The organism is Streptomyces sp. MH60, from assembly GCF_002939385.1.
Classification (GTDB): domain Bacteria; phylum Actinomycetota; class Actinomycetes; order Streptomycetales; family Streptomycetaceae; genus Streptomyces.
This window is the reverse complement of sequence record NZ_MULI01000013.1, coordinates 1-57298: the sequence shown is the minus strand read 5'-3', so window position 1 is coordinate 57298 and position 57298 is coordinate 1. Positions and strand designations below refer to the sequence as shown.

The 57298-nt window shown below is 72.5% G+C and carries 50 protein-coding genes (1 of these 50 cut by a window edge); 28 read left to right on the top strand and 22 right to left on the bottom strand.

Annotated elements, in window-relative coordinates:
- The 3 genes in view from BZZ08_RS11840 to BZZ08_RS11830 are tightly spaced (at most 59 nt apart) and all read left to right on the top strand, a layout consistent with a single transcriptional unit that may run on beyond the window.
- On the top strand, positions 1-1128 hold the 3' portion of the coding sequence (locus BZZ08_RS11840) for a thiamine pyrophosphate-binding protein (RefSeq protein ID WP_104632138.1). Its footprint begins 564 nt before the window's first position; only the last 1128 of its 1692 coding nucleotides appear in the window; the start codon falls outside the window, past its left edge; its stop codon occupies positions 1126-1128.
- A gap of 59 nt (positions 1129-1187) precedes the next feature.
- Complete coding sequence (locus tag BZZ08_RS11835; RefSeq protein WP_104632137.1) at positions 1188-1607, top strand: hypothetical protein; 420 nt, start codon at positions 1188-1190, stop codon at positions 1605-1607.
- The gene (locus tag BZZ08_RS11830) at positions 1604-3877 is read left to right on the top strand and encodes a tetratricopeptide repeat protein (RefSeq protein ID WP_104632136.1); all 2274 of its coding nucleotides are present in this window, start codon (positions 1604-1606) and stop codon (positions 3875-3877) included. Before BZZ08_RS11835 ends, BZZ08_RS11830 begins: the two co-directional genes overlap by 4 nt.
- Here the strand turns inward: BZZ08_RS11830 and BZZ08_RS11825 are convergent.
- The 3 genes from BZZ08_RS11825 to BZZ08_RS11815 all read right to left on the bottom strand — a co-directional run bounded on the left by BZZ08_RS11825 (position 3840) and on the right by BZZ08_RS11815 (position 5614).
- Positions 3840-4652, bottom strand: coding sequence for an endonuclease I family protein (locus BZZ08_RS11825; RefSeq protein ID WP_104632135.1), 813 nt, complete (start codon positions 4650-4652; stop codon positions 3840-3842). The two genes, BZZ08_RS11830 and BZZ08_RS11825, sit on opposite strands and share 38 nt — an antisense overlap.
- A 150-nt stretch (positions 4653-4802) precedes the next feature.
- Entirely contained in the window at positions 4803-5144 is a 342-nt protein-coding gene (locus BZZ08_RS11820) for a hypothetical protein (RefSeq protein WP_133169191.1), read from the bottom strand.
- A gap of 95 nt (positions 5145-5239) precedes the next feature.
- Positions 5240-5614, bottom strand: a complete 375-nt coding sequence (locus BZZ08_RS11815) for a hypothetical protein (protein WP_104632133.1) — start codon at positions 5612-5614, stop codon at positions 5240-5242.
- Between the two features lie 90 nt (positions 5615-5704).
- On the opposite strand from BZZ08_RS11815, the gene BZZ08_RS11810 reads away from it, so the two are divergent.
- The 4 genes from BZZ08_RS11810 (at position 5705) to BZZ08_RS11795 (ending at position 12521) form a co-directional block, all read left to right on the top strand.
- Positions 5705-6703, top strand: a complete 999-nt coding sequence (locus tag BZZ08_RS11810; protein WP_104632132.1) for an esterase-like activity of phytase family protein — start codon at positions 5705-5707, stop codon at positions 6701-6703.
- A gap of 111 nt (positions 6704-6814) precedes the next feature.
- On the top strand, positions 6815-10555 hold the full coding sequence (locus BZZ08_RS11805) for an ABC transporter ATP-binding protein (RefSeq protein ID WP_104632131.1): 3741 nt from the start codon (positions 6815-6817) through the stop codon (positions 10553-10555).
- Between the two features lie 84 nt (positions 10556-10639).
- On the top strand, positions 10640-11032 hold the full coding sequence (locus BZZ08_RS11800; protein ID WP_104632130.1) for a hypothetical protein: 393 nt from the start codon (positions 10640-10642) through the stop codon (positions 11030-11032).
- A 64-nt stretch (positions 11033-11096) separates the two neighbouring features.
- A complete protein-coding gene (locus BZZ08_RS11795; protein ID WP_104632129.1) occupies positions 11097-12521 on the top strand; it encodes a S28 family serine protease in 1425 nt (474 codons plus the stop codon).
- Positions 12522-12559: 38 nt separating this feature from the next.
- Here the strand turns inward: BZZ08_RS11795 and BZZ08_RS11790 are convergent, their stop codons facing one another.
- From BZZ08_RS11790 to BZZ08_RS11780, 3 genes are all read right to left on the bottom strand, one after another.
- A complete protein-coding gene (locus BZZ08_RS11790; protein ID WP_104632128.1) occupies positions 12560-13183 on the bottom strand; it encodes a hypothetical protein in 624 nt (207 codons plus the stop codon).
- Positions 13184-13346: 163 nt separating this feature from the next.
- Positions 13347-15194, bottom strand: a complete 1848-nt coding sequence (locus tag BZZ08_RS11785; RefSeq protein ID WP_104632127.1) for a glycoside hydrolase family 3 protein — start codon at positions 15192-15194, stop codon at positions 13347-13349.
- Positions 15195-15365: 171 nt separating this feature from the next.
- Positions 15366-16292, bottom strand: coding sequence for a LysR family transcriptional regulator (locus BZZ08_RS11780; protein ID WP_104632126.1), 927 nt, complete (start codon positions 16290-16292; stop codon positions 15366-15368).
- A gap of 146 nt (positions 16293-16438) precedes the next feature.
- On the opposite strand from BZZ08_RS11780, the gene BZZ08_RS11775 reads away from it, so the two are divergent.
- The gene (locus tag BZZ08_RS11775) at positions 16439-17374 is read left to right on the top strand and encodes an EamA family transporter (protein WP_104632125.1); all 936 of its coding nucleotides are present in this window, start codon (positions 16439-16441) and stop codon (positions 17372-17374) included.
- Entirely contained in the window at positions 17371-18033 is a 663-nt protein-coding gene (locus BZZ08_RS11770; protein ID WP_104632124.1) for a GNAT family N-acetyltransferase, read from the top strand. The genes BZZ08_RS11775 and BZZ08_RS11770 overlap by 4 nt, the downstream gene beginning before the upstream one ends.
- On the opposite strand, the gene BZZ08_RS11765 is transcribed toward BZZ08_RS11770, so the two are convergent.
- Positions 18017-18817 carry a sugar phosphate isomerase/epimerase family protein gene (locus BZZ08_RS11765; RefSeq protein ID WP_198601423.1) on the bottom strand — a complete coding sequence of 267 codons (801 nt, stop codon included), beginning with the start codon at positions 18815-18817 and terminating at the stop codon, positions 18017-18019. The genes BZZ08_RS11770 and BZZ08_RS11765 overlap by 17 nt on opposite strands.
- Positions 18818-18987: 170 nt before the next feature.
- On the bottom strand, positions 18988-20034 hold the full coding sequence (locus BZZ08_RS11760; protein WP_104632122.1) for a LacI family DNA-binding transcriptional regulator: 1047 nt from the start codon (positions 20032-20034) through the stop codon (positions 18988-18990).
- 216 nt (positions 20035-20250) lie between these two features.
- On the opposite strand from BZZ08_RS11760, the gene BZZ08_RS11755 reads away from it, so the two are divergent.
- The 3 genes from BZZ08_RS11755 to BZZ08_RS11745 are packed head-to-tail and all read left to right on the top strand — an operon-like array spanning position 20251 to position 23428.
- Entirely contained in the window at positions 20251-21402 is a 1152-nt protein-coding gene (locus tag BZZ08_RS11755) for a Gfo/Idh/MocA family protein (protein WP_198601422.1), read from the top strand.
- Complete coding sequence (locus BZZ08_RS11750; protein WP_104632121.1) at positions 21399-22568, top strand: dihydrodipicolinate synthase family protein; 1170 nt, start codon at positions 21399-21401, stop codon at positions 22566-22568. The genes BZZ08_RS11755 and BZZ08_RS11750 overlap by 4 nt, the downstream gene beginning before the upstream one ends.
- Positions 22565-23428 (top strand): sugar phosphate isomerase/epimerase family protein, encoded by an 864-nt coding sequence (locus tag BZZ08_RS11745; RefSeq protein WP_104632120.1) that lies wholly within the window; start codon positions 22565-22567, stop codon positions 23426-23428. Before BZZ08_RS11750 ends, BZZ08_RS11745 begins: the two co-directional genes overlap by 4 nt.
- Before the next feature lie 173 nt (positions 23429-23601).
- Here BZZ08_RS11745 and rbsD read toward each other — a convergent pair whose 3' ends face one another.
- The 5 genes from rbsD to BZZ08_RS11720 are packed head-to-tail and all read right to left on the bottom strand — an operon-like array spanning position 23602 to position 29497.
- Entirely contained in the window at positions 23602-23991 is a 390-nt protein-coding gene (gene rbsD / locus BZZ08_RS11740; RefSeq protein WP_104632119.1) for a D-ribose pyranase, read from the bottom strand.
- Entirely contained in the window at positions 23988-24908 is a 921-nt protein-coding gene (locus BZZ08_RS11735; protein WP_104632118.1) for a ribokinase, read from the bottom strand. The genes rbsD and BZZ08_RS11735 overlap by 4 nt, the downstream gene beginning before the upstream one ends.
- Positions 24909-24967: 59 nt before the next feature.
- On the bottom strand, positions 24968-26923 hold the full coding sequence (locus tag BZZ08_RS11730; protein ID WP_104632117.1) for an ABC transporter permease/substrate-binding protein: 1956 nt from the start codon (positions 26921-26923) through the stop codon (positions 24968-24970).
- Complete coding sequence (locus BZZ08_RS11725; RefSeq protein ID WP_104632116.1) at positions 26913-28457, bottom strand: sugar ABC transporter ATP-binding protein; 1545 nt, start codon at positions 28455-28457, stop codon at positions 26913-26915. Before BZZ08_RS11725 ends, BZZ08_RS11730 begins: the two co-directional genes overlap by 11 nt.
- Entirely contained in the window at positions 28454-29497 is a 1044-nt protein-coding gene (locus BZZ08_RS11720; RefSeq protein WP_104632115.1) for a LacI family DNA-binding transcriptional regulator, read from the bottom strand. Before BZZ08_RS11720 ends, BZZ08_RS11725 begins: the two co-directional genes overlap by 4 nt.
- Before the next feature lie 269 nt (positions 29498-29766).
- Here BZZ08_RS11720 and BZZ08_RS11715 point away from each other — a divergent pair, with 269 nt between their 5' ends.
- Positions 29767-30117 (top strand): hypothetical protein, encoded by a 351-nt coding sequence (locus BZZ08_RS11715; RefSeq protein ID WP_104632114.1) that lies wholly within the window; start codon positions 29767-29769, stop codon positions 30115-30117.
- Between the two features lie 10 nt (positions 30118-30127).
- Here the strand turns inward: BZZ08_RS11715 and BZZ08_RS11710 are convergent, their stop codons facing one another.
- Positions 30128-30613 carry a carboxymuconolactone decarboxylase family protein gene (locus BZZ08_RS11710; protein ID WP_104632113.1) on the bottom strand — a complete coding sequence of 162 codons (486 nt, stop codon included), beginning with the start codon at positions 30611-30613 and terminating at the stop codon, positions 30128-30130.
- A gap of 134 nt (positions 30614-30747) precedes the next feature.
- On the opposite strand from BZZ08_RS11710, the gene BZZ08_RS11705 reads away from it, so the two are divergent.
- A complete protein-coding gene (locus tag BZZ08_RS11705; protein ID WP_104632112.1) occupies positions 30748-31695 on the top strand; it encodes an RNA polymerase sigma-70 factor in 948 nt (315 codons plus the stop codon).
- Between the two features lie 9 nt (positions 31696-31704).
- Here BZZ08_RS11705 and BZZ08_RS11700 read toward each other — a convergent pair whose 3' ends face one another.
- Both BZZ08_RS11700 and BZZ08_RS11695 read right to left on the bottom strand, forming a co-directional pair.
- The gene (locus tag BZZ08_RS11700; protein WP_104632111.1) at positions 31705-32496 is read right to left on the bottom strand and encodes an ArsR/SmtB family transcription factor; all 792 of its coding nucleotides are present in this window, start codon (positions 32494-32496) and stop codon (positions 31705-31707) included.
- A gap of 41 nt (positions 32497-32537) precedes the next feature.
- A complete protein-coding gene (locus BZZ08_RS11695) occupies positions 32538-32966 on the bottom strand; it encodes an ATP-binding protein (protein ID WP_104632110.1) in 429 nt (142 codons plus the stop codon).
- 218 nt (positions 32967-33184) lie between these two features.
- On the opposite strand from BZZ08_RS11695, the gene BZZ08_RS11690 reads away from it, so the two are divergent.
- From BZZ08_RS11690 to BZZ08_RS11680, 3 genes are read left to right on the top strand one after another with little or no spacing between them, the layout of a single operon-like run.
- Entirely contained in the window at positions 33185-34021 is an 837-nt protein-coding gene (locus BZZ08_RS11690) for a helix-turn-helix domain-containing protein (protein ID WP_104632109.1), read from the top strand.
- A 7-nt stretch (positions 34022-34028) separates the two neighbouring features.
- A complete protein-coding gene (locus BZZ08_RS11685) occupies positions 34029-34226 on the top strand; it encodes a DUF397 domain-containing protein (RefSeq protein WP_104632108.1) in 198 nt (65 codons plus the stop codon).
- Positions 34223-34429 (top strand): DUF397 domain-containing protein, encoded by a 207-nt coding sequence (locus BZZ08_RS11680; protein WP_104632197.1) that lies wholly within the window; start codon positions 34223-34225, stop codon positions 34427-34429. Before BZZ08_RS11685 ends, BZZ08_RS11680 begins: the two co-directional genes overlap by 4 nt.
- On the opposite strand, the gene BZZ08_RS11675 is transcribed toward BZZ08_RS11680, so the two are convergent.
- Positions 34386-34937 carry a hypothetical protein gene (locus tag BZZ08_RS11675; protein WP_104632107.1) on the bottom strand — a complete coding sequence of 184 codons (552 nt, stop codon included), beginning with the start codon at positions 34935-34937 and terminating at the stop codon, positions 34386-34388. The genes BZZ08_RS11680 and BZZ08_RS11675 overlap by 44 nt on opposite strands.
- Positions 34938-34996: 59 nt before the next feature.
- Here BZZ08_RS11675 and recD2 point away from each other — a divergent pair, with 59 nt between their 5' ends.
- Together recD2 and BZZ08_RS11660 are read left to right on the top strand one after the other, a co-directional pair.
- Positions 34997-37258 (top strand): SF1B family DNA helicase RecD2, encoded by a 2262-nt coding sequence (recD2, locus tag BZZ08_RS11670; protein WP_104632106.1) that lies wholly within the window; start codon positions 34997-34999, stop codon positions 37256-37258.
- 237 nt (positions 37259-37495) lie between these two features.
- The gene (locus tag BZZ08_RS11660) at positions 37496-38794 is read left to right on the top strand and encodes a citrate synthase (protein ID WP_059300474.1); all 1299 of its coding nucleotides are present in this window, start codon (positions 37496-37498) and stop codon (positions 38792-38794) included.
- A 670-nt stretch (positions 38795-39464) separates the two neighbouring features.
- Here the strand turns inward: BZZ08_RS11660 and BZZ08_RS11655 are convergent.
- The 4 genes from BZZ08_RS11655 to BZZ08_RS38970 form a co-directional block, all read right to left on the bottom strand.
- Positions 39465-41744, bottom strand: coding sequence for a heavy metal translocating P-type ATPase (locus BZZ08_RS11655; protein ID WP_104632105.1), 2280 nt, complete (start codon positions 41742-41744; stop codon positions 39465-39467).
- A gap of 34 nt (positions 41745-41778) precedes the next feature.
- Positions 41779-42024, bottom strand: a complete 246-nt coding sequence (locus BZZ08_RS11650) for a heavy-metal-associated domain-containing protein (protein WP_104632104.1) — start codon at positions 42022-42024, stop codon at positions 41779-41781.
- Between the two features lie 105 nt (positions 42025-42129).
- A complete protein-coding gene (locus BZZ08_RS11645) occupies positions 42130-42702 on the bottom strand; it encodes a GNAT family N-acetyltransferase (protein WP_104632196.1) in 573 nt (190 codons plus the stop codon).
- 58 nt (positions 42703-42760) lie between these two features.
- Positions 42761-42952, bottom strand: a complete 192-nt coding sequence (locus tag BZZ08_RS38970) for a helix-turn-helix transcriptional regulator (RefSeq protein WP_198601421.1) — start codon at positions 42950-42952, stop codon at positions 42761-42763.
- Between the two features lie 796 nt (positions 42953-43748).
- Between BZZ08_RS38970 and mmsA the strand changes: the two genes are divergently transcribed.
- The 6 genes from mmsA (at position 43749) to BZZ08_RS11605 (ending at position 54502) form a co-directional block, all read left to right on the top strand.
- Complete coding sequence (gene mmsA, locus BZZ08_RS11630; RefSeq protein WP_104632195.1) at positions 43749-45251, top strand: CoA-acylating methylmalonate-semialdehyde dehydrogenase; 1503 nt, start codon at positions 43749-43751, stop codon at positions 45249-45251.
- 314 nt (positions 45252-45565) lie between these two features.
- Entirely contained in the window at positions 45566-46987 is a 1422-nt protein-coding gene (locus tag BZZ08_RS11625; RefSeq protein WP_104632101.1) for an APC family permease, read from the top strand.
- A gap of 148 nt (positions 46988-47135) precedes the next feature.
- On the top strand, positions 47136-49787 hold the full coding sequence (locus tag BZZ08_RS11620; protein ID WP_198601420.1) for an alpha/beta fold hydrolase: 2652 nt from the start codon (positions 47136-47138) through the stop codon (positions 49785-49787).
- The gene (locus BZZ08_RS11615; protein WP_104632099.1) at positions 49784-50683 is read left to right on the top strand and encodes an ABC transporter permease; all 900 of its coding nucleotides are present in this window, start codon (positions 49784-49786) and stop codon (positions 50681-50683) included. The genes BZZ08_RS11620 and BZZ08_RS11615 overlap by 4 nt, the downstream gene beginning before the upstream one ends.
- Positions 50684-50830: 147 nt before the next feature.
- On the top strand, positions 50831-52429 hold the full coding sequence (locus tag BZZ08_RS11610; RefSeq protein ID WP_104632098.1) for a vWA domain-containing protein: 1599 nt from the start codon (positions 50831-50833) through the stop codon (positions 52427-52429).
- Positions 52430-52573: 144 nt separating this feature from the next.
- Positions 52574-54502, top strand: coding sequence for an AMP-dependent synthetase/ligase (locus BZZ08_RS11605; RefSeq protein WP_104632097.1), 1929 nt, complete (start codon positions 52574-52576; stop codon positions 54500-54502).
- Positions 54503-54592: 90 nt separating this feature from the next.
- Here BZZ08_RS11605 and rdlB read toward each other — a convergent pair whose 3' ends face one another.
- Positions 54593-54985 carry a rodlin RdlB gene (gene rdlB, locus BZZ08_RS11600; RefSeq protein ID WP_104632096.1) on the bottom strand — a complete coding sequence of 131 codons (393 nt, stop codon included), beginning with the start codon at positions 54983-54985 and terminating at the stop codon, positions 54593-54595.
- A 262-nt stretch (positions 54986-55247) separates the two neighbouring features.
- Here rdlB and rdlA point away from each other — a divergent pair, with 262 nt between their 5' ends.
- From rdlA to chpA, 3 genes are all read left to right on the top strand, one after another.
- Positions 55248-55643, top strand: a complete 396-nt coding sequence (gene rdlA / locus BZZ08_RS11595; RefSeq protein WP_104632095.1) for a rodlin RdlA — start codon at positions 55248-55250, stop codon at positions 55641-55643.
- A gap of 287 nt (positions 55644-55930) precedes the next feature.
- Entirely contained in the window at positions 55931-56158 is a 228-nt protein-coding gene (gene chpD, locus BZZ08_RS11590; protein WP_059300460.1) for a chaplin ChpD, read from the top strand.
- Between the two features lie 151 nt (positions 56159-56309).
- Positions 56310-57077 carry an LAXTG-anchored chaplin ChpA gene (gene chpA / locus BZZ08_RS11585; protein WP_274543262.1) on the top strand — a complete coding sequence of 256 codons (768 nt, stop codon included), beginning with the start codon at positions 56310-56312 and terminating at the stop codon, positions 57075-57077.
- Positions 57078-57298 lie beyond the last annotated feature (221 nt).

The window sequence follows — 57298 nt, the reverse complement described above, 5'->3', positions numbered from 1 at the left end:
GACGTCCTGCTGGCCCGGACCCCGGTCCCCGTGGTGACGGGCGGCGACACCTTCCCCGAGGAACTGCCGCCGCGCCCCGAGCTGACGGCCGTGGCCGCCGACCTGCTCACCCGCGCCGAGCGCCCGGCGATCATCGCGGGCGGGGGAGTGGTCCGCGCGGACGCCGCCAAGAAGCTGCGGCAGCTGGCGGAGCGGCTCCAGGCCCCCGTCGTCACCACCTTCGGCGGCAAGGGCGCGTTCCCCTGGACCCATCCCCTCTCCCTCCAGTCCTGGCTGGAGGACCGCCACACGACGGACTTCCTGGAGGACGCCGACGTCCTCCTCGTGATCGGCTCGGGCCTCGGCGAACTCTCCTCGAACTACCACACATTCGCCCCCCGCGGCCGGGTGATCCAGATCGAGGCCGACCTCGGCAAGCTGGAGTCCAACCACCCGGCCCTCGGCATCCACGCCGACGCCCGCCTCGCCCTCCAGGCCCTGCTGGAGACGGCGGGGGAGCGCACCGACTCGGCCGCCCCCGAGCGGGTCCGTGGGGTACTGGACCGGGTCCACGCACGCATCGCGTCCCAGGGACTCACCCTGGAACAGGACGTCCTGGCCGCCGTACGCGAGGCCCTCCCGCCCCGCGCCCCCTCCTTCTGGGACATGACCGTCCTGGCCTACTGGGCGTGGTCCGCCTTCGACGCGAAGGCCCCGGGGACCATGCACTCCGCCCAGGGCTCCGGCGGCCTCGGCTACGCCTTCCCGGCGGCCCTGGGCGCCGCTGCCGCCGACCCCACCCACCCGGTGCTGGCCGTCTCCGGCGACGGCGGCGCCCTGTACTCGGTCGCCGAGCTGGCCACCGCCCGCCAGTACGACCTGAACGTCACCTGGCTCGTCGTCGACGACGGCGGCTACGGCATCCTGCGCGCGTACATGACCGACGCCTTCGGCACTCCGACGGCCACGGCGACGGACCTGCCCGGACCCGACTTCGTCGCCCTGGCCGAGTCGTTCGGGGTCCCCGGCGTGCGCACCAGCCCCGAGACCCTGGAACGGGACCTCGCGAAGGCCCTGGCGACGCCGGGCCCGTCGGTCGTCGTACTCCCCGCCGTCCTGCGGATGTTCGCGCCGACGCACACGGACTGAAACCCTGTGCCGCCGGCCGCCCGGGAGCCTAGGATCGGGAGCCGGCCGTAGGGGGGACCGTGGATCCGGAGATCGCCGCACTGGCGGGGACGGCGGGCACGACCGTCGTCACGCTGATGGTCACGAACGCCTGGGAATCGGCGAGGGACGGCATGGTCGCCCTGTGGCGCCGTTTCCAGCCCGCCAGGGCCGAGAGCGTCGGCGAGGAGCTGGAAGCGGGCCGCGAGGAGCTGCTCCTCGCACGTCGGGCCGGCGATGACGAAGCCGAGGCCGGGCTGACCGCCGAATGGCAGGGACGCGTACGGCGCCTGCTGCTCGCCCGCCCCGAAGTCGCCGACGAACTGCGTATCCTCCTGGACGAGTTGGCGCCGTCGATGCCGGAGGAAGCGGACGCGCGCTCCGTCCACCTGCGGGCCCGCGCGTCGGGCAGTGCCCGGATCTACCAGGCCGGGCGCGACCAGCACATCACCGAACGATGAGCGTTCCCGGGCCGATGGAGGGCCGCGCCTCGGGCAGCGCCCGGATCTACCAGACCGGTGGCGACCAGTACATCGAGGAACACGTCCACCACTGGGCCCCGGGCTCGGCGCCGCTGTTCGGACACCCGTGGACGGGCCCGGCCGAACCCCGCGAGGCCGCTCCCGACTCCGTCCGCATGCCCCTGGTCGGTCGCGCGCCCGGTGTCCTGCGGGACCGCACCGACCTCATGGAGCGCCTGCGGGCCGCCGTGGCCGGGCCCGGCGGCGACATCCAGGTCCTGCACGGAATGGGCGGCTGCGGCAAGACGGCCGTCGCCCAGGCCCTGTTCACCGAGGCCGTACGGGACCACGGTCGGGTCGGCCTGTGGGTCAACGCCTCCGAACGCGTCTCCCTGCGCGCCGGCATGCTCGCCGTCGCCGGTGACCGCGGTGCCGCGGCCGGCGAACTGGCCGCCGCGGCCGGCGGCCGGCGTGCCGCGGCCGACCTGGTCTGGCACTACCTGGACCACTCGGCACAACCCTGGCTGCTGGTCCTCGACAACGCCGACGACCCCGCCATCCTGGAGGAGGGCTCCTGGCTGCGTCCGAGTCCCTCGGGCACGGTGCTGGTCACCACCCGCCACGCGAGCTCCGCGCTGTGGCGCGCCCCGGCGACGAGCAGCCACCGGCTCGGGGTGCTGCCCCTGGAGGACGCGACGCTGGTCCTGCGTGACCTGGCTCCGGACGCGGGCACGCGGGAGTCCGCGCGGAAGGTCGCCCGGCGCCTGGGCTGCCTGCCGCTGGCGCTGACCCTGGCCGGGGCGCATCTGGCCCACCAGCTGCTGGAGTCGTGGTCCATGGACGAGTACGACCGGAAACTGACCGAGGAGTCCACGGCCCTGGTCGACCGGGGGGCAGCGGCGACCGGCGGCGGACAGTCCCGCCATCTCGTGGGCCGTACCTGGCAGCTGTCGCTGGACAGCCTGGCGGACGGCGGCCTGCCGGAGGCGACGGCCCTGCTGCGGCTGCTGTCCTTCTGGGCGGCGGACCCCGTGCCGCTGTCCCTGCTCATGCCGGCGGCCCAGGGCGGGGTCGGTCTCGGACACCTCGATCCGCCGCTGGCCGCGCCCCGGGTCGAACCGGCCCTGCGCGCACTCCTCGACCACTCGCTGATCGAGATGGTGGAGACGGACGGGCACCGCTGTGTGAAGGCCCACGGCGTCCTGCTGGACAGCGTCGCCGCGGGCGTGCCCGACGCGGAGCGCGAACTCCTGGCGGCAGCGGCGGGCCGGCTGCTGCGGGCCGCGCTGCCGCAGGAGGGCGCCGCAACGTCCCGGGCCCGCTCCCTGGTGCGGCTCCTGGCACCGCACGCGACCGGCCTGCTGCACCGGTCCCGTCGCCACGACCTGGTGACGGCGGAATCCGTACGGCTCGCGGTCCGTCTCGCGCGGCTGGTGTACGAGGCGGGGGACTGGACCGCCGCGCTGGCCCTGGCCTCCACCGCCGCGAAGGCGGCGGCGGAGCACCTGGGGGGCGAGCACCCGGCCACCATCGAGGCCCGATCGGGCCAGGGCACCGTCCTGTTCCGGCTGGGCCGGTACGTCGAAGCCGCCGACCTGCTGCGACCGGCCCACCAGGACGCGCTGCGCACGCTCGGCCCCCATGACCCGCGCACCCTGGACGCCGCCTACGAACTGCAGCGGGTGCTGCACCGCCTGGGCGACCTGGCGCAAGCGCGTACGCTGCTGGACACCGTCGTGGACGGCCGCCGCCGGGCGCTAGGCGAGGACCATGTCGCCACCCTCAAGGCCCGCTGCGAGATGCTGGAACTCCGTCTCGCGCAGGATGAGTTCGACGGTTACCCGACGGCGGCCGGGGAGCTGGCGGGGGAGTGCGAACGCCGTCTCGGCCCCGAGCACCTGGTGACCGTGTGGGCGCGCGACGCGCTGGCGCGAGGGCTCCTGCGCGCCGGCCGGGGCGCCGAGGCCGAGGATCTCTTCCGCCGGGTGCTGGCCGGACAACGGGCGGGGTACGGGGACGACCATCCCCTGGTCCTCGGGGTGCTGATCCAGCTCAGCCGCGCCCAGTACGCCCAAGGCAAGCGGGAACAGGCCCTGGAGAGCGCGCGCGAGGTGGCCGACGGGCGGGCCGCGGTCCTGGGCGAGGACCACCCCGAGACCGTCGCGGCCCGCGCCTGGTACACCGAGGTCCTGGCGATGCCGCCCGCGCCGGACGATCTCGTGGGCCGAGCGTCTACCAGATCGACTCCACCCACTCCGGGTGGTCGATGAACGGGTTGCGGTTGTGCTGGTAGTCGTCGTAGACGACCTGGTTGCGGTGCTCCTCGAAGGCGTCCGGCGGGTCCTCGTCGTTCCACGCCTTGAGCACGGAGAGCTTGCCGATGTACGGGGCGCTGCCGTTGTCGACCCGGCCGTTGACCTCCAGGTCGGCGAAGCCGTCGCCGCCCTCGTAGCGGACCGCCATGTAGAAGATCATGCGGGCCACGTCGCCCTTGACCGCGTCGCGGGGTTCGAAGGAGTCGGAGTCGGTGAGGCTGCCGCCGCCCTCGCTGACGGCGCTGCCGCCGTCGTCGAAGTCCTTGTTGCCCCGCACGCTGTTGACCCGGACGTCCGAGGGGCGCAGGTGGTGCAGGTCGGTGCCGGGGCCGGTGGCGGTGCCGAAGTCGCCGTGGGACTTGGCCCACACGTGCTCGCGGTTCCAGTCGCCGGTGTCCCCGCCGTTGAGTGACTTGCTGCGGGAGACGCCCGAGTAGAGCAGGATCACGTTGCCGGTGTTGTCCGGGTCCTCGTCGGTGGCCTTCAGGGCGTCCCAGACCGCCGAGTACGACAGCTTCGTCTGGTCGCTGATGATCGTGTGGAGGGACGACTTGAGGCTGGTGCCCGTCTTGCCGATCGCGTCTTTGTAGTACGTCGCGTCGTAGTCCGTGTTCGTCGTCGTGGTCGCCGTGGCCGGGCTCGCCGTGAGAGAGGGCGCGGCGAGACCGGCGAGGACGGCCGCCGTGGCGAGGGCCGCCGCTTTCCGGCGCCGGGTGCGTATCGCGAGCATGTGGGGTGTCCGATCTACGCGTGTGGAACGGAGTTGTGGGACGAGCGTGACATGGACATGTTGGAGACGGGGTGGACGGAGGGTGTCGATTGCGTGACGGTGGCCCCCGGCCGTGAGGGGCGGGGGCCACCGGGGCGGGTGCGCCGTGGGTCAGTTCACGTCCGCGGGGTCCAGCCGGTAGACGGCCGACGTGCTCTCCGAGGTGGCGGACGTGTCGGACGTGGCGGATGTGTCGGAGGGGGCGGTGCCGCCGTACCCGCTCGCCTCGACGGCGGTGCCGTGTGCGCGGATCCACTGGGTCACCTCGGAGGCGGTGCCGGACCAGCCCCACATGGAGATGACCGGTTGGCCGCTGCCGAGGATGAGCTGCGCGGCGCTCTGCGAACCCGACACGGCCGGCAGCCACGTGGCCCCGCCCTGGTGCTTCGTCAGGTAGGCGGTCAGTTCACCGCTGCCGGCGCCTCCCATGCCGCCGCCGTGGCCATGCTCCATGGGCACCGGCTGTGCTCAGTCCAGGGGCAAGCCGTGCATCCCGTGCGGGGGGACGCGCGCCGAGCCGGGGCATGCGGTCGCGCTGCGCGCGGAGGTCAGCCGAGCAGCCGGGGCAGGACCCCCTTGAGCGTCGCGAGCTGGGCGCGGTAGCCCGCGTTGAACTCGGCCAGTTCGCGCACGCCGAGGTTGTGCCCCAGATCGCCCTCCTTCAACGGCACCATGGCGGGCATCGCGCCGAACACCTCGGCCATCGCCTTCGCGTGCCGGCCCTTCTGGACGGCGGTCACGAGGTCTTCGAAGAGGTCGAGCTTCAGTGCCTGGATACGCCTGCGCGGACTGTCCTTGTCCTTGAACTCGTCCCGCACGGTCGGCTTGGGGCTGCCGTCGGGATCCGCGATGAACTTGAGCACCCGCAGCGTCGCGTACAGGCGCCCGGCCAGCCTCTGACCGCTTTCCTTCTGCTCTGACATGAAGCATTACTTGCCATCCCGGCGCCCCCGCATCCCAGCTTTCGAAAAGCGGTCAACTTCCGTCCATCCTCCCGCCCTAGGCTGCCCGGTATGCGCCCGAGAATCCTCCGTACCGCCCTCGCCGCCCTCACCGCGAGCCTCGCCGCGGCCGGCTGTCTGACCGCCGCCGCTCCGGCCACCGCCGCGCAGGAGCGGCCCCCGAGGAACGCCTGCTCGCCCGCCGTCTCCCTCACCGGCTTCACCGACGCCCTCGACAAGACGACCTACGACGGCACCTACGTCGGCAACCTCTCGGCCCTCGCTCCCGGCCGGCGCGGCTCCCTGGCCGCCCTCTCCGACCGCTCGGAGCTGTTCCGGTTGGACGCGCGGACTCTTGAGCCGCGCGGTGTGGTCACGCTCGCCGACGAGAAGGGCGCCGCGCTCGACTCCGAGGGCCTGGTCGCCGACCGGGACGGCACGTACCTGGTCACCTCCGAGACCGAGCCGTCCGTCCGCCGCTACTCCCGCACCGGCGAGCTGCTCGGCCGCCTGCCCGTGCCGGACGACCTCCGTACGGCCCCCGCGGGACGGGCCAGGGCCAACGGCAGCTTCGAGGGGCTCACGCTCCTCCCCGGCGGCCGGACCCTGCTCGCCTCGATGGAGTACCCGCTCGACGGCGACCCCGCCGACCTGGTCCGCCTCCAGACCTGGCAGCGGACGCGGCACGGCGACTTCCGGCCGGGCGCCCGGTACACCTACCGGACCGATCCCGGCCTCGGCGTCTCCGAGGTCACCGCGACCCCCGACGGGCGCCTCCTCGTCCTGGAGCGCGGCTTCACCTCCGGCGTCGGCAACACCGTCCGCCTCCAGCTGGCCGACCGGCCCGGCCGCGGCACCGCGCTGCACAAGCGGCTCCTCGCCGACCTCGCCGACTGCCCCTCCCTCGGCGCCACCGCACAGCAGCCCCAGCCCAACCCCCTCCTCGACAACTTCGAGGGGATGGCCGTGACCGGCCGCTCCGGGGGCCGCCTGGAGGTCTCGATCGTGAGCGACGACAACCAGAACGCCGTACAGACCACCCGCTTCCTCAGGCTCCGCGTGCGCGCCTGAAACAGCCCCTGAAACAGCCCTCGATTGTTGCGGGGGGATGAAATCCCCGCTCGCCCGTGTTGGTGCCTTCCGGTAGATCAGGTGAGCAGGACGACGACCGGAGGGCACGGCGTGGACGCGCAACGGGGCTGGGTGCGACGACTGGCGGGGTACGCCTGGCGGTATCCCAAGGACGTCGTGCTGGCTCTCGGGGCCTCGCTGGGCGGTATGGCCGTCATGGCCTTCGTGCCCCTGATCACCAAGGTGATCATCGACGACGTGATCGGCGACAAGTCCAGGGACATGGCCGTCTGGGCCGGTCTCCTGATCGGCGCCGCGCTCGTCGTCTACGCCCTGACCTACATCCGCCGCTACTACGGCGGCCGGCTCGCCCTCGACGTCCAGCACGACCTGCGCACCGACATGTACGGGACGATCACCCGGCTCGACGGCCGGCGGCAGGACGAGCTGTCCACGGGACAGGTGATCGGACGGGCCACCAGCGACCTCCAGCTGATCCAGGGCCTGCTGTTCATGCTCCCGATGACCATCGGGAACGTCCTGCTCTTCCTGATCTCCCTGGTGATCATGGCGTGGCTGTCCCTGCCGCTCACCCTGGTCGCGCTGGCCGTCGCCCCCGCCCTGTGGTTCATCGCCCGCCGCAGCCGCACCCGGCTGCACCCCGCCACCTGGTACGCGCAGGCGCAGGCCGCCGCCGTCGCCGGGGTGGTCGACGGCTCGGTGAGCGGCGTCCGCGTGGTGAAGGGCTTCGGGCAGGAGGAGCAGGAGACCGGCAAGCTCCGGCAGGTCGGGCGCAGGCTCTTCGCCGGGCGGCTGCGCACGATCAGGCTGAACGCCACCTACACGCCGGCCCTCCAGGCCGTCCCCGCGCTCGGGCAGGTCGCCATGCTCGCCCTCGGCGGCTGGCTGGCCGTACGCGGACACATCACCCTCGGCACCTTCGTCGCCTTCTCCACCTACCTCGCCCAGCTGGTCGGCCCGGTCCGCATGCTCGCCATGGTGCTCACCGTCGGCCAGCAGGCCCGCGCCGGCACCGAGCGCGTCCTGGAGCTGATCGACACCGAGCCGGCCATCGAGGACGGCACGAAGACCCTGCCGGCCGACGCGCCCGCCACCGTCGAGTTCGACGACGTCGCCTTCGGCTACGACACCGGCGACGGGGAGCCGCGGCCCGTCCTGGACGGGCTCTCCTTCGAGATCCGCGCCGGTGAGACCCTCGCCGTCGTCGGCTCCTCCGGCTCCGGCAAGTCCACCGTCTCGCTGCTCCTGCCGCGCTTCTACGACGTGACGCGCGGCGCCGTCCTCGTCGGCGGCCACGACGTGCGCGAGCTGACCCTCGACTCGCTGCGGGCCGCCGTCGGCCTGGTGCCCGAGGACTCCTTCCTCTTCTCCGACACCGTCCGCGCCAACATCGCGTACGGCCGCCCGGACGCCACCGACGAGGAGATCGAGGCCGCCGCACGGGCCGCGCAGGCGCACGGGTTCATCACCGAACTGCCCGACGGCTACGGCACGACCGTCGGCGAGCACGGGCTGACCCTCTCCGGCGGCCAGCGCCAGCGCGTCGCGCTCGCCCGGGCGATCCTCACCGACCCCCGGCTGCTGGTCCTGGACGACGCCACGTCCGCCGTGGACGCCCGCGTGGAGCACGAGATCCACGAGGCGCTCAAGCAGGTCATGCGGGGCCGCACCACCCTCCTCATCGCGCACCGCCGCTCCACCCTGGGCCTCGCCGACCGCATCGCCGTCCTCGACCACGGCCGCCTCGCCGACCTCGGCACCCACGAGGAACTCCAGGAGCGCTCCGCCCTCTACCGGCGGCTGCTCACCGACCCCGACGAGCTGGGCGGCGTCTCGCCCGGCCACACCCGCCCCGCCGAAAAGGCCGAGGACACTTCCGTACGGGACGAGCTGGACGCCGAGTTCGACGCCGAGCGCGGGGTCACGCCCCGGCTGTGGACCGGCGACCGCGCGCCCAAGGACACCGCGCTGGCCGGCACCCCGGCCACCCCCGAGCTGCTCGCCCAGGTCGACGCGCTGCCCCCGGCCGACGGCACCCCGGACATCGACGAGGCGCAGGCGGTGCGGCCCGAGTCGTCGTACGGCCTGCGGCGCCTGCTGCGCGGCTTCCGCACACCGCTGCTGATCAGCCTGGCCCTGGTGGCCGTGGACGCGGGCATGGGCCTGCTGCTGCCGGTGCTGATCCGCAACGGCATCGACGACGGCGTCACCCAGGTCGCCCTCGGCGCGGTGTGGGCGTCCTCGCTGCTCGGACTGCTCGCCGTACTCGCCCAGTGGGGGGCGCAGACCGGCGAGATCCGCATGACGGGCCGGACCGGCGAGCGGATCCTGTACTCGCTCCGCCTGAAGATCTTCGCCCAGCTCCAGCGGCTCGGCCTCGACTACTACGAGCGCGAGCTGACCGGCCGGATCATGACCCGGATGACGACGGACGTGGACGCGCTGTCGACGTTCCTGCAGACCGGACTCGTCACCGCCTTCGTCTCGGTCGTCACCTTCTTCGGCATCATGGTCGCCCTGCTGGTGATCGACGTGCAGCTCGCGCTGATCGTCTTCGCGACCCTGCCGCCGCTGATCATCGCCACGTACTACTTCCGCAGGGCCAGCGTGAAGGCGTACGAACTGGCCCGTGAGCGGGTGTCCACGGTCAACGCCGACCTCCAGGAGTCGGTGGCGGGGCTCAGGATCGTGCAGGCCTTCCGGCGCGAGCGGGACGGCGGGCGGCGGTTCGCCGAGCGCAGCGACAGCTACCGCCAGGCCCGCATCCGCGGACAGTGGCTGATCTCGGTCTACTTCCCGTTCGTGCAGCTGCTGTCCTCGGCCGCCGCCGCTGCCGTGCTGGTCGCGGGCGGCGGGCGGATCGACGACGCCACGCTGACGACCGGCGCGCTGGTGGCCTATCTGCTCTACATCGACCTGTTCTTCGCGCCGGTCCAGCAGCTCTCCCAGGTCTTCGACGGCTACCAGCAGGCGTCCGTCTCGCTGGGCCGCATCCAGGAGCTGCTGCGCGAGCCGACCTCGACCCGGGCCGCCGAGAAGCCCACCGAGGTCACCTCGCTGCGCGGCGAGATCGCCTTCGAGGACGTGCACTTCGCCTACGGCGGCGACGACGCGGCGGAGGCGGCGCTCACCGGCGTCGACCTGCGCATCCCGGCCGGGCAGACCGTCGCCTTCGTCGGCGAGACCGGCGCGGGCAAGTCGACGCTGGTGAAGCTGGTGGCCCGGTTCTACGACCCGACCGGCGGCCGGGTCACCGTCGACGGGCAGGACCTGCGCGCCCTCGACCTGACCTCCTACCGGCACCGCCTGGGCGTCGTCCCGCAGGAGGCGTACCTCTTCCCCGGCACCGTCCGGGACGCCATCGCCTACGGCCGTCCGGACGCCACCGACGCCGAGGTGGAGGCCGCGGCACGGGCGGTCGGCGCGCACGAGATGATCGCCACGCTCACCGGCGGCTACCTCCACGAGGTCGCCGAGCGGGGCCGCAACCTCTCCGCCGGGCAGCGCCAGCTGATCGCGCTGGCCCGCGCCGAGCTGGTCGACCCGGACGTACTGCTCCTCGACGAGGCCACGGCGGCCCTGGACCTGGCCACCGAGGCGCAGGTCAACCAGGCCACCGACCGTGTCGCGGGACGCCGTACGACGCTCGTCGTGGCGCACCGGCTGACCACCGCCGCCCGCGCGGACCGGGTCGTCGTCATGGACGGCGGGCGGGTCGCCGAGGACGGCACGCACGACGAACTGCTGGCCCTCGACGGGCGGTACGCGCGGCTGTGGCGGACCTTCGTCGGCGCGTCCGAACCCGAGGAGCCGGTCGGCGCGCTGCACTGACGCGTTGCGCGCAACCGTGCGACACATGTCCTGCGTCCGTACATCCGTACGTCGTCAGTGATCGCCCTACGGAGGGGGACCGCAGTGGGCCGGGCCGGTGCCGCAACCCGTCGTCGGCTGGCGCTCGGCACCGCCGTGCTGAGCGCCACCGCGCTGCTCGCCGTCGCGATGCCGCAGGAGGCACAGGCCGCCACGGGGTGCGCCGGGCGCAAGGTGCGCACCCTCCACTTCGCCACCGGCTCCGTCCTCGTCCACAGACGCGGCGGCTACGTCTGCGCCGTCACCGTCCCCGAGAAGACCGGTAGGAAGCAGCAGATGTCCGTCGGCGTGCGGGCCCGCGGCGGCCGGGCGGTCGTGGACTCGGGCCGCTTCGCCTACCGGGCCGGACCGGTGAGCGTGCACGCCGGGAAGCGCTGCGTGTGGGTGACCGGCAAGGTGGCCAAGTCCTCGGTCAGCTCCGGCTGGATCCTCTGCTGACCCTGGTGCTCGCGGGAGTTGCTCCGATAGCTTCCGGCGGACATCGGTTTCACAGGGAGGGTGCATGCGCAAGGCGCTCAGATGGCTGCTGGCGCTCGTGGTGCTCATAGGCACCGTCAGCACGGCGGGGGCGGCCACCGCCGCCGAGCCGAAGGCCGTCGACATCAAGGACCGGCTGCTGTCCATACCGGGCATGAGCCTGATCGAGGAGAAGCCGTACACCGGCTACCGCTTCTTCGTCCTCAACTACACCCAGCCGGTGGACCACCGGCACCCGTCCAAGGGCACGTTCCAGCAGCGGATCACCGTGCTGCACAAGGACGTGAACCGGCCGACGGTCTTCTACACCGGCGGCTACAACGTCTCCACGAGCCCGAGCCGGCGCGAGCCGACCCAGATCGTGGACGGCAACCAGGTCTCCATGGAGTACCGCTACTTCACGCCGTCCCGGCCCGCCCCGGCCGACTGGTCCAAGCTGGACATCTGGCAGGCCGCCAGCGACCAGCACCGCATCTTCGAGGCCCTGAAGCCGGTCTACTCGGAGAACTGGATCTCCACCGGCGGCTCCAAGGGCGGCATGACCGCCACCTACTACGAGCGCTTCTACCCGCGTGACATGGACGGCGTGGTCGCCTACGTCGCCCCCAACGACGTGGTGAACAAGGAGGACTCGGCCTACGACCGCTTCTTCGCCCGCGTCGGCACCGACGAGTGCCGCGACAAGCTGAACGGCGTGCAGCGCGAGGCGCTGGTGCGCCGGGCGCCGCTGGAGAAGAAGTACGCGGCGTACGCGGCCGACAACGGCTACACCTTCGACACCATCGGCAGCCTCGACCGCGCCTACGAGGCCGTCGTCCTCGACTACGTGTGGGGCTTCTGGCAGTACAGCACCCTCGCCGACTGCGCGGACATCCCGGCCGACGCGAAGAACGCCCCCGACGAGGCGATCTGGGACTCCGTCGACACGATCTCCGGCTTCTCCGCCTACACGGACCAGGGCCTGGAGACGTACACGCCGTACTACTACCAGGCGGGCACCCAGCTGGGCGCGCCGACGATCCACTTCCCGCACATCGAGAAGAAGTACATCCGCTACGGCTACCAGCCGCCGCGCAACTTCGTGCCGCGCTCGATCCCGATGAAGTTCGAGCCGTGGGCGATGCGGGACGTCGACACCTGGGTGAGGCACAACGCCCGGCACATGCTGTTCGTGTACGGCGAGAACGACCCGTGGGGTGCCGAGCGCTTCCGGCTCGGCCACGGCGCCCGTGACTCCTACGTCATGACCGCGCCCGGCATGAACCACGGTGCGAACGTGGCCGGTCTGGTGCCCGACCAGAAGGCCCTGGCCACGGCCCGCATCCTGGACTGGGCGGACGTCACCCCCGCCAAGGTCCGGGAGAACCCGTCGGCGGCCAGGCCGCTGGCGTCGTTCGACGCCAGGCTGGACAAGCGGGACGTCGAGCGCGAGCCGGCGCTGCGTCCGTAAGGCCGCCCCGTCGCCGACAGCGGGCTGTGCCCGGCCGCTCACAGCGGCCGGGCACAGCCCACCGGGCGTGCGCCGCCGAGCCGGACGTACAGGCCGGTCGAGGCGGGGCAGTCCGCCCGGTCGGCGACCGCCTCGACGACCTCGAACCGCGGTCCGCGCCCGCTCCCGCCGTCGCACGCGGTCTCGCGGACCTTGCCGCCGCCGGTCTCGCGGACGCAGTCGCCGACGATCGTGCGCGGGCCGCCCCCGCCGCCCGGATCCCCGGGGTGCGGCGGCCGGAGGCCGCGCATGCAGGCGTAGCCCCGGGGCACGGCCCCGTCGCCGTCCTCGTCGGCGGACGGCCGCCGCTCACTGATGTGCAGGACGAAGTCGGTGGTCGCGGGGCACGGCGGACCGCTGCTCGCGCGTCCGTCCTCCCGGGCCACCACCCGGGCCGCCGCCCGCTCGCTGTCGCACGGCACCTCGGTGGGGGCGACCGTGCCGAACGAACTGCACTCGCCGACCGCCAGGAACACCGCCCCGTACCCGGACGGCCGCGCCCCGGCCGCCGCGGAACCCGCCACCTCGCCCTGCCCCCGCGGGCCCTGGCACCCCGTCAGGAGCACGGCACACAGCACGGCGCCCAGCAGGGCGTGCACCCTCGCGGTCGCTCGCTCACCCATCGCCGTCCCCCCGGATTCCCCCGGTCCAGCGTGGCCCGCCGGGGCGGGCGCACGCCAGACGCGCGGGAGGCTTCGGGCACGGGCGAGGGGAGCGCCCCCGGCGCGCGTCGCAGGCCGCGCTACGACCGGCCGCGACCCGGCCGCGACCCGGCCGCGACCCGGGCTACGACCGGTAGGTCAGCCCGTGACCGAGCGGCAGGAGCACCGTGTCCGGGTCGTCCGCCCGCACCACCGGCACCGGCAGCTTCCCGCGCGGCCGCACCCGCCCGGCGATCACCCGGGCCGCCGCCCGTACCTCCACGTCGGTCCAGGAGTAGGCGGCCAGGAAGGCGGGCACGCCGGGCAGCTGGGCGACGTCGTACGGATTGCGGACGGCGACCGCGACGACCGGCTTCCCGGTCTCCAGCAGCCGCGTGACCAGGGTGCGCTGGCTGCTGCCCGCGGTCACGTTGTACGTGGCCACCACCACCGCGTCGGCGTCCCCGGCGGCCGCGACGGCGCGGTCGATCACGGCGGCCGACGGCGCGGTGCCGGTGGACAGGGCGGTGGCCGTGAAGCCCAGCTCCGTCAGGGCGCCCGCGAGGACGCCGGTGGGCGGCCCGGTCGTGCCCGACGGCGAGGCGGGGTCGGCGCCCACGACCAGCAGCCTGCGGTGCTCCCGGCGCGAGAGCGGCAGCAGCCGCCCCTCGTTGACCAACAGCGTGGTGCTCCGCTCGGCGATCCGGTCGGCCGCGGCCAGGTGCGCCCGGGTGCCGACGGTCCGGTCGACGTCCCGGCGGCTGGTGTACGCGTCCCGGAACAGCCCCAGCCTGGCCTTCAGCCGCAGCACGCGCAGGATCGATTCGTCGAGCCGCGCCTCGGTGAGTTCGCCCTCCCGTACGGCCGTCAGGACGGCGTTCCAGGCGAGCGGCAGGTCCGGCGGGTTGAGCAGCTGGTCGACCCCGGCCTTCAGCGCCAGCACCGGCACCCGCGCGTCGCCGTACTTCGTCCGTACGCCCTGCATGCCGAGGGAGTCGGTGACCACGACGCCGTCGTAGCCCAGCTCCTCGCGCAGGATGCCGGTGAGGATGGGCCGGGAGAGGGTCGCGGGGTCACCGGAGTCGTCGAGCGCCGGGACCACCAGATGGGCGGTCATGATCGCGTCGATGCCCGCCTCGATCGCGGCGCGGAAGGGCGGCGCGTCCAGCTCCTCCCACTGCTCGCGGCTGTGCGTGATGACCGGGAGGCCGGTGTGGCTGTCGGTGGCGGTGTCGCCGTGCCCGGGGAAGTGCTTGGCGCACGCGGCGACCCCGGACCGCTGGAAACCCGCCACCTCGGCGGCCACCAGCCCCGCCACGGCCTCCGGGTCGGCGCCGAAGGACCGTACGCCGATCACGGGGTTGGCCGGGTTGACGTTCACGTCGGCGTCGGGGGCGTAGTCCTGGCGGATGCCCATGGCGTGCAGCTCGGCGCCCGCGATCCGGCCGAGCGTACGGGCGTCGGAGCGCGACCCGCCCGCCCCGACGGCCATCGCGCCCGGGAAGAGGGTGGCGGGCTCGCCCACGCGAGCCACTATCCCGTGCTCCTGGTCGGTGGAGATGAGCACCGGGAGGCCGCGCGGCTGCTCCAGGGAGGCCTTCTGGATGCCGTTGGACAGGTCGGCGATCTGGTGCGGGTCGCGGGTGTTGTGCGCCCAGGCGAAGTAGATGATGCCGCCGACCCGGTACTCGGCGACCAGCTCGGCCGCGGTGCGGACGCCGATCTCCTTCAGGTTGGCGTCGATGTCGGCCTGGTCGGGGTCGGTGGCGGAGTGGCCGTAGACCCGCATGACGAAGAGCTGGCCGACCTTCTCCTCCAGCGTCATGCGGGAGATCAGGCCGCGGAGCTTGTCGTCGTCGGGCCTGACGGCGTCGGCGTACGCCGTGCCGCCCCCGGCCGCGAGGGCCGCGGTGACGACCGCCGTGGCGGTGAGGACGGTGCGTCTGGAGGGCTGTGCGGTGCTTCCCGTGCCGGCCGTGCTGCTGTGGTGCACGTGCGCTCCTTCCGGAGGGCTGGTGAAGGAAACTGCCAAGGAGTCACCAATATCCGGGAAGTTTCTGCCAGTCAAGGGACCGCACACGAGTCGCCGGAAGCCGCGCGGGAGGCCCGGCGGGACCGCCGCCGGCGCCGTGCGCCGCACGGAGCCGCGGAAGGCAAGCGTCTTCTAAGCGCTTGGCCGGGTGGTGTGGGCCGCGGCGTGAGGCCAGTGGGCCCGGAGCGTGCGGACCGTTTCCGCGATCGCCGGGCGGCGGGCCGCGCCCGTGCGCCACAGCGCGTACAGGCGGCGTACCGGCATCGGGTCGAGCGGTACCTCCACCACCCCGGCCGGCAGCGGGCCGCGCCCCAGCCGGGGGATGAGGGCGACGCCGAGACCGGCCGCGACCAGCGCGACGAGCGTCGGGTTCTCGTCGGCCTGGTGGACGATGTCCGGCTCGTGCCCGGCACCCCGCAGCGTCCGCAGCAGCCAGTCGTGGCAGACCCGCCCGGGCGGCTGGCAGATCCACCGCTGTCCGCCCAACTCGTCCCGCCGCACGGCCGCCCGGCCCGCGAAGCGGTGGCCCTCGGGCACCAGCAGGTCGCACAGGTCCTCCCCGATCGGCGCCTGTTCGACCCCGGCCGGCGCCGGCAGCGGGGCGATGTCCCAGTCGTGCGCCACCACTAGATCGACGGCCCCCTTGGCCACCAGGTCCACGGACAGGTGCGGGTCGACCTCGCTGAGCCGCGCGTCCAGCGCCGGGTGACGTACCGTCAGGTCGGCCAGGACGGACGGCAGCAGGCCGCGCGCCGCCGAGGCGAACGCGGCGATGGTCAGCCGCCCCGACGGCACTCCGCGCCGTTCCTCCAGCCGGGTCTCCGCCCGCTCCACGATGGCCAGCAACTCACCTGCGGCAGCCACCAGTTGCCAGGCGTCGTCGGTGAGCCGGACCCCGCGCCCCTCGCGCTCCAGGAGCACCGTCCTGGTCTCCCGCTCCAGCTTGGTGATCTGCTGCGACACGGCGGACGGCGTGAAGCCGAGCGCGGCGGCGGCCGCTCCGACGGTCCCGTGCACGGACACGGCGTGCAGGGCGCGCAGACGCTGGAGGTCGAGCATGACGGCTCCCGAGGAACGGAACGGAGGGACGAAAAGGAGAGACGGAACGGAGGGACGGAACGGAGGCGAATGAACAGCGATGCTTCATCCAACCATGCAGTAATCATCGCTGGTGCTACACGGTCTTCCCGGTCGATCCTCGACGCATGCGACCTTCCCACCTCTTCCTCGCCGTGCTCGTCGCCGCCGTCTGGGGCGTCAACTTCACGGTCATCGAGATCGGCCTCGACCACTTCCCGCCGCTCCTCTTCTCCGCCCTGCGCTTTCTGGCCGCCGCGCTGCCCGCCGTGTTCCTGGTGGGCCGCCCGAAGGTGGCCTGGAAGTGGATCGTGGCGGTGGGACTGGTGCTGGGCGTGGCCAAGTTCGGCCTGGTCTTCGTGGGCATGGACGCGGGCATGCCGGCCGGCCTGTCGTCCCTCGTGCTCCAGATCCAGGCGGTGTTCACCGCGGTGATCGCCGCCGCCGTCCTCGCCGAACGCCCCTCCCGCCGCCAGGCCCTCGGCATGCTGGTCGCGCTGGCCGGCATCGGCGTCGCGGCGCTCGACGAGGGCGCCTCGGGACCGCTGGGCGCGTTCCTGATGGTCGTCGGCGCGGCGGCGGCCTGGGGCGTGTCCAACGTCCTGACCCGCAAGGCGTCCCCGCCGGACGCGCTGAACTTCATGGTGTGGGTCTCCACCGTCCCCGTGCTCCCCCTGCTGGCCCTCTCCCTGCTCACCGAGGGCCCCGGCGCGGACCTCGCGGCCCTGCGCGCCCTGGACTGGCAGGGGGCGGGCACGATCCTCTTCGTCGCCTGGGTCTCGACCGTCTTCGGCTTCGGCGCCTGGGGCTGGCTGCTGCGCCGTCACCCGGCCTCGACGGTCGCGCCGTTCTCCCTCCTGGTCCCGGTCTTCGGCATGTCGTCGGCGGCGCTCTTCCTGGGCGAGTCGGTGACACCCCTGCGCTGGTGCGCGGCGGCCCTGCTGGTGGGCGGGGTGGCGCTGACGACGCTCACCGCCCGCGGGCGGGTGCCGGGGATCACCGTGCGCACCTCCCCGGAATTCGCTGGACGGCTCCCCGCCCCGGCTGAAGAATCCGTCCGGTGACATGCACTCTGAAGGCCCCGGTCCTCGAAGGCACGCTGGTACGACTGGAGCCGCTGGGCCATCAGCACGCGGCCGACCTGGCGAGGGCGGCGGCGGAGGACCGCGGCAGCTACGCGTTCACGTGGGTCCCGGGGAGCGACGAGGTCGGCACCTACATCGACGCCCAGCTGGCCAGGGCGGCCACCGGACGGCTGGCGCCCTACGCGCAGGTCTCCCGCGCCACCGGCCGCGCGGTCGGCACCACCGCCTACTGGGAACCGCGTTCCTGGCTCACCGACGACGGGCTCGACGCCGTCGAGGTCGGCTTCACCTGGCTGGCCCGCTCCGCGCAGGGCACGGGTGTGAACGCCGAGGCCAAGCTGCTGCTGTTCCGCCACGCCTTCGAGGTCTGGGAGGTGTCCCGCGTCGACCTCAAGACCGACGCCCGCAACGAGCGCTCCCGCGCCGCGATCGAGAAGGCCGGCGCCCGCTTCGAGGGCGTCCTGCGCAACTGGTCCCGCTCCTCGGTGCCGGGCGAGGAGGGACGGCTGCGCGACTCCGCGATCTACTCGATCACGTCGGCGGAGTGGCCGGAGTGCGGGAAGCGGCTGGAGCACCGGGTGCGGTCGGCGGTCGCACGGTCGGCACAGGCGCCGGCCGCGCTCACGCCGCGTCCGTGAGCAGCCGGGCCAGGTGCTCGCGGCCCCGCGTGAGCAGCTCGGGCAGCGGCGCCGCCGACTCGTACCACCGCTTCTCGTACTCCCAGCACAGCCAGCCGTCCCAGCTGTGCCGGGACAGCACGTCCACCACCTCGGTGAGCGGCAGCACCCCGGCGCCCAGCGGCAGCGGGGTGGTGTCCTCGGCCGAGGCGATGTCCTTGACCTGGACGTAGCCCAGGTGCGGGGAGAGCGCCGCGTAGGTGTCGGAGGGCTGCTCCCCGCCCAGCCAGGTGTGCATCACGTCCCACAGGGCGCCCACCTGGCGGTGCCCGACCAGTCCGAGGACGCGCATCGCGTCGGCGCCCGTGCGGTGCGAGTCGTGGGTCTCCAGAAGGATGCGTACGCCCAGCTCGGTGGCGTACTCGGCGGCCGTGCCCAGCCGCCGCGCGGCCACCGCGTCGGCCTCGTCCGCGCTCTGCTCGGTGCCGCCGCCGGGGAAGACCCGGACGTAGGGGGCGCCCAGGTCGCGGGCCAGGTCGAGCAGGCCGCGCAGCTCGCCGATCACGGCCTCGTCGTCACCGGGCGCGGCGACCCGCGCGTACCCCGCGAGCCCCAGCGGCTCGACACCGGCCGCCTTGAACTCGGCGACGGCCGCGGCCCGTTCGTCCGGACCCAGGCCCGGATGGACCGGTTCCTCCGGGTGGGCGCGCAATTCGACACCGTGATAACCGTGCGCGGTAGCGAGCCCCAGCACGTCGCTCAGGGGCAGTCCGGGAACACCGAGGGTGGAGAACGCCAGCTTCATGCCCACGGAGCGTACCCGCGATCACCGGGTTCACCTGTCGACGCGGGCAGGTAATCCAGCCCGTCCGGCGTGTGAGGACGAGGCCCGTTCAGGGCCGAACGGGGGGTCTGGGGGCGCGGCGCCCAGCAAGGCCCACCCCTACGCGGGCGCCGCGAAACCAACGGCCCGTCTCAAGCCCGCGGCCCTCCGGAGGACCCCCGCACCATCAACTCCCCCCGCACCACCGCGATTCCGCCCGCCGGCGCCTCCTCCCGCCCCATCGCGACCCGTCCCGCCCGCGCCCCCGCCTCCGCCAGCGGCAGCCGCACCGTCGTCAGCGCGGGCACCGCGTCGATGCTGAACGGCAGGTCGTCGAAGCCGGCCACCGACACGTCGTCCGGGATCCGCAGCCCCGAGTCGCGCAGCGCCGCGCACGCGCCCAGCGCGACGGTGTCGTTCGCGGCGACGACCGCCGTCAGCGACGGGTCCCTGCGCAGCAGCTCCAGGGTGGCCTCGTACCCGGCCTGCCGGTCGTAGCGGCCGTGGACCGTCCAGCGTGGGTCCTCCTCGATGCCGTGCGCGGCGAGCGCGGTGCGGTGGCCCTCCAGCCGGTGCCGGGTCGTGGTCCGTTCCTCCGGGCCCGCGATGTAGCCGAGCCGCCGGTGCCCCAGCCCGATCAGGTGCTCGGTCAGTTCCCGGCCGCCCCCGCGGTTGTCGAAGGTGAGCGCGATCGCCCCGGTGTCCGGCGCGGGCGGCCGCCCGCACAGCACCACCCGCGTCCCGGCCTCCGTGAGCTTGCGCAGCTTCGCCGCCACGGCCGCCTGGTGGGCCTCGTCCTCCATCGCGCCGCCGGTCAGCACGACCGCCGCCGCGCGCTGGCGCTGGAGCAGCGTGAGGTAGGTCAGCTCGCGCTCCGGGGTGCCGCCGGTGTTGCAGACCACGGCGAGTCTCTCGCCGCCCGCTCTGCCGCCCGGCCCGCCGATCTCGGACTGGACGGCGCCGGCCATGATGCCGAAGAACGGGTCGGCGATGTCGTTGACGAGGATGCCCACCAGGTCGGACGTGGCCGCCGCCAGCGCGCTCGCGGGGCCGTTGAGTACGTAGTCCAGCTCGTCGACGGCCTTGAGCACCCGCTCCCGGGTGGAGGCGGCCACCGGGTAGTTGCCGTTCAGTACGCGCGACACCGTCGCGGGGGAGACCTGGGCGCGGGCCGCCACGTCCGCCAGTGTCACCGTCATGTCCTCGTCCTCCGCATCGCGCGTGTGCCGAACGCCGTCCCGGGTGACCTTACGGCCACCGCCCGCCGCCGTTCGTCCCCTCGAACAACTCGCCCAGGCCGCGGTCTTGTCCAGACCACCGTTCACAGGCTAGCTTCGTTCTACATAGAAAGCGCTTGCTGTACGGCTCGTACGACGTGCTGTATGGCTCGGTACGGCTCGTACGAAGGGAATGACGTGACACGCAAGACGGTGCGTATCGCCATGAACGGTGTGACCGGGCGCATGGGCTACCGCCAGCACCTCGTCCGCTCCATCCTGGCCCTGCGCGAACAGGGCGGCCTCGACCTCGGCGACGGCACCGTGCTGTGGCCGGAGCCGGTCCTGGTCGGCCGCCGCGAGCACGCGCTCAGGGCGCTGGCCGAACGCCACGGACTCGACCACGTCTCCACGGACCTCGACGCGGTCCTGGCCGACGACAGCATCGACCTCTATTTCGACGCCCAGGTGACCTCGGCCCGCGAGGAGGCGATCAGGAAGGCGATCGCCGCGGGCAAGCACGTCTACACCGAGAAGCCGACGGCCACCGGCCTCGACGGCGCCCTGGAACTGGCCCGTCTCGCCCAGGCCAAGGGCATCAAGCACGGCGTCGTGCAGGACAAGCTCTTCCTCCCCGGCCTGCTCAAGCTGAAGCGCCTCATCGACGGCGGCTTCTTCGGCCGGATCCTGTCGGTGCGCGGCGAGTTCGGCTACTGGGTCTTCGAGGGCGACTGGCAGGAGGCGCAGCGCCCGTCCTGGAACTACCGCAGCGAGGACGGCGGCGGCATCGTCGTCGACATGTTCCCGCACTGGGAGTACGTGCTGCACGAGCTGTTCGGCCGCGTGAGGACCGTCCAGGCACTCACCGCCACCCATATCCCCGAGCGTTGGGACGAGAAGGGCAAGCCCTACGACGCCACCGCCGACGACGCCGCCTACGGCGTCTTCGAGCTGGAGGGCGGCGCGATCGCCCAGATCAACTCCTCCTGGGCGGTCCGCGTCAACCGCGACGAACTGGTCGAGTTCCAGGTCGACGGCACCGAGGGCTCCGCCGTCGCGGGACTGCGCAACTGCCGCGTCCAGCACCGCTCGGCCACCCCGAAGCCCGTCTGGAACCCGGACATCCCCGCCACCGAGGTCTTCCGCGACCAGTGGCAGGAGGTCCCGGACAACGGCGAGTTCGACAACGGCTTCAAGGCCCAGTGGGAGCTGTTCCTCAAGCACGTCTACGCCGACGCCCCCTACCACTGGGACCTGCTGGCCGGCGCCCGCGGCGTCCAGCTGGCCGAGCTGGGCCTGAAGTCCTCGGCGGAGGGCCGCCGCCTCGACGTACCGGAGATCGCGCTGTGACCCTCCACCTCCCCGACGCACACGGCGCCCTGCGCGCCTACGAACCGCGCGCCGAGCCCCTGCCGGCGCTCCGGGCGACCCCGGGAAGCGCTTTCACCTCCCGTACGGTCTTCTCGGCCGCGCACGTCGTCGCCGACCCGTACGCCGACACCACCCCCGACGGGCCCGCCGCCGTCGACTGGGACGCCACCCTCGCCTTCCGCCGCCACCTGTGGTCCCACGGGCTCGGCGTCGCCGAGGCGATGGACACCGCCCAGCGCGGCATGGGCCTGGACTGGGCCGGGGCCGCCGAGCTGATCCGCCGCTCCGCCGCCGAGGCGAGGGCGACCGGCGGGCGCATCGCCTGCGGCGTCGGCACGGACCAGCTGACCGCGACCACCGGCACCGGCCTCGCCGAGGTCCGAGCGGCCTACGAGGAACAGCTCGCCGTCGTGGAGGAGTCGGGCGCCCAGGCCATCCTGATGGCCTCCCGCGCCCTCGCCGCCACCGCGCAGGGCCCGGACGACTACCTGGAGGTCTACGGCCACCTCCTGCGCCAGGCCGCCGAACCAGTGGTCCTGCACTGGCTGGGCCCGATGTTCGACCCGGCCCTGGAGGGCTACTGGGGCTCCTCCGACCTGGACACGGCGACCGGCACCTTCCTGGAGGTCATCGCCGCCCACCCCGACAAGGTCGACGGCATCAAGGTCTCCCTCCTGGACGCCCGGCGCGAGGTCGAGCTGCGCCGCCGCCTCCCGCAGGGCGTGCGCTGCTACACCGGCGACGACTTCAACTACCCGGAGCTGATCGCGGGCGACGACCAGGGCTTCAGCCACGCCCTGCTCGGCATCTTCGACCCGCTGGGCCCGCTGGCGGCGGAGGCGGTCCGCGTCCTGGACACCGGGAACACGGAGGGCTTCCGCGCCCTCCTCGACCCCACCGTCGCACTCTCCCGCCACCTCTTCCAGGCCCCCACCCGCTACTACAAGACGGGCGTGGTCCTGCTGGCCTGGCTGTCCGGCCACCAGAGCCACTTCACGATGGTCGGCGGCCTCCAGTCGGCCCGCTCCCTGCCGCACCTCGCCCGCGCCTATCGGCTCGCCGACGAGATCGGCCTGTTCCCGGACCCGAAGCTGGCCGAGGAGCGCATGCGGAACCTGCTCGCGCTGTACGGAGTGAACCGATGACCGACACCGGCCTGACGCGCTTCAGCATCAACCAGATGACGGTCAAGCAGCTCTCCCTGCCCGAACTGACCGCCGCCTGCCGCGAACTGGGCGTCGGCAACGTCGGCCTGTGGCGCGAACCCGTGCAGGCCTACGGCGTCGAGGCGGCCGCCAGGCTGGTCCGCGACGCGGGCCTGACCGTCACCACCCTGTGCCGCGGCGGCTTCCTCACGGCCGTCGACGCCGGTGAACGCGCCAAGGCCCTGGCCGACAACCGCCGCGCCGTCGACGAGGCCGCCACCCTCGGCACCGACACCCTCGTCCTGGTCTCCGGCGGCCTCCCGGCCGGCGACAAGGACCTGCGCGCCGCCCGCGAACGCATCGCGGACGCGCTCGCCGAACTGGGCCCGTACGCGGAGCGGCACGGCGTACGCCTCGCCATCGAGCCGCTGCACCCCATGTACGCCGCCGACCGCTGCGTGGTCTCCACCCTCACCCAGGCCCTGGACCTCGCCGAACGCTTCCCGGCACGGCAGGTCGGCGTCACCGTCGACACGTACCACATCTGGTGGGACGACCGGGCGCCCGAGCAGATCGCCCGGGCGGGCGCGGGCGGCCGCATCCACACCTTCCAGCTCGCCGACTGGACGACCCCGCTGCCCGAGGGCGTCCTCAACGGCCGCGGTCAGATCGGGGACGGCGCGATCGACATGCGGGAGTGGAAGGGCTACGTCGAGGCGGCCGGGTACACCGGCGCCATCGAGGTCGAGCTGTTCAACGAGGCGCTGTGGGCCCGGGACGGGCGTGAGGTGCTCGCCGAGACGGCGGCCCGGTTCGCCGAGCACGCGGGAGACCGGGCGGACCCGCCGCCCGGAAAATAAATCCCGCGACCCGTGCAACCCTTCCGCCCTCCGGCGGGTCGTACCTGGCATCGGAACTCCCGTGGGGGTACCCGGGGGGGAAAATCCACGGCGTTCCGAAGGGGTGGGGAAACCCGAGGGGGCCCGGTCGTCGACCGGGCCCCCTCAAACGTGTTCCGCACCGGCGGCGGCCCTCAGAAGAAGACTCCGCACCGCAGCAGCACATTGGCGTACGGCCGCGCCTCCCCGGTGCGCACGATCAGCCGCGCGCCCGCCGACAACTCCTTGAGCCGCTCGTGCGGGACGAGCCCGAGGGCGGGGAAGAGCCCGTCGAGCAGCGCGGCGCACTCGGCGTTCGCCTCCCGGACCTCCGTCGCCGCCGTCGCGCCCTCGACGACCAGCTCGGCCAGCAGACCGTCCAGCACCTCGGCGAAGGACGGCACCCCGGCCCGGAAGGCCAGGTCGACGACGCGCGGCCCGTCCGGCACGGGCATGCCCGCGTCGCACACCAGGACGCCGTCCCCGTGCCCGAGTTCGGCGAGCGCGCCCGCGAGATGCCGGTTGAGTATCCCCGCCTTCTTCACAGCGCCCCGGCCTCCAGTGCCTCGGCCTCGGCCGCCGTCGGGTACGACTCCTGCGCGCCCGCCCTGGTGACCGCCGCCGCGCCCACCCGGGCCGCGTACGCCGCCGCCTCGGCGAGCGGCTCGCCGGTGCCGAGCCGCCAGGCCAGCGCCGCGGTGAACGCGTCGCCCGCGCCCGTGGTGTCCACGGCATGCACCTTCACGGACGGCACCCGGACCACGCCCCCGGCGGCCGACGCGACCAGCGCGCCCTCGGCGCCCAGGGTCACGACCACCGAGCGCGGGCCCTTGGCCAGCAGGACGCGGGCCCAGTCCTCGGGGCGCTCGCCGACCAGCGAGTCCCCGAGGATCACCTTCGCCTCGTGCTCGTTGACGATCAGCGGGTCGCAGGCGGCCAGCACCTCCCGCGGGAGAGCGCGCGGCGGTGACGGGTTCAGCACGAAACGGCTGTCCGGCGCGAGCGAGCGGACCACCTCCACGACCGTCTCCAGCGGGATCTCCAACTGCGTGGAGACCACCCGGGAGGCGTGGAAGAGACTCGCGGCGGCCCGGACGTCGCCCGGTGCCAGCCGGCCGTTGGCACCCGGCGAGACCACGATGCTGTTGTCCCCGGACGGATCGACGGTGATCAGCGCGACGCCGGTCGGGGCGCCGCCCACCAGCACACCGACCGTGTCGACGCCGGCCGCCCGCTGCGAGTCCAGCAGCAGCCGGCCGTAGTCGTCGTCGCCGACCCGGGCCAGCAGGGCCGTACGGGCACCCAGCCGGGCGGCGGCGACGGCCTGGTTGCCGCCCTTGCCGCCCGGGTGGACGGCCAGGTCGGAGCCGAGCACCGTCTCGCCCGCCGCCGGCCGCCGCTCGACACCGATCACCAGATCGGCGTTGGCCGATCCGACGACCAGCAGGTCGTAGTCGTACATCAATCGTTCTCCGATTCGAGTGATTCCCGCTGGTTTCCGCCGGGTCCCGACGGCCGGTCTCAGCCCCCGAAGCCGGCCACGTTCTCCTTGGTGACGACCTTCACGGGCACCTTCACCGTCTGCTCCACCTTCTTGTCCTCGGCAGCCCGCAGCGCGTTCTGTACGGCGATCCTGCCCAGTTCCTTCGGCTGCTGCGCCACGGAGGCGTACAACGTGCCGTCCTGGACCGCCTTCAGCCCGTCCGGGGTGCCGTCGAAGCCGACGACCTGGACCGACTTTCCGGCCTTGGAACCGAGCGCCTTGATCGCGCCCAGCGCCATCTCGTCGTTCTCCGCGAAGACGCCGTCGACGTCCGGGTGCGCCTGGAGCAGGTTGGTCATCACGTCCAGGCCCTTGGTGCGGTCGAAGTCCGCGGGCTGCTTGGCGACGACCTTGATGCCCGGGTACTCCTTCAGCCCGGCCGCGAAGCCCGCCCCGCGCTCCCGGCTGGCGCTGGTGCCTGCCTGGCCCTGGAGGACGACGATCGTGCCCTTGCCGCCGAGCTTCTCGGCGAGCGCCCGGGCGCCCAGCTTGCCGCCCTCGACGTTGTCGGAGGCCACCAGCGCGGACGTGTCCGCCTTGTTGACGCCGCGGTCCACGGCGATGACGGGGATGTCGTCCTTGTTCGCCGAGCGTACCGAGGGACCGGCCGCGTCGGAGTCCACCGGGTTGACGATGACCGCGGACAGGCTGCCGCTGACGAAGTTCTGCAACTGGTTGGCCTGCTGGGAGGCGTCGTTCTGGGCGTCCGTGACCGTCAGGTCCACGCCCAGCTTCCTCGCCTCCTCCTGCGCGCCGTTCCTGATCTGCACGAAGAACGGGTTGTTGAGCGTGGACAGCGACAGCCCCATCTTCTGGTCCTTGCCGCCGGAGGAACCGTTGTGCAGCAGCGAGGTGGCGCCGACGACGGCCACCGCGACGACGGCCGCGATCACGTAGGTGAGGGCCTGCTTGCCCCGGTTGCCGCCACCGGACGCCCCGGCCGCCGGCGTGACCGCGCCCGCCTTGCGGCGCAGCGTGTCGAAGAGCACCGCCAGCGCGATGACGACACCGATGACGACCTGCTGCCAGAACGCGGAGACGGACAGCAGGTTGAGGCCGTTGCGCAGCACCGCGAGGATCAGCGCGCCGATCAGCGTCCCCGAAGCCTTGCCGGTGCCGCCCGCCAGCGAGGCACCGCCGATCACGACGGCGGCGATGGCGTCCAGCTCGTAGCCCTGCGCGGCCTGCGGCTGCGCCGAGGAGAGCCGGGAGGCGAGCACGATGCCCGCGGCGGCGGCGAACAGGCCGGAGAAGGCGTAGATGGCGAGCTTCTGCCGCTTCACCCGCAGGCCGGACAGCCGCGCGGCCTCCTCGTTGCCGCCGATGGCGTACATGGAGCGGCCGATGTAGGTCCGGCCGAGGACGAACGCGGTGATCAGGCCCATCACGATCATCACGAGCACCGGCACCGGCAGCCAGCCGCCGAGGGTGTCACCGAGGTGCGAGACCGAGTCCGGGAAGGCGATCGGCGAGCCCTGCGAGATGACCAGCGAAAGACCGCGGCCCACCGACAGCATGGCGAGCGTCGCGATGAACGGCGGCAGCTTCCCGTACGAGATGAGGAAACCGTTCACCAGACCGCACGCGATGCCCGTCAGGACGGACAGCAGCACCGCGAGCACCACCGGGATGCCGGCCTCGGTGGCGCTCCAGGCCAGCACGGTGGCCGACAGCGCGGCGACCGAGCCGACCGACAGGTCGATGCCCGCCGAGACGATGACGAAGGTGACGCCGAACGCGAGGATCGCGGTGACGGCGGCCTGGACGCCGACGTTGAGGAGGTTGTCGGCGGTCAGGAAGTCCCCGGACAGCGCCGACATGGCGATGACGAGGACGATCAGCGCGGTCAGCGCGCCGTTGTCGAGCAGCAGGCGGCGCAGACCGCTGGTGGCGCCCTGCGCGCCCGGCTTGCTCTTGAGCGTGTCAGTGGCCACCGGAGGCCTCCGTTCCGTCGCTGTGGGGGGAGTTGCTGGTGTGGGTGCTGACGGCGAGCGCCATCACGGCGTCCTGGGTGGCCTGTTCGGCGGTGAGTTCACCCGCGACGCGCCCCTGCGCCATGACGACCACGCGGTCGCTCATGCCGAGCACCTCCGGCAGATCGCTGGAGATCATGAGCACGGCGGCACCGGCGGCCGTCAGTTCGTTGATGAGCTGGTAGATCTCGACCTTGGCGCCGACGTCGATGCCGCGCGTCGGCTCGTCGAGGATCAGCACCTTGGTGTCCGCCAGCAGCCACTTGCCGATGACGACCTTCTGCTGGTTGCCGCCGGAGAGCGTGCGCACGTGCTGGCCGAGCCCGGCCATCCGCACCCCGAGCTGCCCGGCGATGCGCTCGGCCGCCGCGTGCTGCCCCTTGAGGTCGACGAGCCCGGCGCGGGCGCTGGACCGCAGCGTGACGAGCCCCAGGTTCTCCGCCACGGAGGCGTCGAGCACGAGGCCCTGCCCCTTGCGGTCCTCGGGGACGAGCCCGATCCCGGCGGCCATGGCGGCGTTCACGTCGTGCCGCCGCAACGGCGCACCCGCGACCCGCACGGTTCCGGCGTCGTACGGATCGGCGCCGAACACCGCCCGCACCACCTCCGTCCGCCCGGCGCCGACGAGCCCCGCGATGCCGACGACCTCACCGGCCCGCACCTCGAAGCCGACGTCGTGGAAGACACCGTCCCGGGTGAGCCCCTCCACCTTGAGCAGTGCCTCACCGGCGTCGGTGCGCTCGCGCGGGTACTGCTGCTCGATCGACCGCCCGACCATGAGCCGGACCAGCTCGTCCTCGGGCGTGGAGGCGGGCACCTGGCCGACACTCCGGCCGTCCCGGATGACGGTCACCCGGTCGCCGAGCGCGGCGATCTCCTCCAGGTGATGGGTGATGAAGACGATGCCGACGCCGTCCTCGCGCAGCCGCCGCACGATGGCGAACAGCTTCTCCACCTCGTCGGAGGTGAGCACGGCGGTCGGCTCGTCCATGATGAGCACCCGCGCGTCCAGGCTGAGCGCCTTGGCGATCTCGACCATCTGGAGCCGGGCGATACCGAGTTCACGCACCCGTGCGCGGGGAGACACGTGGACCCCCACCCGCTCCAGCAGCACCTCGGCGTCGGCTTCCATCCGCTTCCGGTCGATCATGCCGAACCGGCGGGGCTGGCGCCCCAGGAAGATGTTCTCCGCCACCGTCAGGTCGGGGACGAGGTTGAACTCCTGGTAGATGGTGGCGATCCCGAGGCGCTCGGAGTCCTGCGCACCGTGGATGCGCACCTCCTCACCACCGGCCAGGATCCGCCCGGCGTCGGGCGTGTAGGCGCCGGAGAGCATCTTGATGAGCGTGCTCTTGCCCGCGCCGTTCTCACCGAGGAGCACGTGCACCTCGCCCCGGCGCAGGTCGAAGTCGACGCTGTCGAGCGCGACCACGCCGGGGAAGGTCTTGCGGATGCCCTCGATGCGCAGCAACTCGTCCGGACTGCGGCTGCTCACGGCGTACTCCTTCGTACGGGGGACGGGGACGGGGGGTGTGGTGCGGCGGGCGGCTCACCGCACGAGCGGCGGACGACGAGCCGGGCCGGAAGGGTGACGGACTCGCCGGTCCGCCCCGCGATCCGCTCGACGAGGGCGCGTACGGCCGCCCGCCCCAGCTCGCGGGTGGGCTGGGCGATCGCGGTGACCGGCGGACCGGTGTGCACGAACCAGGGGATGTCGTCGAACGCGGCGAGCCCGATGTCCTCGGGGACCCGCAGCCCGCGCGCGCGGACGGCGTCCAGCGCGCCGAGCGCCATCAGGTTGTCGGCGGCGAAGACGACCTCGGGCGGCTCGGGCAGGTCGAGGAAACCCTCGGTGACCCGGCGTCCGCTGCCGGCCTGGAAGTCGCCCTGGCCGATGTAGGCGTCCGGGAGGGGGAGCCCGTACGCGGCGAGCGCCTCGCGGAAGGCGTCGACGCGCTCGCGTCCGGTGGTCGTGGCGGCGGGCCCGGCGATGATCGCGAGCCGCCGGTGCCCGAGCCCGTGCAGATGCGCGACGAGGTCCCGTACGGCCGCCCGCCCGTCCGACCTGACGACGGGCACGTCCACACCGGGGATCCAGCGGTCGACGAAGACCATCGGCGTCCCGGCCCGCGCGGCGTCCAGCATGCGCGGGGAGCCCCCGTCGGTGGGGGAGACGAGCAACCCGTCGATCCGCCGGTCCAGCAGCGTGGTGACGTGGTGGTCCTGGAGGTCGGGCCGCTCGTCGGCGTTGCCGATGATGACGCTGTAGCCGAGCGCGCGGGCCTCCTCCTCGACGGAACGGGCCAGCTCGGTGAAGTACGGGTTCATGACGTCGCTGATGACCAGGCCGAGAGTGCGGGTCTGGTCGGTGCGCAGCGACCGGGCGAGGGCGTTGGGGCGGTAGCCCAGCGTCTCGACGGCGGCCAGCACACGGGCGCGTGCGGCGGCGCTGACCGACGGGTGGCCGTTGAGCGCCCGCGAGACCGTCGCGACGGACACACCCGCCTCGGCGGCGACGTCCTTGATGCTCGCCATCGTCGTTCCACCTCCTCGTGGAATCGATTACATGGAGGATTGGAAACGATTACACGGGCAGGAATCAAGGGGTCGGATCGGGCCGAGACGCAATCGTGACCGGGCCCGTCCGGGACGGTGGGCCGGTGCCCGACACCGGCCCACCACCACGAACGGGCCGTCCGAGTACCGTCCGGGCAGGTGAGGCGGTAGGAACGGGACGACGGCGGTGGCCGGTCCCAGGGCGTACGACGGCGCCCCCGCGCCCCCGCGGACCCGGGAGCGCGCGCATGGCCCATCCCTCCGGCGGACCGGCCGGGACGGACACCTTCCCGGCGCTGTGCGGGCACACGCACCTCTTCCCGGGGGCGCGCTGTCGCCTCCAGGGGCTCCCGGACCCGGACGCGTTCGTGGCCGGGCCCCGGCCGCTCGACGTGGACCTGCGGTTCTCCGACGGGGTGATGGTGGCGGCGCGGCTGCTCACGGAGCCGGGGGAGGGGCCGCCCCTGGTGCTGACCGTTCCCGCCCACACCACCGCGGCCGGGACCCGGATCGACGCGCGTGCGTGGCGGGTGCGGGACCTGGTCGTACGGGAGGGCGCCGACGTGGAACTCGTCGTCGGCGCCCTCCCGCGGTCCTGACCGGTGCGGCTCAGCCCATGGCGGCCTCGAACATCCCGGCCTCGTACGAGCCGCCCTTCTGGTGGGTGATCACGGCGAGCCGGTTGGCCGCGTTGATCAGGGCGACCAGGCAGACCAGGGCGGCGACCTGGTCGTCGTCGTAGTGCTTGCGCACCAGCTCCCACGTCTCGTCGGAGACGCCCTCGTGCGCGTCGGCGAGCCGGGTGCCCTCCTCGGCGAGGGCCAGCGCCGCCCGCTCGGCCTCGGTGAAGACCGTGGTCTCGCGCCAGGCGGCGACCAGGTGCAGCCGGACCGCGCTCTCCCCGGCGGCCGCGGCCTCCTTGACGTGCATGTCGATGCAGTGGCCGCAGCCGTTGATCTGGCTGGCCCGCAGCGACACCAGCTCCTGCGTGGCCTTCGGCAGCGCCGACTGGTGGACCAGCATCCCGGTGCCCGCGAACCGCTTCGCGAACCTGCCGCCGAACTCGTTCTCGAACAGGTTGAATCGGGTGTCCATGATCTCGTCCTCGCTCGCTCTCGGTGCCTCGGTGACGCACACAAGACGCCGACGGCCCGCACCCTGTGACAGGGCGGGAACGTGACCCAGGACACCACCGGCGGGTGTCACGGAACCCCGGCGACCGGTGTCCTGTGCGCGTGACACCGCCTGAACCGAACGAACGGGAGAAGCTGGTGACCAGCGAGAACAGCGGCCGCGAACAGGACGGCGCCACGGAGTCCTTCGTCGCCCACCGCAATCTGCTCTTCACCGTCGCCTACGAGATGCTCGGCTCGGCCGCCGACGCCGAGGACGTCCTCCAGGAGACCTGGCTGAAGTGGGCGGGAGTCGACCTCGACACGGTGCGCGACCGCCGCGCCTACCTGGTGCGCATCACCACCCGCCAGGCGCTGAACCGGCTGCGTACGCTCGGCCGCCGCAAGGAGTCCTACGTCGGCTCCTGGCTGCCCGAGCCGCTGCTCACCGCGCCCGACGTGGCCGAGGACGTCGAGCTGGCCGACAGCGTGTCGATGGCGATGATGCTGGTCATGGAGACGCTCTCGCCCACCGAGCGGGCGGTGTTCGTGCTGCGCGAGGTGTTCGAACTCGACTACGACGAGATCGCCGAGGCCGTCGAGAAGACCCCGGCCGCCGTCCGCCAGACCGCGCACCGGGCCCGCGCGCACGTCGCGGCCCGCCGGCCGCGCGGAGTCGTCTCGCGCTCCGAGACCCGGGACGCGCTCGACGCGTTCCAGCGGGCCGTCCAGACGGGCGACCTCCAGGGCCTGCTCGACATCCTCGCGCCGGACGTCGTCCTGCTGGGCGACGGCGGCGGCATCAAGCAGGCCGTCCTGCGGCCCGTCACCGGCGCCGACAAGGTGGCCCGCCTCATGCTGGGCGGCCTGGTCAAGCTGCCCGTCGCGGTGACGATGGACCCGGCCCAGGTCAACGGACACCCCGCCCTGATCATCCGGCTCGACGGCGAGCTGGACACCGTGGTGGCGGTCCGCTTCGAGGCCGGGCGCATCACGGGGCTCTACGCGGTGCGCAATCCCGAGAAGCTGTCGCGCATGCGTGAGGAGACGGCCCTGAGCCGCTGAACGATCGGCTCACCGAGGTTCCGGCAGCGTCTCGCCGGTCTCCAGCAGCGTCTTGAGGCTGGACATCAGGGCGGGCCAGCCGTGCTGGATCATCTCGCGGGCGGTGCTGCCGGGCTCGAACCCGTCGTGGACGACGGTCAGCTTCACCGACCCGCCGAGGTCCTCGATCTCGAACGCGACCTTCGAGCGCCGCTCGGCGGCGAGCCTGGCGAGGGTCGCGTCGTCGATCCCGTTGGCCGCCGCCCACTCCGGCGTGAAGGTGTGCCAGGTGTACGCCAGCCGCCGGAAGGGATCCGACTCCAGCACGACCTGCTCGGGGTCGGCCGTCTCGGCCCCCCGCTCCCGCCACACCACCGGCGACCCCGCCGCCCAGTCGGTGCCGAACTCCAGCCCCCAGTAGCGGCGGGTGAACGCCGGGTCGGTCAGGCCCTGCCACAGCTTCTCCGGCGTGGTCCTGATGTAGGTCGTGTAGACGAACGCGTTGCTGTCCATGGCGGTGTCCTCCAGCGCGTGCTTGAGGTCGGCGAGTGCGTGCACCCGCTCCCGGTCGTAGCGGCTGATCCAGCGTTCGGCGATGGCGTTGATCGGTTCGGCGTTGAGGTAGTGCAGCTTCTCCCGGCCCCGCCGGGCGGTGGTGACCAGGTGGGCCGCCTCCAGCAGGGCCAGGTGCTTGCTGACCGACTGCCGGGCCATGTCCAGCCCGGCACACAGCTCGCGCAGGCTCTGCCCGTTGCGCGCGTTCAGACGGTCCAGCAGTCGTCGCCGGTTGCCGTCCGCCAGCGCCTTGAAGACCTCGTCCATCTCCGCCCCTCTGACATGCAGCCTATTGGCTGCCTATTACGTTAGGCAGCCGGGCGGCTGCATGTCAAACGCAGCTCGCACCACACGTACTTCCCCCGGTTGCCGTGCCTGGCCAGCGGATGCCATCCCCACACGTCCGCGCAGGCCCGCACCAGCGCGAGGCCCCGGCCCTCCTCCAACTCCTCCGTCCTCTCGAACGCGGTCGGCGGTTCCGGCGGTCCCGGGTCCGCGTCCCATGCCCCGATCCGCAGCGTGCCGGGCGGCGACCAGCGGATGCGGAGGGCGGCGGGGCCCTTGGTGTGCCGTACGGCGTTGGAGACCAGCTCCGTGGCCAGCAGTTCGGCGACGTCGACGAGGCGGATCAGCCCGTGCATGGTGAGGACCAGGCGGAGGGTGCGGCGGCTGACGGTGACGGCGCGGAGGTCGTTGGGGAGGTAGAGGGAGTACTCCCACGGTTCGTTTTCGGGCATGCGGAGCTCCTCGCGGAGGGCGGATGGGGTGAGGGGCGGGCCCGGTGTCATTGCCGCAGCCGTTATGGCAGGACGGGGCGGTGCGCTTCCGGTAACCCGTGTCGCACGGTGTGCGTCGCGTCACTGACGGTAGATCTAAATTTAGGGACGGGGCAAGTCGATCGCGTAATCTGACGCCGAACGAGTTGCACCAACAGACGTGTGAAGAGGGCCAGTCGATGGTGAAGAGGCGCGAACCGACGGCACGTCAGGTGCGACTGGCAACCGAACTGCGCAGACTCCGTGAGGCGGCAGGGCTCAACTCCCGCCAGGCGGCGGAGCTGCTCGGCGTGGCGCCCGCGCAGATCACTCACATCGAGTCCGCCCTCGCCGGAGTGAGCGAGCAGCGAGTCCGCCGCCTGGCCTCCCATTACGCCTGTACGGATGAGGAGTTCATCGACGCGCTCGTCGCCATGGCCACCGAGCGGTCAACCGGCTGGTGGGAACAGTATCGAGGTCTGCTTCCCACGCCGTTCCTGGACCTGTCCGAGCTGGAGCACCACGCCCGCTTCCTCCGCCACGTGGCCATCCTGTACGTGCCGGGGCTGCTCCAGACCGAGGGCTATTCGCGTGCCGTGTTTTCCGCCAGGCTGCCGGCGCTGACCGCCGAGGAGTTGGAGGTGCGTATCCAGCACCGTAAGGCGCGTCAGGCACTCGCCATCCCCTACGAAGCGGTGATCCATGAAGCCGCGCTCCGGATCAGGGTTGGCGATCGTGACAACTCCAGGGCCCAACTGGCGCGGCTCGCAGAGCTCTCGGAGGCGGACCACATCACCGTGCGCGTCATCCCTTTCGACCTGGACAACTTCGCCAGGGCTTCCAGCACTATGACGTACGTGAGTGGCCCCTTGCCCAGGCTGGACACCGTCGTGCGAGATGCGCCGCACGGTTCGGTCTTCCTTGACTCCGAGGCGCAACTCGACGCGTATCGAACGCGTTTCCGTATGGTGGAGGAAGTGTCACTTGGGCCCGACAGGTCGCGTGATTTCATCCATCAGCTGACGAAAGAGCTGTGAGGTACCCATGAGAGCTCGTGGCAACTGGCGGAAGTCTTCGTATTCAGGCGAGGGCGACGGCAACGAGTGTGTGGAGGTCGCGAACTCGACCACGCACGTCGCCGTCCGCGACTCCAAGGCCCCCTCGTACGGGACCCTTACGGTCCCGACTGAAGTCTTCGCGACATTCCTTGGCGGGATCAAGAGGGCGGAAACGGAGTGGTGAGCACCATGGACACCTGGCGCAAGTCGTCCTACTCCGGCGAGGGCGACGGCAACAACTGCGTGGAGATAGCCACCTCGGTCACCCGCGTACGTGTCCGCGACTCCAAGGCCCCCGCCCGGGCCACCCTCGCCTTCCCCCGCGCCGCCTTCACCCGCTTCCTCACGGTGTTGAAGGAGCCGGAGGAAATGGTGCATCCCCGCTGACCCAGCACACCTCCCCGGGGCTGCCGTCGCCCACGTCGAACTGGCAGCACTCTGCGCCGACGGCCGCGGCGAGGTCGGTGAACGTCCTCCTGATGCTCGCCGACCGCTCGAACAGGCGGCTCATGCCCGACGTCGCCGCCCAGAACTCCAGGGAGGTGTACCGGGGATCGAGGAAGGACCGGAACCGGACCGTCAGGTAGACGTACCCGATCCGGACCCGCCCGTTCTCCTCGGGCGGGAGTCCGTACGACTCCGCGTACGCCCGCACCGCGTCGTCGACCGGGAGCATGAGGGACGTGTCCAGGTCGAGCGTGTCGAGCGAGGAGCAGTCCACCGGCTCGCTGCCGAAGCCGGACGTGAACGGCAGGACGATCCGCTCGCCCCCGGGCAGCGTGACGTCGAGCGGCGGCACGTCACGGGACCGGGGCGCCAGCCCGGCCACGGCGGCCAGCGCCCCGGCGAGGTTCCAAGGACGCAGGTAGATGTCGTAGCCGTACGTGAGCCCCATGTCTCCCTGATCCTGCCGCACCGTGCACCGCTGTCACACCCCGCGGGTACCGTCGGATCATGACCGACCAGCCCCCCGCGGCCCCCGGTGAGCGGCGGCTCGCCACCCTCGAAGGCGTCCTGGAGAGGATCACGTACGCCAATGAGGAGAACGGCTACACCGTCGCCCGGGTCGACACCGGCAGAGGCGCCGGCGATCTGCTGACCGTCGTCGGCGCGCTGCTCGGTGCGCAGGCGGGGGAGTCGCTGCGGATGGAGGGGCGCTGGGGGTCGCACCCCCAGTACGGCAAGCAGTTCCACGTGGAGAACTACACGACGCTGCTGCCCGCCACCGTGCAGGGCATCCGGCGTTATCTCGGGTCCGGGCTGGTCAAGGGCATCGGGCCGGTCTTCGCGGACCGGATCACGCAGCACTTCGGACTGGACACCCTCACCATCATCGAGGAGGAGCCCAAGCGGCTCATCGAGGTGCCCGGCCTGGGGCCCAAGCGGACCAAGAAGATCGCCGACGCCTGGGAGGAGCAGAAGGCGATCAAGGAGGTCATGCTCTTCCTCCAGACCGTCGAGGTGTCCACCTCCATCGCCGTCCGCATCTACAAGAAGTACGGGGACGCCTCCATCTCCGTCGTGAAGAACCAGCCCTACCGGCTCGCCGCCGACGTCTGGGGCATCGGCTTCCTCACCGCCGACAAGATCGCCCAGTCCGTCGGGATCCCGCACGACAGCCCGGAGCGGGTGAAGGCCGGTCTCCAGTACGCGCTCTCGCAGGCCACCGACCAGGGGCATTGCTACCTCCCCGAGGAGAAGCTGATCGCCGACGCGGTGAAGCTGCTCCAGGTGGACACCGGGCTCGTCATCGAGTGTCTGGGCGAGCTGGCCGCCGAGCCGGAGGAGGACGGCGAGGACCCCGGCGTGGTCCGGGAGAAGGTCCCCCACCCCGAGGGGGGCGAGCCGATCACCGCCGTCTACCTCGTCCCCTTCCACCGTGCCGAGCTGGCCCTGGCCGGGCAGTTGCGCCGCCTCCTGCGGACGGACGAGGACCGGATGCCCGGCTTCCAGGATGTGGACTGGGACAAGGCGCTCGGGTGGCTGAAGGGGCGCACCGGCGCCGATCTCGCGCCCGAGCAGGAGGCCGCGGTCAAGCTCGCGCTCAGCGAGAAGGTCGCCGTGCTCACCGGCGGACCCGGCTGCGGCAAGTCCTTCACCGTGCGGTCGATCGTGGAGCTGGCGCGGGCCAAGAAGGCGAAGGTCGTGCTCGCCGCGCCCACCGGCCGGGCCGCCAAGCGGCTCGCCGAGCTGACCGGCGCCGAGGCGTCCACCGTGCACCGGCTGCTGGAGCTGAAGCCCGGCGGCGACGCGGCCTACGACCGGGAACGGCCGCTCGACGCCGACCTGGTGGTGGTGGACGAGGCGTCGATGCTGGACCTGCTCCTCGCCAACAAGCTCGCCAAGGCCGTCGCCCCGGGCGCCCACCTGCTCCTCGTCGGGGACGTCGACCAGCTGCCGAGTGTGGGTGCGGGGGAGGTACTGCGGGACCTGCTGGCACCCGGCAGCCCGGTGCCCGCCGTGCGCCTCACCCGCGTCTTCCGGCAGGCCCAGCAGTCCGGCGTGGTCACCAACGCGCACCGGATCAACGCCGGGCAGCACCCCGTCACCGACGGGATGAAGGACTTCTTCCTCTTCGTCGAGGACGACACCGAGGAGGCGGGGCGGCTCACCGTCGACGTCGCCGCGCGGCGCATCCCCGCGAAGTTCGGGCTCGATCCGCGCCGGGACGTCCAGGTGCTGGCCCCCATGCACCGGGGACCGGCGGGCGCCGGGACGCTGAACGGGCTGCTCCAGCAGGCCGTCACCCCGGGGCGCCCGGACGTGCCGGAGAAGCGGTTCGGCGGACGGGTGTTCCGGGTCGGCGACAAGGTCACCCAGATCCGCAACAATTACGACAAGGGCGAGAACGGCGTCTTCAACGGCACCGTGGGCGTCGTCACCTCGCTCGACCCGGTGGACCAGCGCCTCACGGTGTTGACCGACGAGGACGAGGAGGTGCCGTACGACTTCGACGAACTGGACGAACTGGCCCACGCGTACGCGGTCACCATCCACCGGTCCCAGGGGAGCGAGTACCCGGCCGTCGTCATCCCCGTGACGACCGGCGCCTGGATGATGCTCCAGCGGAACCTGCTGTACACGGCGGTCACCCGGGCGAAGAAGCTGGTCGTCCTCGTCGGTTCGCGCAAGGCGATCGGGCAGGCGGTGCGCACGGTCTCGGCCGGAAGACGCTGCACGGCGCTCGACTTCCGGCTCGCCGGGCCCCGGCCGTGAAACCTTGCGGTAAACATGTCCGCCCGTGTGAAAAAAATGATCGATCAAACGAGTCGGAAAGGTCACACAGCACTTCCGGATGGGCTCCGGAGGGGGCAGGATGAGCAAGTTGACGGCACTGAGTGCCGCCAATAGGCCCGATGGTCGACCCCGAGTGCACTCTCCTGAGCCAAGTGGGGGATGGTAGAGACAGTCAGGGCACCTCGAAGATGAGGCACTACGTCGGTGAGGGAAGACGTGAGCGAGCACACCAACAACTCGGTAGTACTGCGGTACGGCGACGGCGAGTACACCTACCCGGTGATCGACAGCACCGTCGGTGACAAGGGCTTCGACATCGGGAAGCTCCGCGCCCAGACCGGTCTGGTGACGCTGGACAGCGGTTACGGCAACACCGCCGCCTACAAATCCGCCATTACCTATCTGGACGGCGAAGCCGGCATCCTCCGGTACCGCGGCTACCCGATCGAGCAGCTGGCCGAGCGCTCCTCCTTCGTGGAGGTGGCCTACCTGCTGATCAACGGTGAGCTGCCGACCGTCGACGAGCTGTCCGCGTTCAAGGACGAGATCACGCAGCACACCCTGCTGCACGAGGACGTCAAGAACTTCTACAAGGGCTTCCCGCGCGACGCCCACCCGATGGCCATGCTGTCCTCGGTGGTCTCGGCGCTGTCCACCTTCTACCAGGACAGCCACAACCCGTTCGACGAGCGGCAGCGCAACCTCTCCACGATCCGGCTGCTCGCGAAGCTCCCGACGATCGCGGCCTACGCGTACAAGAAGTCGATCGGCCACCCGTTCGTCTACCCGCGCAACGACCTCGGCTACGTCGAGAACTTCCTGCGCATGACGTTCTCGGTGCCGGCGCAGGAGTACGAGCTGGACCCGACGGTCGTCGCGGCGCTCGACAAGCTGCTGATCCTGCACGCGGACCACGAGCAGAACTGCTCGACCTCCACGGTCCGCCTGGTCGGTTCCTCGCAGGCGAACATGTTCGCCTCGATCTCCGCCGGCATCAACGCCCTGTGGGGCCCGCTGCACGGCGGCGCCAACCAGTCGGTGCTGGAGATGCTGGAAGGCATCCGCGACGCGGGCGGCGACGTCGACTCCTTCATCCGCAAGGTGAAGAACAAGGAGGACGGCGTCCGCCTGATGGGCTTCGGCCACCGGGTCTACAAGAACTTCGACCCGCGCGCCAAGATCATCAAGGCCGCCGCGCACGATGTGCTCTCCGCCCTCGGCAAGTCCGACGAGCTGCTGGACATCGCCCTGAAGCTGGAGGAGCACGCGCTCTCCGACGACTACTTCGTCTCGCGCAGCCTCTACCCGAACGTCGACTTCTACACCGGTCTCATCTACCGGGCCATGGGATTCCCGACCGAGATGTTCACGGTCCTGTTCGCCCTCGGCCGGCTGCCGGGCTGGATCGCCCAGTGGCACGAGATGATCAAGGAGCCGGGTTCGCGCATCGGCCGCCCGCGCCAGATCTACACGGGCGTCGTCGAGCGCGACTTCATCCCCGTCGAGGAGCGCTGAGCCGCACGGCACCCCCGCGGCGCCCCTGGCGAGTCCCGTACCCCTGAGTGGTACGGGACTTTTCCTTGTCGGCACGGAGGTTCGCGGCGGGCCCGGAGGAACGGGCCCGGAGAGCGGACCCGGACAGCAGAAGGCGCCCTGGCGCCGGTCCCCCCACGGGCCGACGATCCAGGGCGCCTTCCCATGTCCCGGTGCGGATTCCCCCCACGGGATCCGGCCGGGCGTCTGTGAGGACAGCGCCTGAATTCGCTGTGTCGTACTGGTGGTGCTGGTGGTGCTGGTGGTGCTGGTGGTGCCTGGTGTCGTGCTGGTGGTGCTTGCCGTGCGGTCTGCCGGGACAGCGCACGCCCGGGTGGGCCGCTCAAAGCTTCCCGGCGTACGTGTCCCGGCAACGCAGCTCTGGGAAAGTCCCCCAAGACATCCCCAGATGCCAGGTGGCGCCCCCCAAGACGCTGCCTGACATCGCCAACTTAGACCTTCGAACCCCTTCGATGGTTACGTTCGCATCACTGTGATCTGCGTCTCTTGCATATGTCCGTTAGGTGCGCAAGAGCCCCGTACGTCGCGCGGGACTCAAGCGTAAGGAAGATGCGCGAGCCTTGTGAAGAGCTTATGTGAGGCGCGTGCCGGACTCCAGAGGCGCAGCCCCTCGACCTGCGTGAAATGCGAACTAGTGAAAGGTGCGCAGCCGGAGGCTGTTGGTGACGACGAAGACCGAGGAGAAGGCCATCGCCGCGCCCGCGATCATCGGGTTCAGCAGCCCGGCGGCGGCCAGCGGCAGCGCGGCCACGTTGTAGCCGAAGGCCCACACGAGGTTGCCCTTGATCGTGGCCAGGGTGCGCCGGGACAGCCGGATCGCGTCCGCCGCCACCCGCAGGTCGCCGCGCACCAGCGTCAGGTCGCCCGCCTCGATCGCCGCGTCCGTCCCCGTGCCCATCGCGAGGCCGAGGTCCGCGGTGGCGAGCGCGGCCGCGTCGTTGACGCCGTCGCCGACCATGGCGACCGTACGGCCCTCGGCCCGCAGCCGCTCCACCACCGCGACCTTGTCCTCGGGCAGCACCTCGGCGATCACCTCGTCGATGCCCACGGCCGCCGCGACCGACTCGGCCACCCGGCGGTTGTCGCCGGTCAGCAGGACGGGGGTCAGGCCCAGGCGGCGCAGTCCGGCCACCGCCTCGGCGCTGGTCTCCTTGACCGCGTCCGCCACGGCGACGATCCCGCGCGCCTCGCCGTCCCAGCCGACGACGACGGCCGTACGGCCCTTCCTCTCGGCCTCGTCCCCGGCCCGGGCGACCTCGGGGGGCAGGGTGTCGTAGAGGCGCCCCATGGCCACCTGGCGGCCCTCCACGCGGGCGCGCACGCCGCGTCCGGGGATGTTCTCGAAGTCCTCGACGCCCGGCAGCGTGCCGAGCCGTTCCTCGGCACCGGCCGCGACCGCGCGGGCCACCGGGTGCTCGGAGGCGTGCTCGACCGCGCCCGCGAGCCGCAGCAGCTCCTCCTCGTCGGTGCCCTCGGCGGCGTACACCTCGTGCAGGGTCATGCGGCCGGTGGTGACGGTGCCGGTCTTGTCCAGGACGACCGTGTCGACGCGCCGCGTGGACTCCAGCACCTCCGGGCCCTTGATGAGGATGCCGAGCTGGGCACCGCGCCCGGTGCCGACCAGCAGCGCGGTCGGCGTGGCGAGGCCCAGCGCGCACGGGCAGGCGATGATCAGGACGGCGACGGCAGCGGTGAACGCGGCGACCGTGTCACCGGTCGCGCCGAGCCAGCCGCCGAAGGTGGCGACCGCGATCAGCAGGACCACGGGCACGAAGACGCCGGAGATCCGGTCGGCGAGCCGTTGCACCTGCGCCTTGCCGCTCTGCGCGTCCGCCACCAGCTTCGCCATCCGCGCCAGCCGCGTGTCCGCGCCGACCCGGGTCGCCTCGACCACCAGCCGGCCCCCGGCGTTCACCGTGGCGCCGGTGACGGCGTCGCCGACGGTGACGTCCACCGGCACGGACTCGCCGGTCAGCAGGGAGGTGTCCACGGCGGAGGCGCCCTCGGTCACCGTGCCGTCGGTGGCGATCTTCTCGCCGGGCCGTACGACGAACCGGTCGCCCACCGCCAGCCGGGCCACCGGTATCCGCACCTCGCGCCCATCCCGCAGGACGGCCACGTCCTTGGCGCCCAGCTCCATCAGCGCCCGCAGCGCGGCCCCGGCGCGGCGTTTGGAGCGGGCCTCCAGCCAGCGGCCGAGGAGCAGGAAGGCGGTGACCCCGGCGGCGGCCTCCAGGTAGATCGCGGAGGCGCCGTCGGTGCGGGAGACGGTGAGGTCGAAGCCGTGCCGCATGCCCGGCATGCCCGCGTCGCCGAAGAACAGTGCCCACAGGGACCAGCCGAACGCCGCCAGCGTGCCGAGCGAGACCAGCGTGTCCATGGTGGCCGCGCCGTGCCGCAGGCCCGTCCAGGCGGCGCGGTGGAAGGGCAGCCCGCCCCACACCACGACGGGCGCGGCCAGGGTGAGCGAGAGCCACTGCCAGTTGTCGAACTGGAGCACCGGGACCATCGCGAGCAGGACCACGGGGGCGGCGAGGAGCACCGAGACGACCAGGCGCTGACGGAGGCCCGACAGCTCCGGATCGTCGCCGCTCTCCCCGGGACCGGCCTCGTCCGAGGGCTCCGGGGGCGGTGCGGGCTCCTCGGCGGTGTACCCGGTCTTCACGACGGTGGCGATCAGGTCGGCGACCCGGGTGGTCGCCGGGTGGCTGACCCGGGCCTTCTCCGTCGCGTAGTTCACCGTGGCGGTCACCCCGTCCATGCGGTTGAGCTTCTTCTCGACGCGGGCCGCGCAGGAGGCGCAGGTCATCCCGCCGATGAGCAGCTCGACCTCGGCGAGGCCGGGCGCGGCGGCCGTCGCGGCGGTGCGGGTGTCCGCGGCGGTACGGGTGTCCGCGGGGCTGCTGGTCATGGTCCGGACTCCAGGGACGGTGGGTGCGCCGGGCTCAGACCCGGCCGACGAGCTCGAAGCCCGCCTCGTCCACGGCGGCGCGCACGGCCGCGTCGTCGAGGGGGGCCTCGGAGACGACGGTGACCTCACCCGTGGCGGCGACGGCCCGCACGGAGCCGACGCCCGCGATCTCGGAGATCTCGCCGGAGACGGCGCCCTCGCAGTGGCCGCAGCTCATTCCGCTCACCTTGTAGACGGTGGTGGTGACGGAGCCCTGGGTGGTGTCGGTCTGGGCGCTCATGTCGTTACTCCTCGTCGGGGGACGTGCGTGGGCGGGTACCCGTGGTCCGGCCCGGACCACTCACTCCACCTTACCCCTAGGGGGTATAAAGGCGGGATTCGCCCGTCACCTGCGCCCCACCTGCGTCGCGCCCCGCGCGGCCCACTCGTGGTCGAGGACCGCCATCAGCACCTCGTCCACCCACGCGCCGTTCCGCGGGGCAGCCTCCCGCCGTACGCCCTCCACCACGAAACCGGCCTTTTCGTACACCCGCCGGGCCCGTGGGTTGTCGGCGTAGACCTCCAACTGGACACGGTGCAGGCCGACCTGCTCGAAGGCGTGCCCGACGATGAGCCGCGTCGCCTCGCTGCCCAGCCCGCGACCGCGGCCCCGGGGCCCCACGAGGGTGCGGAAGGTGCAACTGCGGGCCGCCGGGTCCGCTTCGTGCAGGACCACCTCGCCGACGAGTTCGCCGGTGGCCCGGTCGGTGACGGCCAGGTCGAGCCGGTCGGGATCGGCGGTGCGCACGCCGTACCAGGAGCGCAGCCCGTCGAGGGTGAGTTCGGTGGCCGGCTCGAAGGTGAAGCGGACGACCTCGGGGTCGTTGATGATCTCCCACATCGCGTCGGCGTCTCCCGCGGTGAACGGCCGCAGGACGGTCTTGTCGCCGGTGAGGACGGGTTTCACGGAGAAGTCCATGCACGGCACTGTGCCCCACGCGACGGTGGGGCACAGAACGGTTTTCCGGCGGACCGGGCTACTTGTTCCGGTTGCGGGGACGGGACGCCACCCAGGACCGGACCGTGTCCGCGTACCAGTACGGCTTTCCGCCCTCCACGTGGTCCGGCGGGGGCAGCAGCCCGTGCTTGCGGTACGACCGCACGGTGTCCGGCTGGACGTGGATGTGGGCCGCGATGTCCTTGTAGGACCAGAGCCTTCGGTCGGTCACTCGTTGCACCTCCCTGCGCGCGCCGCGGCGGCGACCGGGGACGGCCGCCGGGGGTGGCCGGGCGCTGCGCTGGCGATCACCAAGCCTGTTCCGGGTGAACGACGCGGAGTGAGGGGCGGTCAGGGGCCGTTCCCGGGTGTGACGGAAGCCCTGCGTGCGCGTGACATGTGTGACCCGGAGGGCGCTTTTGTGACACGAGTGCCACACAGGCGTACGCCGTCGTTCAGGCGCGGCGCGTTGACTGTGGCGGCCGGCCGTGCTCCGCCGTACGTCCGGTCGTACGCCCGCTCGTGCGCCCGCGGGCGGCTCCCGGACCGCCACCCGGATCAAGTCGTCCGAATGTCCGGACAAAACATTGACAGGCCGCACGCGCGGGGCTAGAAACCGGGGTGACGCAAGGGCGCGGGCAAGAAGGGAACGCGATGGCGCACGACCCGATGGCACACGGCCCGGTCGCCGGTTCCCCCACCGAACGCCTCCGGCGCGGGAAGGCGGCCTCGCCCTGGCAGGAGCGAGGCACGAGCGCCAACTCCCCGCTCGCACCGGCTCCGCGCCGGAGGTCCCCGCGTCACGTCCCGGCGCGGGCCGCCCACACTGCCCCACGTGTCTACGCGGACGCCCGAACCGCAGACACAGTGTCGGGCGCGTCCGCGGCGCGCGGCTGGTGGGATGGAGTCACGGCCGAGACCGCGACCCGACCGTCGCCGGCCCCGGCCCGTGAGCAGCACGAGCAGCGTGAGCTGCACCAACGGCACGTCTGGACCCGTCGCCGCCATCTGTGAAGGAGTTCTCGGTCATGACGAACATCGTCAACCACTGGATCGGCGGCAAGACCGCCGAAGGCGCCTCGGGCACGTACGGGCCGGTGACGGACCCGGCGACCGGCGCGGTCACCACCGAGGTCGCCTTCGCCTCCGTCGACGAGGTGGACGCCGCGGTCGCCGCCGCCAAGGAGGCGTACCTGACCTGGGGTCAGTCCTCGCTGGCCCAGCGGACCTCGATCCTCTTCAAGTTCCGGGCGCTGCTGGACGCGCACCGCGACGAGATCGCCGAGCTGATCACCGCCGAGCACGGCAAGGTGCACTCCGACGCGCTCGGCGAGGTCGCGCGCGGCCTGGAGATCGTCGACCTGGCCTGCGGCATCACCGTCCAGCTCAAGGGCGAGCTGTCGACGCAGGTCGCCACCCGCGTCGACGTGTCCTCGATCCGGCAGCCGCTCGGTGTGGTCGCGGGCATCACGCCGTTCAACTTCCCGGCGATGGTGCCGCTGTGGATGTTCCCGATCGCCATCGCCTGCGGCAACACCTTCGTGCTCAAGCCGAGCGAGAAGGACCCGTCGGCCGCCGTGAAGCTCGCCGAACTGTTCTCCGAGGCCGGTCTGCCGGACGGCGTCTTCAACGTCGTGCACGGTGACAAGGTGGCCGTCGACCGCCTCCTGGAGCACCCGGACGTCAAGGCGGTCTCCTTCGTCGGCTCCACCCCGATCGCCCGCTACATCCACACCACCGCCTCCGCGGGCGGCAAGCGCGTGCAGGCCCTCGGCGGCGCCAAGAACCACATGCTGGTGCTGCCGGACGCCGACCTCGACGCGGCGGCGGACGCGGCCGTGAGCGCCGCCTACGGTTCGGCCGGCGAGCGCTGCATGGCGATCTCCGCGGTCGTCGCGGTCGGTGCCGTCGGCGACGAGCTGGTGGAGAAGATCCGCGAGCGCGCCGAGAAGATCAAGATCGGCCCCGGCACCGACCCGTCCTCCGAGATGGGCCCGCTGATCACCAAGGCGCACCGGGACAAGGTCGCCTCCTACGTCGAGGGCGCGGCGGCCGAGGGCTGCGAGGTCGTCCTGGACGGCACCGGATACACGGTGGACGGCCACGAGGACGGCCACTGGATCGGCATCTCCCTGCTCGACCGGGTGCCGACCACCGCGAAGGCGTACCGGGACGAGATCTTCGGCCCGGTGCTGTGCGTGCTGCGCGCCGAGACGTACGAGGAGGGCGTGGCCCTCATCAACGCCTCGCCGTTCGGCAACGGCACCGCGATCTTCACCCGGGACGGCGGCGCGGCCCGCCGCTTCCAGCTGGAGATCGAGGCCGGCATGGTTGGCGTGAACGTCCCGATCCCGGTCCCCGTCGGCTACCACTCCTTCGGCGGCTGGAAGGACTCGCTCTTCGGCGACCACCACATCTACGGCAACGACGGCACGCACTTCTACACCCGCGGCAAGGTCGTCACCACCCGCTGGCCGGACCCGGCCGACGCCCCGGCGGGCGTGGACCTGGGCTTCCCGCGCAACCACTGAGATTTCTGTCGCCCCCAGGGTGCCGTGGTCCCACCGGGACCACGGCACCCTCGTGCGTGGCAGGTTTTTTTGCCCCGCCCCCTACGGTTCCCGCACGGCTCAAACTCCCGTTGCGTCAAGGGGCATGCTGCTGTTTCCAGATGTATGCACGGTAGCGATCAACGGTTTCCGTAGGTAAACACCCATTGACGCAGCGGTTTTCGTCGGGATTCCATCTGGCGTCGGGAGCGAAACAGAACGACGTACGACCCAGCCTCCGGAGGCGATAGCGCTCCCTCGCGAACCACGCCGCACGAGTCGATCGGAACCGCTCCATGACCGACACGCTCCGCCCCGTCGAGACCGCCGCCGCGCCCCCGGACGTACCGGCACCTCCGGAGTCCAGGACCCTCAAGCGTTCCATCGGCGTCGTCGGCGGCACGCTCCTGACGCTGTCGTGCGTGACCCCCGCCTCCACGCTGTTCGTGGTCGTCCCCGACCTCTTCGGCTCGCTCGGCACCGCCACCGCGCTGACCATCGCCATCGGCTCCGTGCTCTGTGTCGCCGTGGCGTTCTGCTACTCGGAGCTGGGCACCCTGGTCCCCAGCGCGGGCGGCGAGTACGCCATGGTGTCGACGATGGCCGGGCGCCTGGCGGGCTGGCTGGTCTTCGTACTGTCCCTGCTGGTCGTCATGATCGTGCCCCCGGTGATCGCCATGGGCACGGCCGACTACCTCCAGCCGATCCTGCACCTCGACCCCTCCCTGGCGGGCGCCGGCGTCATGCTGCTCGCCACTCTCGCCGGCCTGCTCGACCTGCGCGCCAACGCCTGGATCACCGGCGTCTTCCTGGTCCTGGAGGTCATCGCCGCGGCCGTCGTCGCGGTGCTGGGCTTCGCCCACGCCGAGCGCGGCCCCGGCAGCCTCGTGTCGATGGAGGTGGGCGGCGCCCACGGCGGTGCGGACCCCGTGACGGCCATGCTGGTCGTCTCCGGGCTCGCCATCGCCCTCTTCATCACGCAGGGCTTCTCCACCGCCGTCTACCTCTCCGAGGAACTGGAGAACCCGCGCCGCAACGTCGCCCGCACGGTGCTCGCCACCCTCGCCATCTCCACGGTGATCATCCTGGTCCCGGTCGTCGCCATCACGTTCGGCGCGTCCGACCTGACGGAGCTGACCGGCGGCGACATCGGCGCCATGGTCACCGCCTGGTCCAACTCCGCCGTCGGCACCTTCGTGAGCCTCTGCGTGGCCCTCGCCATCATCAACGCGGGCATCGTCATGGTCATCCAGAACTCGCGGGTCCTGTTCGCCTCCGCCCGCGACAAGGCCTGGCCCGCCCCGGTCAACGGGCTCTTCGCCAGGCTCGGCCGGTTCGGCTCCCCGTGGGTCGCCACCCTCGCCGTCGGCGTGCCGGGCGCCGCGCTGTGCTACGTCAACCTCGACACCCTGTACGGCGTCACCGGCGTCTCCGTGACCGCGATGTACCTGCTGGTCGCGGTGGCCGCCCTGCTGTCCCGGCGCGGTGCCCACCGGCACGCGCGCGCGTGGCGCATGCCGCTGTGGCCGGCGGTGCCGGTCCTGCTGATCGTGGTCCTCGCCTACATCCTGACCCGGCAGGAGGCGAGCCACCTGCTGCTGACCGGCTCCATCGCGGCCGTCGCCACCCTGTACTGGGCCCTGTACCTGCGCCCGCGCCGCGACACCCGCTGGCTGGTGACGGTCCCGCAGGACGTCCGCGAGCCCGCCGGACCGTGACGGTCCGCGCGGGCGGGACAGTCCGCCGGGACGTGACCGGCCTACCGCGCCCGTGGTACGCGAGGGCGGCCGCGTACGTCCGTGGGAGGGCCGCCGGTTCAGCCCCGGGGCGGCCTCCGTTGTCGGCGGTGGCCCGTACCGTTGACACATGGATCTTCGACTGCCCCGCGTGCGAGGGCTGCTACGGGGGCCGCGGCGGATGCTCTCCGCCGCGGCCGCCGTCGTCGTGCTCGCCGGCGCCGGGACGTGGACGGCCGTCGCCGGTGACGACCCGGCCCCGGTGCGGCGCGCCGACCGGGTCATGGCGGTGGGCGACGGCGTGCGCCTGGACACCTCGTACTTCACGGCGGGCTCCGGCGGCCGCCGCCCGGCCGTCCTGCTCGCGCACGGCTTCGGCGGCAGCAAGGACGACGTACGGCAGCAGGCCGAGGACCTGGCGAGGGACGGGTACGCGGTCCTGACCTGGTCGGCGCGCGGCTTCGGCGAGTCCACCGGGAAGATCGGGCTGAACGCGCCGGACGGCGAGGTCGCCGACGTGTCCCGGCTGATCGACTGGCTCGCCCGGCAGCCCCAGGTCCGGCTCGACAAGGACGGCGACCCCCGGGTCGGCGTCGCGGGCGGTTCCTACGGCGGCGCGGTCGCGCTGCTCGCGGCGGGGCACGACACCCGGGTCGACGCCGTCGCCCCGGCGATCACGTACTGGAACCTGGCGGACGCGCTGTTCCCGGACGGCGTCTTCAAGAAGCTGTGGGCCGGCATCTTCGTCAACTCCGGCGGCGGCTGCGCCCGGTTCGAGGCCGACCTGTGCCGCATGTACCAGCGGGTCGCCGAGTCCGGCACACCCGACGCCGAGGCCGTGAAGCTCCTGGCGGAGCGCAGCCCGCAGGCGGTGGGCGAGCGCGTCAAGGTGCCCACCCTGCTGACGCAGGGCCAGACCGACTCCCTGTTCCCGCTCGGCCAGGCCGACGCCGCGGCGAAGGCGATCCGGGCCAACGGCGCGCCCGTCGACGTCGACTGGATCGCGGGCGGGCACGACGGCGGCGACATGGAGGGCGACCGCGTCCAGGCACGCGTCGACGACTGGTTCGACCGCTACCTCAAGGACGACAAGGGCGCCGACACCGGCCCGGCCTTCCGCGTCAGCCGCACCGGAGGCGTCGACTCCACCGACGGCCGGGCCCAGTTGCGCGGCGCGAGCGCCGACCACTACCCGGGCCTGGCGAACGGGCAGCGCTCCGTGCCCCTGCGCGGCCGCGAGCAGAGCGTCGACAACCCCGCCGGGGCCAGCCCGCCCGCCGTCTCCGCCCTCCCCGGCATCGGCGGCGCCGGCGGACTCTCCCAGCTCTCCTCGCTCGGCGTCGGGATCTCCCTGGACTTCCCCGGCCAGTACGCCGCCTTCGAGTCCGCCCCGGTCGGCGACGACCTGCGGATCACCGGCTCCCCGACGGCCACCGTCCACGTCCGCTCCACCACCGAGGACGCGGTCCTGTTCGCCAAGGTGTACGACGTCGGCCCCGGCGGCACGTCGCCCGTGCTCCCCTCCCAGCTGGTCGCCCCCCTCCGCGTCGAGGGCGCCAAGGCCGGCCGGGACGTGACGGTCACCCTCCCGGCGATCGACCACGAGGTGGAGAAGGGCCACCGGCTGCGCCTGGTCCTCGCCTCCACCGACCTCGGGTACGCCTCCCCGGCCGCCCCGGCGACGTACACCGTCTCCCTCAAGGGCGATCTGAAGGTGCCGACCGCCCCCGGCGTGACGACCGCCGCCGCCCCGCTGCCCGCGTGGGTGTGGTGGCTGCCCCTGGCCGGTGCCGCCGTCGCCCTCGCCCTGCTGTGGACGGCCCGCCGCCGCACCGCCGCGCCCGCCCCCGACCCCGCCCTGGCCGACGTACCCCTGGAGATCACCGGCCTGAGCAAGCGCTACGCCGGGTCCGCCGAGCGGTACGCGGTGCGGGAGCTGTCGTTCCGTGTGGAGAAGGGGCAGGTGCTCGGTCTGCTCGGGCCCAACGGTGCGGGCAAGACGACCACCCTGCGGATGCTGATGGGCCTGATCACACCGGACGACGGCGAGGTCAGGGTCTTCGGCCAGGCCATCCGGCCCGGTGCCCCGGTGCTGTCCCGGGTCGGCGCCTTCGTCGAGGGCGCGGGTTTCCTGCCGCACCTGTCGGGCCGGGAGAACCTGGAGCTGTACTGGCGGGCGACGGGCCGCCCGCCCGAGGACGCCCACCTGGACGAGGCCCTGGAGATCGCCGGTCTCGGCGACGCGCTCGCCCGCGCGGTGCGCACCTACTCCCAGGGCATGCGCCAGCGCCTCGCCATCGCCCAGGCCATGCTCGGCCTGCCCGACCTCCTCATCCTCGACGAACCGACCAACGGCCTGGACCCGCCGCAGATCCGCGAGATGCGCGAGGTGATGATCCGCTACGCGGCGGCCGGGCGCACCGTGATCGTCTCCAGCCACCTGCTGGCCGAGGTCGAGCAGTCCTGCACCCACCTCGTGGTCATGGACCGGGGCCGGCTGGTCCAGGCGGGCCCGGTCGCCGAGATCATCGGCTCGGGCGACACCCTCCTCGTCGGCACCGGCCTGCCCGTGGACGAACCGCTCGTGGACAAGGTCGCCGCCCTGCCCGGCGTGGCCTCCGTCGTGCACACCGAGGACGGGCTCCTGGTCCGCCTCGACCCCGGCGGCACCGCGTCCGGCCTGGTCGCCGAACTGGTCCGGCTCGACGTGCCCGTGGCGTCGGTCGGTCCGCACCGCCGCCTGGAGGACGCCTTCCTCACCCTGATCGGAGGTTCCGCATGAGCACGCCCACCCAGCCGGTGACGACCGGACCCGCGCCCGGACCGGCGCCCGCGTCCGACTCCGCCCACGGCTACCGGGCGGGCCGCACCCTGCCCCTGCGGGTGGAGCTGGTGCGCCAGCTCAAGCGGCGCCGCACCCTGGTCATGGGGGCGATCCTCGCCGTGCTGCCGTTCGTCCTCGTCGTCGCCTTCGCGATCGGCGGCGAGCCGGAGGGCCCCGGCGACCGCATCACCCTGATGGACACCGCCACCGCCTCCGGCGCCAACTTCGCCGCGGTCAACCTCTTCGTCTCGGCGGGCTTCCTGCTGGTCGTCCCGGTCGCCCTGTTCTGCGGGGACACCGTGGCCTCCGAGGCGAGCTGGTCCTCGCTGCGCTATCTGCTCGCCGCCCCGGTGCCGCGCGCCCGGCTGCTCGCGTCCAAGCTGGCCGTCGGCCTCGGGCTGAGCCTGGCCGCGATGGTGCTGCTGCCCCTGGTGGCGCTGGCCGTGGGCACCGTCGCCTACGGCTGGGGGCCGCTGGCCATCCCCACCGGCGGCTCGCTCGCGCCGGGCACGGCCGCGCAGCGCCTGGTGGTGGTCGTGGCGTACATCTTCGTGTCCCAACTGGTCACCGCCGCGCTCGCGTTCTGGCTGTCGACCAGGACCGACGCACCGCTCGGCGCGGTCGGCGGCGCCGTCGGCCTCACCATCGTCGGCAACGTCCTGGACGCCGTGACGGCGCTGGGCCACTGGCGCGACTTCCTGCCCGCGCACTGGCAGTTCGCCTGGGCGGACGCCGTCCAGCCGAACCCGGAGTGGTCGGGCATGATCCAGGGCACGGCGGTCTCGGTCACGTACGCGCTGGTGCTGTTCGCCCTGGCCTTCCGGGGATTCGCCCGCAAGGACATCGTGTCCTAGGTCAACGGAGCATCACCCACCGGTCTCGGCGGCCCGGCCCCGTGCCCGCTTCGAGACGCAGCCGTAACACCCCGTGCCGCACGTTTCGCCCCGCCGCCCCGTCACAGTCACGTACACCGGCGCCGACGAAGCACAGGGGGACGGACGATGAACCGGTACGGGACCGAAGGGCGGCGGGGGCGGCGCGGCGCGACCGCGCTGCTCGCGCTGACCCTGGCGGGCGGCCTGCTGCTCACCGGCTGCGGGGGAGGGGGCGACGCGTCGCACGGGGCGAAGGACACCGCGGCCGACTCCCGGGGCGGCTCGGCCCCGGTGCCCGCACCCGACCTCCCGCGCGGCGGGGGCGAGCACCGCTACGACGGCGGCACGGGCACCGGCGGGACCGGCGAGGACGGGAAGAACGGCGACTCCCACGAGATCGCGCCCGACCCCGACCACCTGTCCACCTTCGCCCTCGACGTCGACACCGCCTCCTACGGCTACGCCCGCCGCACCCTGGCCGAGGGCCGGCTGCCCGACCCGGCCACGGTCCGCCCCGAGGAGTTCGTCAACAGCTTCCGCCAGGACTACGACCGCCCCGGCGGCGACGGCTTCTCGGTGACCGTGGACGGTGCCCGCACCGATGACGAGGATTGGTCGCTGGTCCGCGTCGGCCTGGCCACCCGCCCCGCCGAGCGGCGGAGCGAACGCCCGCCCGCCGCCCTGACGTTCGTCATCGACATCTCCGGTTCCATGGGCGAACCCGGCCGCCTCGACCTCGCCCAGGAGGCCCTCGGCACCATGACCGACCGGCTCCGCGACGACGACTCGGTGGCGGTCGTCACCTTCAGCGACGAGGCCGAGACCGTCCTGCCCCTGACCCGGCTCGGCGACCACCGCGACCGCGTCCACGACGCGATCGACGGCCTGGAGCCGACGGATTCCACCAACCTCGGCGCGGGCGTGGAGACCGGCTACGAGACCGCCGTCGAGGGCCGCCGCGAAGGCGTCACCAACCGTGTCGTCCTCGTCTCCGACGCCCTCGCCAACACCGGCGACACCGACGCGGACACCATCCTCGAACGCGTCGCCACCGAGCGCCGCGAGCACGGCATCACCCTCTTCGGCGTCGGCGTCGGCAGCGACTACGGCGACGCCCTGATGGAACGCCTCGCCGACAGGGGCGACGGCCACACCACGTACGTGTCCACCCCCGAGGACGCCCGTGAGGTGTTCTGCGAGCAGCTCCCGCGCCACATCGAGCTGACCGCGCGCGACGCCAAGGCCCAGGTCGCCTTCGACCCGGAGACCGTCGCCGAGTTCCGCCTCGTCGGCTACGACAACCGCCAGGTCGCCGACGAGGACTTCCGCGACGACCGCGTCGACGGCGGCGAGGTCGGCCCCGGCCACACGGTCACCGCCCTCTACGCCGTCCGCACCAGGCCCGGCGCCGACGGCCACCTCGCCACGGCCACCGTCCGCTGGCTCGACCCCGTGAGCCGCACCCCGCACGAGGAGTCCGGCGACGTGGAGAGCGACGCCCTCGACGGCTCCGTCTGGGAGTCCGGCCGCGGGCTGCGGGTCACGGCGACCGCGGCGTACTTCGCCGACGCGCTCCGGAACCCGGGCGGCGACGGCGGCTCCCTGCCCGGGGCGCCCGGTCTCTCCGCACTGTCCGAGCGGGCCGACGGCCTGGCGGACCGCGCCGAGGACGAGGACGTGCGCGAACTGGCCGAGGCGATCGAGGAGGCGGACCGGCTGGCCTGAGTCCGACGCTGCCCGGCGGCCATGGTCCCGCCGGGCGGCGTGGCCCATTGACGTTTCCTTACGCGTGAGTAAGTTTACTCCGGAGTAAGTTAGTGTCCGAGTACACGCGCCAGCGCATCAGTCCGACCGCGACCGGGAGCCGTCATGGGCGTACGCAGGGACCTGAAACGGGCGAGAAGGCGCGGTGACCTGGTGTCCCGCACGAGGACCGAGACCGTCCGGGACGCGCACGGCACCGTCCGCGAGGCCCGCACCGCCGCCCTCGCGCCCCGCCCCACCGAGGGCAGCACCGCCGACATCCCGTTCACCAACGCGGCCGAGGCACCCGACGCGGTGGTCCTGCGCCGCGAGGTGGAGGAAACCTGGCGGCCCGTCACCGCCGCGGAGTTCGCCCGCGAGGTCACCGCCGTGGCCAAGGGCCTGATCGCCGCCGGACTGGAACCCGGCGGCCGGGTCGCCGTCATGTCCCGCACCCGCTACGAGTGGACGGTCCTGGACTTCGCGATCTGGGCGGCCGGCGGACAGACCGTCCCCGTGTACGCCACCTCCTCGGCCGACCAGGTCGAGTGGATCGTCCGCGACTCCGGCGCCCGGTACGCCGTCACCGAGACCGCCGCGCACACCGCCACCCTCCTGACCGGCACCGCCGGGCACCCCGAGCGCCCGCGGGTCTGGGAACTGGACGCCGGCGCCCTGGCCGACCTCACCGCCCTCGGCCGGGGCGTGGACGACGACGAGGTCACCAAGCGCCGCACCGCCCTCACCCCGGACACGGTCGCCACCGTCTGCTACACCTCCGGCACCACCGGCCGCCCCAAGGGCTGCGTCCTCACCCACGCCAACCTGCACGCCGAGGCCGCCAACACGGTCGAGCTGCTGCACCCGATCTTCAAGGAGGTCACCGGCCAGCGGGCGTCGACCCTCCTCTTCCTGCCACTCGCCCACATCCTGGGCCGCACCATCCAGATCTCCTGCCTGCTGGCCCGCATCGAGATCGGCCACTTCCCGAGCATCAAGCCCGCCGAACTGCGCCCCGCGCTCAAGTCCTTCCGCCCGACCTTCCTGGTCGGCGTCCCGTACCTCTTCGAGAAGATCCACGACACCGGCCGGGCGACCGCCGAGAAGATCGGCCGCGGCGCCTCCTTCGAACGCGCCCACCGCCTCGCCGTCCGGTTCGGCGCCGCGCACCTGGAACGCTTCCTGGGCCGCGGCAAGGGCCCCACCCCGGGCCTGTGGGCGGGCTGGGCCCTGTACGACCTGCTGGTCTACCGCCGGGTCCGCAAGGAACTGGGCGGCCGGATGCGCTACGCCATCAGCGGCGGCTCCCCACTGGAGAGCGGCCTCAACCTGTTCTTCTACGCCGCCGGAATCATGGTCTACGAGGGCTACGGCCTGACCGAGACCACCGCCGCCGCCACCATCGTCCCGCCGCTCGGCCCCCGCCCCGGCACGGTCGGCCCGCCGGTCCCCGGCACCGCCGTGCGCATCGCGGACGACGGCGAGGTACTGGTCAAGGGCGGCATCGTCTTCGGCTCCTACCGCGGCAACCCGGAGGCCACCGACGCGGCCCTCACCGACGGCTGGTTCGCCACCGGCGACCTCGGCTCCCTCGACGCCGACGGCTACCTCACCATCACCGGCCGCAAGAAGGACCTCCTGGTCACCTCCGGCGGCAAGAACGTCTCCCCGGCCGTCCTGGAGGACCGCCTGCGCAGCCGCCCACCCGTCGCCCAGTGCCTGGTCGTCGGCGACAACCGCCCCTTCGTCGCCGCCCTGGTCACCCTCGACCCGGACGCCGTCGCCCACTGGCTGGCGGTGCGCGGGCTGCCCGCCGGCACACCGATGTCCGAGGTCGTACGGGACGAGAGGATGCGCGCCGACGTCCAGAAGGCCGTGGACCACGCCAACGCGGCCGTCTCCCGGGCCGAGTCGATCCGCGCCTTCCGGCTGGTCGAGGGCGAGTTCACCGAGGAGAACGGGCTGCTGACCCCGTCCCTGAAGGTGAAGCGGCACGCGGCCGTCGCGGCGTACGCGGACGAGATAGCGGCGCTGTACGCGACGCCGGGACGCTGATCCGCACCCGGGCGCCCCGGACATGCGAGAGGGGCGGGCCGCCGATGTCCTCGGCGACCCGCCCCGGCGCGCTGTCAGCGCCTGCCGCCGTCAGCCCTCACCGTTGGAGGACAGGATCGAGACGTCCTCCAGCAGGTGGGCCAGCGCACCGTCGCGCTTGGCCTGCGTGGAGTTCTCGGCGCACTGCTGGTTCAGGTCGTCGCCCAGGACGTTGAGGTCCTGGATCGGCACGAGACCGATGACGCTGACCGGGATGTCGCTGACCGCGATGCAGGGCTTGTTGAACGAGCCCTGGATGAGCGCCATCTGCGGGCTCATGTTGCCCGTGGTCATCGAGTTGCCGAAGTACTGCGAGGCGCCGTTGCCGTTGGCGGAGACGGGCCCGCTGTCGTCACCGATCGCCATCGCCTGCGGTGCCGCGGCAGCGGAGGCGCCCATGACGGAGGCGGCGATCGCCGCGTAGGCAACTACCTTCTTGATCACTGGCAAGTCCTTTCTGAGGAAACCCCGTCCACCGGAGCGCTCTGGTCAACTCCGTGAGTCCGGTCGGGTTTCTCCCGTTCACTCCGTCGGCGGACAACGGGAAATGTGTACGGGTCCGCGTTTCCCCCCGGGATTCCGGCGATTTCCGCGCCGTTTTCGAGATCCGGTGCGGGCCAACCGGGTGAACGCCCGCAACCAATCACCGCGCACCGGGTTGATGAGGCCGTAGGACAGTGCGTCGCTACGACGAAAGGAACGCGAAGTGCTCAAGAAGGCAATGGTCGCCGCGGCGGCTGCCGCTTCTGTGATCGGCATGTCCGCTGCTGCCGCGCCCCAGGCTCTGGCCATCGGGGACGACAACGGGCCGGCCGTGGCCAACGGCAACGGCGCCTCGTCGTCGTTCGGCAACTCGGCGACCGACGGCGACATGAGCCCGCAGCTGTCGCTGGTCGAGGGCACGCTGAACAAGCCGTGCCTCGGTGTCGAGGACGTCAACGTCGCCGTCGTCAACCTCGTCCCGATCCAGGACATCAACGTCCTGGCGGACGACCTGAACCAGCAGTGCGCGGACAACTCCACGCAGGCCAAGCGGGACGGCGCCGTGTCGCACGTCCTCGAGGACCTGTCGGTGCTGTCGGCGAACGGTGAGGGCCGCTGAGTCCAGCCCCACCCGGTACGGGCGGCCCGCTGACTTCCGCGTGGGCCGCCCGGCCGTGAACGGGACGGGATTTCGCCGGGGAGCGGAACGACGTCGTCGCTCTCCTGGGGGAACGGCCGGACCGATTCGTAAGGCATCCGAGTGAATTTCGGGGTGTCCCACGTTCGGTAGTTTCTCCGGCCGTCAATTCCTCGTTTGCAGGCTGCAGGTCATGGTGCGAGCCGTCAATGCTGTGCTCGCGCGGTTTCGGCCGTCATTCAGGCATGACCGCAGAGAAGGGAAAGTTCATGAAGAAGAGCGCTGCTGTCGTCGCGGGCGCGATCATGGCCCTCGGCATGGCCGCCCCGGCCTTCGCCGACGCCGGCGCCGAGGGTGCCGCCGTAGGCTCCCCGGGCGTCCTGTCCGGCAACGTCGTCCAGGTTCCCGTGCACGTTCCCGTCAACGTGTGCGGCAACAGCATCAACGTCGTTGGTCTGCTGAACCCGGCGTTCGGCAACAAGTGCGAGAACGACTGACGTCGTTCCGCACCGACCGGCTGTGTCAGGGCCGGCCTTGGCCAACTCGTTTGGTTCGGGGCCGGCCTTTTCCCCTTTCTGCAGCCCGTCCCCCGGATCGTTCTCCGGCCACCTCTCATCTCTCATCTCTCCAAGCAGGAAGACAACCAGAGTGCGACAGACCCTGAGCAGGGGGATGGTCGCGGCTGCCGCCGCGACGGGCATCCTTTCCCTGTGCGGCAGCCCCGCCCTTGCCGACTCGCATGCGGACGGGGCCGCCACGAACTCGCCGGGCGCCGTGTCCGGCAACGCCCTCCAGGTCCCGGTCGACGTGCCCGTGAACGCCTGCGGCAACACCGTCGACGTGATCGCCGCCCTGAACCCGGCCTTCGGCAACGAGTGCGAGAACACCTCGGACGAGCAGACCGACGGCAACGGCGACGGCGGCGGGTACGGCGAGGACACCTCGTCCTCGAACACGTCCTCGTCCTCGACTTCGTCCTCGTCGTCCGGTTCCCACGCGGACGGTGCGACCGAGGGCTCGCCCGGCGTCGGATCCGGCAACAACGCGCAGGTCCCGGTCGACGTGCCGGTCAACCTCTGCGGCAACACCGTCGACGTGATCGCCGCGCTGAACCCGGTCTTCGGCAACGAGTGCGAGAACGCCTCCGAGGAGCCCCCCGGTTACGGCGAGGAGGAGCCGCCGCCCCCGACCACGCCGCCCGGCTACGGCGAGGAGGAGCCGCCGCCGCCCACCCACGAGGAGCCCCCGCCGCCGTCCGAGGAGGAGCACACCCCGCCGGCTCCCCAGACGGAGCAGCCGCCCGTCCTGGCCGAGACCGGCAGCGAGGGCACGCTGGGTGCCGCGGCCGCCGGTGCCGTGCTGATCGCGGGCGGAGCGATCCTGTACCGCAGGGGCCGCGCCCTCACCGGCCGCTGACCCCCTCCCGTCCACCCCGACGCCCCCGGGCGGCCCTCCACGGGTCACCGGGGGCGTCGTCGTCTCCGCCGGCGGGCGCGCGGGAGGCTCAGTGGCTGCCTGCCCGGTCCTCCTCCGGGCGGTCGGAGGCGCCGGTGCGGTGGGTGGCGGGGGCGGAGGCCTGGCGTACGACGCGGGCGCGGGCCGGGGGCGTGGTGTCCGGGCGGGCGCCGCGGCCCCGG

Excerpts from the sequence above, each read along its gene's own strand:
- BZZ08_RS11720 (WP_104632115.1), bottom strand. The coding sequence starts at position 29,497 with ATGGCGAGCATCAAGGACGTCGCCGCCGAGGCGGGTGTGTCCGTCGCG.
- BZZ08_RS11655 (WP_104632105.1), bottom strand. The coding sequence starts at position 41,744 with ATGACCAGCAGCCCCGCGGACACCCGTACCGCCGCGGACACCCGCACC.
- mmsA (WP_104632195.1), top strand. The coding sequence starts at position 43,749 with ATGACGAACATCGTCAACCACTGGATCGGCGGCAAGACCGCCGAAGGC.
- BZZ08_RS11775 (WP_104632125.1), top strand. The coding sequence starts at position 16,439 with ATGCGACCTTCCCACCTCTTCCTCGCCGTGCTCGTCGCCGCCGTCTGG.
- BZZ08_RS11815 (WP_104632133.1), bottom strand. The coding sequence starts at position 5,614 with ATGTCAGAGCAGAAGGAAAGCGGTCAGAGGCTGGCCGGGCGCCTGTAC.
- BZZ08_RS11685 (WP_104632108.1), top strand. The coding sequence starts at position 34,029 with ATGAGAGCTCGTGGCAACTGGCGGAAGTCTTCGTATTCAGGCGAGGGC.
- BZZ08_RS11820 (WP_133169191.1), bottom strand. The coding sequence starts at position 5,144 with ATGGAGCATGGCCACGGCGGCGGCATGGGAGGCGCCGGCAGCGGTGAA.
- BZZ08_RS11810 (WP_104632132.1), top strand. The coding sequence starts at position 5,705 with ATGCGCCCGAGAATCCTCCGTACCGCCCTCGCCGCCCTCACCGCGAGC.
- BZZ08_RS11745 (WP_104632120.1), top strand. The coding sequence starts at position 22,565 with ATGACCGACACCGGCCTGACGCGCTTCAGCATCAACCAGATGACGGTC.
- BZZ08_RS11795 (WP_104632129.1), top strand. The coding sequence starts at position 11,097 with ATGCGCAAGGCGCTCAGATGGCTGCTGGCGCTCGTGGTGCTCATAGGC.
- recD2 (WP_104632106.1), top strand. The coding sequence starts at position 34,997 with ATGACCGACCAGCCCCCCGCGGCCCCCGGTGAGCGGCGGCTCGCCACC.
- BZZ08_RS11780 (WP_104632126.1), bottom strand. The coding sequence starts at position 16,292 with ATGCTCGACCTCCAGCGTCTGCGCGCCCTGCACGCCGTGTCCGTGCAC.
- BZZ08_RS11760 (WP_104632122.1), bottom strand. The coding sequence starts at position 20,034 with ATGACGGTGACACTGGCGGACGTGGCGGCCCGCGCCCAGGTCTCCCCC.
- BZZ08_RS11690 (WP_104632109.1), top strand. The coding sequence starts at position 33,185 with ATGGTGAAGAGGCGCGAACCGACGGCACGTCAGGTGCGACTGGCAACC.
- BZZ08_RS11625 (WP_104632101.1), top strand. The coding sequence starts at position 45,566 with ATGACCGACACGCTCCGCCCCGTCGAGACCGCCGCCGCGCCCCCGGAC.
- BZZ08_RS11830 (WP_104632136.1), top strand. The coding sequence starts at position 1,604 with ATGAGCGTTCCCGGGCCGATGGAGGGCCGCGCCTCGGGCAGCGCCCGG.
- BZZ08_RS11790 (WP_104632128.1), bottom strand. The coding sequence starts at position 13,183 with ATGGGTGAGCGAGCGACCGCGAGGGTGCACGCCCTGCTGGGCGCCGTG.
- BZZ08_RS11620 (WP_198601420.1), top strand. The coding sequence starts at position 47,136 with ATGGATCTTCGACTGCCCCGCGTGCGAGGGCTGCTACGGGGGCCGCGG.
- BZZ08_RS11700 (WP_104632111.1), bottom strand. The coding sequence starts at position 32,496 with ATGGACGAGGTCTTCAAGGCGCTGGCGGACGGCAACCGGCGACGACTG.
- BZZ08_RS11675 (WP_104632107.1), bottom strand. The coding sequence starts at position 34,937 with ATGGGGCTCACGTACGGCTACGACATCTACCTGCGTCCTTGGAACCTC.
- BZZ08_RS11610 (WP_104632098.1), top strand. The coding sequence starts at position 50,831 with ATGAACCGGTACGGGACCGAAGGGCGGCGGGGGCGGCGCGGCGCGACC.
- BZZ08_RS11645 (WP_104632196.1), bottom strand. The coding sequence starts at position 42,702 with ATGGACTTCTCCGTGAAACCCGTCCTCACCGGCGACAAGACCGTCCTG.
- BZZ08_RS11715 (WP_104632114.1), top strand. The coding sequence starts at position 29,767 with ATGGCCCATCCCTCCGGCGGACCGGCCGGGACGGACACCTTCCCGGCG.
- BZZ08_RS11825 (WP_104632135.1), bottom strand. The coding sequence starts at position 4,652 with ATGCTCGCGATACGCACCCGGCGCCGGAAAGCGGCGGCCCTCGCCACG.
- BZZ08_RS11605 (WP_104632097.1), top strand. The coding sequence starts at position 52,574 with ATGGGCGTACGCAGGGACCTGAAACGGGCGAGAAGGCGCGGTGACCTG.
- BZZ08_RS11735 (WP_104632118.1), bottom strand. The coding sequence starts at position 24,908 with ATGTACGACTACGACCTGCTGGTCGTCGGATCGGCCAACGCCGATCTG.
- BZZ08_RS11765 (WP_198601423.1), bottom strand. The coding sequence starts at position 18,817 with ATGAAGCTGGCGTTCTCCACCCTCGGTGTTCCCGGACTGCCCCTGAGC.
- chpD (WP_059300460.1), top strand. The coding sequence starts at position 55,931 with ATGAAGAAGAGCGCTGCTGTCGTCGCGGGCGCGATCATGGCCCTCGGC.
- BZZ08_RS11710 (WP_104632113.1), bottom strand. The coding sequence starts at position 30,613 with ATGGACACCCGATTCAACCTGTTCGAGAACGAGTTCGGCGGCAGGTTC.
- BZZ08_RS11650 (WP_104632104.1), bottom strand. The coding sequence starts at position 42,024 with ATGAGCGCCCAGACCGACACCACCCAGGGCTCCGTCACCACCACCGTC.
- BZZ08_RS11615 (WP_104632099.1), top strand. The coding sequence starts at position 49,784 with ATGAGCACGCCCACCCAGCCGGTGACGACCGGACCCGCGCCCGGACCG.
- BZZ08_RS11695 (WP_104632110.1), bottom strand. The coding sequence starts at position 32,966 with ATGCCCGAAAACGAACCGTGGGAGTACTCCCTCTACCTCCCCAACGAC.